Genomic DNA, 57,501 nt, shown 5'->3' on the forward strand with positions numbered 1-57,501 from the left:
GCCCACCCCGCCCTGCCCTGGAGCGCTCTGGAAGGCAACGAGATCGTCCACTTCACCGGCGGCAGCATCGGTGAGCTGAGCTCCGCGGCCATGCGCCAGAACAACCTCGCCCCCTCACAGCGCTTCCGCGTGGATCAGGTCGGATCGCTGTTCGGACTGGTGGGCGCCGGCATGGCGCTGGGCGTCATCCCTCGCCTCTATGCGCGGGGCTACGAGACCAACAAGATCCGGCTGATCCCGCTGACGGAGCCGAGCATCCGGCGCAAACTGATGCTTTTCCAGCGCGCCAAGCTGAAGGACGAGCACCCGAGCGCCAGCGCCCTGGGCTCCACCCTGGCCTCCACGCTCGGCGCTATCCTGCTGCCGAACGACTAGAGCAGCCTCGCGAGGACCTGCCAGCGCATGTTGCGGCGGACGCCGAGAGACCGCGACTAACGTGTCGCCGGCAGCTCGATGACCAACGCGAGGCCACGCTCGCCAGGTCGAACCCGGATGCTTCCGTCGTGCGCGGAGACGATGGCCGAGACAATCGACAGACCCAGGCCGTGGCCAGGCGACGAGCGGGCGGCGTCCAGTCGGACGAAGCGCTTGAAGATCTGGTCACGCAACTCGGGCGGCACGCCGGGACCGTCGTCGGCGACCTCCAGCTGCGCCCAGCCAGCAGCCTGGCGAAGGCGAACCTCGACATGCGCCTTCGGTCCGGCGTGGACCAGGGCATTGTCGAGCAGGTTCGACAGGGCGCGTTGCAAAAGCCGCTGATCGCCCCGCACCTCGACCGGTTCGAGATCCAGGTCCAGGGTCATGCCCGCCGCCTCGAACGCCGGACCATAGGCTTCGGCCAGCTCGCGGATCGCCGCCTCCAGCGCCACCGGCCCGAACCGGTCGCGCACCGAACGCCCTTCCAGTTCCGAGAGCGCCATCAGGCTGGAGAGCAGGTCCTGGAGGCCGTCGACCTCCTGCAAAGCCCCGTTCAGCCCTTCGCGCTGCGGCTGGGTCGTCGCGATCCCCTCCGCGTCTTCCAGGCGCGCCCGCAGTCGGGTCAGCGGCGTGCGCAGGTCGTGGGCGATATCGCCGGAGACCTGGCGCAGGTTGCCCATCAGGTCGCCGATGCGGTCGAGCATCCGGTTGAGAACCTGGGCCAGCTGATCGAACTCGCCGCCTGATCCGTCGATCGGCATGCGGCGCGACAGGTCGCCGCCCATGATGCCCTCAGCCGTCGTCTGGATCGCGTTCAGGCGGCGCTGCACCACCCTGCCGAACAGCAGCATGGCCAACAGGCTGGCGGCGATCATGATGCCGAAGTTGATCTGGAAGAGCCGCTTCAGCGAACGGTCGATCTTGTGGAGGCCGCCGCGATCGGCCGCGACGATCAGGCGCCCGCCGTGCTCCAGCGGACTGTTCATCGCCTGGGCGACGCCTCGCGTGCCGTCGGGGCGCTGGAAGCGGGCGAACTCGCTCCAGCCGGGCGCCGGGACCGGGCCGTTGAAGTCACCCGCCCGACGGCGCCCCTGCGCGTCGAGGACGATATAGCCCATGCCGTTGCCCTCCTCGCTCGCGGCGCTGAGGTAGCCGATCATCCGCCGGCTGGTCGGCTGTGTACGGTCGTTGACCGCGCTGACCAGGACGTCGAAGTTCGTCCGCCCATAGGTCGCCAGCAAGGACGCGGTCTCCAGCTCGATGCGCCGGTCGAGTTGGCGCTCGATCTCATGGTGCACCTTGTCGAAGGTGATCGCGCCGACCGCCAGGGTGAGCACGCAGGACACCCCCGCCACGGTGAGCGCCAAGCCGCCAATCGAGCGCGGGAGCCGCCTAAACACCATCGTCCATCATGTAGCCAGCGCCGCGGACGGTGCGGATGGCGCTGCGGGAAAATCCGTCATTCAGCTTGGAGCGCAGGCGCGACATGTGGGTCTCGACGATGTTGGTCTTCGGATCGAAGCCGAAGTTCCAGACCCGGTCGAGCAGCATGGTCCGCGTCACGATGCGACCCGGGCTGCGCATCAGCTGCTCCAGCAGCATGAACTCGCGCGGCTGCAGCTCCACGACGCGCCCGCCCCGGCGGACCTCGCGCCGCAACAGGTTCATCTCCACGTCCGCGATCCGCAGCACCGCTGTGGGCTCGGCGGTCGCCGGCCGTCGCCCCAGCGCCATGACCCGCGCGGCGAGTTCGGAGAAGGCGAACGGCTTGACCAGATAGTCGTCCGCGCCCTCCTCCAGTCCCGCGACGCGGTCGTGGATCTGCGACATCGCCGTCAGCATCAGGATCGGAGTGTTGTCGCCCGCGGCCCGCAGGGCCTTGAGGAGCGACAGGCCGTCGATGCCAGGCACCATGCGGTCCAGCACCACGACGTCGAAGCTGGCCGATGACAGGCGCTGCAAGGCGGTGACCCCGTCGGTCGACAGTTCGACCTGATGCCCACGCTCTTTCAGTCCCCGCACGACGAAGTCGGCGGTCTCGGCGTCGTCCTCAAGCAAAAAGACGTTCAAGGCGCGACGCTCCGGATGCGCACGCAGCCAACCTCGAACATGAGCGCCAGATTGGCCTGACTATACATTTTCCCAACATTGCCCACGAGGCGTCGACACCGCCCGCTCAAGCGCTATCTGCTGATAACGCGACTTGCTCGCAATACAATAGCCGATCGAACCCCGATGTCCCAAGCCAGTGCAATGCTTCGCCTGAACGGCCGACGTCTGCGCCCACGCCTGGGCGGACACTTCGCCATCCAGACCGCCACGCCCGAGCCTAAGCCGGTCATGGCGCCGATCCACGACGGGCTGCGAGCCAGCGTCGTCGAGCGCTGCGACGCGCTGGGCGTGCGCCTGACCACCAAGCGCCGGCGGCTGGCCGAGGTCTTCGACCTGGTCCCCGCCCCCATCGACCTGGAGACGGTCTGGTGGAAGGCGGTGGAGCTGGACCTGGAGGTCAACCGGTCGTCTTTGCATCGCCTGGCCAACGACCTGGTCGCGGTCGGCGTGCTGCGCGAGATCGGGGTCGCCGACCGGCGCACGCGCTACGCCACGCCACCGGCCGTGGCGGTCGAGATCGTCGCCGGCGCCGCCGTGGCGACCGAGCACGACCCGACCTTGATCGAGCATCTGCTGGACGCCCTGGCCCGCCACGGCGTGGACGCCGCCGGTCGCCGCATCGTCATCAGCCTCGCCGACTGACAGCCGCCCAAGGCGCATCAGACCTCTGCCCATTGACGGAGTGGATCATGACCGACGCCGTTGCGGATCAGGCTCCGGACCCAGAAGAAGCTCGCCATCAGCATATCGGCGCAAATGACCCCATCCCCGGCGTCCAGCTCGACTGCGCGTTGCCCAAGGAAGTCGTTCACGACGAACTCGCGTCGATCGTATCGGCGAGATCGCGATAAGCCTGGATCGGCGCCGAGCGGAGGAAGGTGGTCATCTTGCTCCTGAAGGCCGGCGTCGCCGTCTCGGCCGCCCGGCGGAACTGCTCCAGCGCGGCCTCGACCTCGCCGCGCGAAGCCAGGACGCGCCCCAGATTGAACTGCCCTCGGAAATCGCCGCCCGCCGCCGCGCGGGCATAGTGCTCGGCCGCGATCGCGTAGTCCTGCGGGACCTCCCAGCCGTCTTCATGGAAGCCGCCGACGATGTTCATCGACTTGGCGTGGCCCAGCGCCGCCGCGCGCTGGAACCAGGCCAGCGCCTCGCCCCGGTTCTCGGCGACGCCATCGCCCAGCATCAGGCGGGTGGCGTGGTTGTACATGCCCCACTCGTCGCCGCGCTCGGCGGACTGTCGGTACCATTGGGCGGCGACCACGATGTCTGCCGGCGCGCCCCAGCCGTTCTCGTAGCAGCGCCCGACCATGTTGAAGGCCAGGGCGTCGTCGCCGGCCGCCGCCTTGAGGAACCACGCCAGCGCCTGGCCTGGATCGGCCGGCCCGCCGAAGCCGTCGAGCAGCATCTGCGCCAGCAGGGCCTGGGCCCGGGGTGCGCCGCGCTCGGCCAGACCGCTCATCCAGGCGCGCGCCGCCTCGGGCGGTCCCGACATCTTGCGCGCGATCTCGGCGACCAGCGGATCGGTAGGATTGGCGGCGTCGGTCATGAAAGGTCCACGCGAACAGATGAGGCCGCCCCAGCCTAGACTGGAGCGGCCTGCAGCCAAGTCGTCAGGGGAGGACTAGAACTTGGCGTTCAGGGAGAACACCGCCGAGCGCCCGGGGGCGATGGTGGCGTAGTGGGTCGGATAGGCCTGACTGAAATAGGTCTTGTCGGTCAGGTTCTGGATGTTCAGCTGCGCGGTCAGGTGGTCGTTGATCACGTAGCTGGCGTTGGCGTCGAAGCGCCAGTAGCTGGGCACGAACTTGGGCAGGTTCGGGTTGGTGCTGCCCATGACCTTGGCCATGTAGTTGGCGCCGCCGCCGACCGTCAGGCGCGGCAGCACCTTGTAGGTCGTCCACAGCGAGGCGCTGTTCTTGGGCGTGTTCGGGAAGGGCTGGCCGTCGGTCAGGCCCGCCGCCGCGCCCGAGCCGCCGTTCTTCACCAGGATGGCGTCCAGGTAGGTGTAGCCGCCGAACACGTCCCACTTGTCGGTGATCGAGCCCGAGGCCCCCACCTCGAAGCCGCGCACGCGCTTTTCGCCGGCCATGGCCACGGTGCCGTCGGTCTGGGTGATGCGGGCGTTGCTGGTCTTGACCTCGAACACCGCGCCGGTCAGCGACAGCTTGCCGCCGAACACGTCCCACTTCGCGCCGGCTTCCAGCGTGTGGTTCTTTTCCGGCGACAGGGCGGCGTTGACGTCGCTGCTCAGCGGCGTGCTCTCGCTGCCCTGGGCGATCGAGCTGCCCGAGGGCGTCGAGGCCGTGGCGTACGAGACGTAGAGGGCGGCGGCCTCGACCGGCTTGTAGACGACGGCGGCCTGGTAGTTCCACAGCTTGTCTTCGCGATTGAAGCTGCTGCGGGCGAACGGCGTCGCGGCGGCGCGGGCGCTGATGAAGCGGGCGTCGTAATCGTCGTAGCGGACGCCCAGGTTCAGTTGCCACTGCGGGGTCAACTCCACCGTGTCGAAGGCGTAGAGCGACTTGGTGACCGTGCGGGCGTTGGTCGGGTTGTTGACCCGCGCGATCACGCCGGTGAAGGCGTCGTTCGGGTTGGGGTTGTTGACCGTGGTGCAGACGAAGGCGGCGATCGCGGCCGACGAGCAGGTATTGTAGGCCGCCGCCAACACGCCGCCCGGATAGGTGACGGTGTAGCTGTCGTTCTCGCCTTCCTCGCGCGAGAACTCCAGGCCCGTGGCGAAGTTATGCACGACCGAGCCGGTGTTGAACTTGCCGTAGAAGTCGGTCTGGTTGGTCAGGTAGCTGACCTCGGTGACGCGGCTGTTGGGGCGACGCCAGATCAGGCCGTAATAGAGGTTGCCCTTGCTGTCGTCCGGCTGGGTCCAGATGTAGTCCTGAGCGCTCTCGGCGTAGCGGGTGGTGTTGCGCAGGTGGATGTCGTGGCTGAAGTCGTGCTCCAGGCGCACGGTGGCCATGTCGACGCGTTCCTTGCGGAAGTCGCGGTTCTTCATGCCGTAGTAGGTGCTGCGGTCGACGTTGATCGGCTCGCCATTGCCCGTCTGCAGGACGCGCGGGCGGCCGTCGGTGCGGGCCGTGAAGGTCGGGTTGTTGTACGGGATGCCCGCGTCCGGCAGGTCGTCGCTTTGCAGGTGGTAGAAGCTGACCGTGGCGCGGTTGGGCGTGCCCAGGCCGAAGGCGATCGACGGCGCGACACCCCAGCGCTTCTGGTGGACCTCGTCGCGACCGGCGACGCCGGCGTCGTGGACCATCAGGTTCAGGCGCACGGCCACACCGTCGGCGATCACGTGGTTCACGTCGAAGGTGGCGCGCTTGTAGTCGGCCGTACCGACGGCGACCTGGCCACCGATCGAGTTCGTGCGGTTGGGGCTCTTGTTGTTGATGTAGACGCCGCCACCGGCGCCGCCACGGCCGGCGTAGCTGCCGCTGGCGCCCTTCACGACCTCGATGCTCTCGGTGTTGAAGACCTCGCGCGACTGGGCGCCGATGTCGCGCAGGCCGTCGACGAAGGTGCTGGACTGGGCGTCGTAGCCGCGCAGGAACGGACGGTCGCCGACCGGATTGCCGCCCTCGCCCGCGCCGAAGGTGATGCCGGGCACCGTGCGCAGGGCGTCGACCAGGCTGGCCGAGCCGGTCTGCTGGATCAGGTCCTGCGAGATCACCGTGATCGACTTGGGCGTATCGCGCAGCGGCGCGGTCTGCTTGGGCGACAGGTTGGCCTTCTTGCCGTCGATCTGGACGCCGCTGACTTCGGTCTGCTCGTCGGCCGGCGCGGTGGCGATCGCGCCGTCGTTGACGGCGACTTCGGCGTGAGCGGCCGACATGCCAAGGCCGGCGACGCCCGCCACGGCGGCGGCGCTCAGCGCGCGGCGGCTCCGGCTCCGGATACCCGGCGAAGACAAGGTGTTCATGTCGATAATCCCCAGACTTGCCCGACCGGGGAGGGTCGAGCGCCTTTTTGATACTGCGAGGCGCTCTTAACTACACAATGCCAACACATCAATGCGAAGCATTCTCAACTAACATTGATAATTCCCAATCAACATTGGGTTTTCCCAATGTTTGCTTTGCGCTCTGGCGTCGAAGCATGGCGGACGACTAGCCTGCGCCCTCGCCTATCAAGGACCGCGACATGGGATCGACCGCCAACTGGATCGGCTGGGCGCTGGGCTCGGCCAGCTTCGCGGCCCTGACCGCGATCTTCGCCAAAATCGGCATCAGTCAGATCAATTCGGACCTGGCGACCTTCATCCGCACGATCGTCATCCTGCTGGCGCTGGCGGCCTTCCTGACCGCCACGCGGCAATGGCAGCCGCTCGATACGGTGGGCGGCAAGACCTGGCTGTTCCTGGTCCTTTCGGGCCTGGCCACCGGCGCCTCGTGGCTCTGCTATTTCAAGGCCTTGAAACTGGGCGACGCCGCGCGCGTCGCGCCAGTCGACAAGCTCAGCGTCATCCTGGTGGCGGTGTTCGGCGTGACGTTCCTGGGCGAAAAGCTGTCGGCCGCCAACTGGCTGGGCGTCGCCTTCGTCGGCGCTGGCGTGCTGCTGCTGACCCTGCGGACGTAGCGCCAGAAGACCGGAAGCTTTCCGCCTCTATACAATTTCCCAATGACACCGCCGGATCGTCGACAATGTCCGTGGGAGGTCTACTGGAGAGGTTCGAACGGCCCTCCCCCTGCCTCCCGTCGAACCCGCCCATGGCCCGTGCTCCTTCCGTCGAACGCCTGAACGCCCGTGGCCAGGCCCTGCGCCAGCGCCGGATCGCGGTGTTCTCCACGCCCCCCGCTTCGGCCGGCGATGACGCCCCTCGCCTGCGTCGGACGATCGACCAGAGCTGCCGCGCGCAAGGCGTCGTCCTGACCGAGGAGCGCCGACGGCTGGCGATGATCTTCGACGAGACCGACGCGCCCCTGTCGGTTAGCGAAATCTGGACCCGGGCCAGGGACCTTGGCCTGAAGGCCAGCCGTTCGCACGTCTATGTCCTGATCCGCCGCCTGGTGGCCTCGCGCGTGCTGATCATCGCCGAGAACGGTCACGCCATCCGCTACGCCGCGCCGCTCGCCGCCCGGCTCGAGGTCCGCGAGGACGGCGGGCGCTCGGTGACGCTCATCGAGGACCCGATGGCGATCGAGGCCGTGATCGCCGCGTTGTTGCGCGCGGGCCGCAAGGTCGATGGCCACGACCTCGTCATCGACCTGACGCCGCGCGAGACGCGCACGCCCCCCTCGTCCTGATCCCGGTCGCGCGTCCGTCACGGAAAGCGCCGATGATCCCCAAGGAATGCGCCCTTCCATGACAGAGCCCGCCGCTTCCGCCGCCCGCGCGCCGCTTCCGCTGCGGGTGTTGTTGATCGAGGACGAGCGCGAGACGGCCGAACACATGCGCGAGGCGCTGGCCGCCGCCGGCTGCCTGGCGGAACTGGCCGAGGACGGCCCTACGGGCCTGGACCGCGCCCTGACCGGCGCCTTCGACGTGCTGATCGTCGATCGGATGATCCCCGGCCTCGACGGACTGTCCGTTGTCGCGCGGCTGCGCGCGGCGAACGTCCAGACGCCGATCCTCTTCGTCACGTCGATGGGGGCGGTGGCCGACCGAGTGGACGGTCTGCACGCCGGCGGCGACGACTATCTGGTCAAGCCGTTCTCGTTCGCCGAACTCAACGCCCGCGTCGCCGCCCTGGCCCGCCGCTCGCCCGCGCCGCTGCGCGAACGCACCCTGCTGCATTGCGCGGACCTGACCCTGGACCGTCTGGAGCGCGCCGCCGCCCGCGACGGCCAGCCCATCGCCCTGCTGCCGCTGGAGTACAAGCTGCTCGAATATCTGATGCTGAACGCTGGCCAGGTCGTCACCCGCGCCATGCTGCTGGAGAAGGTCTGGGGCTTCCACTTCGATCCCCGCACCAACATCGTCGAGACGCATCTCAGCCGCCTGCGGGCCAAGATCGATCCGGCGGGCGCGCCCTCGCTGATCGCCACCGTGCGCGGCGAAGGTTACGTGATCCGGCCGCCCACGACATGATCGTACCGCTCGACTCCGAAGGCCTGGCGGAGGCCCCGCGCGGTCTGGCCCGGCTGAGCCGCAACACCGGCATGCGCCTGGCGCTGATCCAGGTCGTCATTGTCATCCTGGCCTTCACCCTGGCGGGTTATCTGGCCCAGGCCGCCATCAGTCGGCTCGACCGCGACATCATGCGCGAGCATGTGCGGGGCGAGATCGCCTCGCTGCGCGACGAGGTCATCCAGAAAGGCCGCCCCCACCTGTCCTACACGGTCGCCAAGCGCACCCGGCTGTGGCGCGGCTTCGACTATCGCCTGGTCAAGGCCGACGGGACGCTGGAGGCCGGCCGCCTGCCCGAGCCGCACGACATGGGTTGGACGGAGTTGGCGGGCGTGCCCTCGCGGACCGACGACGCCAGCCTGCACCGGTTCCTGGTCTTCACCGAGCGCCTGGCCGACGGCTCGCGCCTTTCGGTCGGCCAAGACCTGTCGATCGCCGCGGGCCAGATGCGGGCCGTCAATCAGGTGCTCTTCCTTTGCGGCGCGCTGGGTGCGGTGTTCTGCCTGGGCGCCTCGTTCGCCTTCAATATCCAGGCCTGGCGGAGGATCGCCCAGGTGGCGCGGTCCGCGCGCCTCGTCTCGGCGGGCCGCCTGGACGTCCGCACGCCCGTCCGGCCCAGCCGAACGCCCGACGACCTGGACGAGCTGGCCCTGGCCTTCAACGGCATGCTCGACCGCATCGGCGCGCTGATCGACCAATTGCGCCAGGTGACCACCGACATCGCCCACGACATGCGCACCCCACTCACCCGGCTGCGCCACAAGATCGAGCGCCTGCGCGGCACGCTGGACCCGGACTCGTCGCAGGCTCTGGCGGTCGCGCGGCTGGACGACGATGTCGGCGAGATCCTGCGCACCTTCGACGCCCTGCTGCAGCTTTCGGAGATCAGCCGCCAGGACCGGCCCGACGCGGTCATGGACCTGGCTGGCGCGGCCCTGCATGTCGCCGAGGCCTTCCGCCCGGACATCGAGGCCAGCGGCCGCCGGCTGGACGTGGCCTGCGTCCCGGCCCCGGCGGCGGCCGATCCGGCGCTGATCGCCCAGGTCTGCGCCAATCTGCTGGAGAACGCCCTGCGCCATACGCCGGTGGGCGCGCGCATCAGGCTGGAGACCTCGGCGGGCGAGAGCGGCTCGCGCCTGCGGATCGCCGACGACGGACCCGGCGTGCCGGTCGAGGCCCGCGAAGCGGCGCTCAAGCCGTTCGTGCGCCTGGAAGCCAGCCGCACCACCAAGGGTTCGGGCCTGGGCCTGTCGATCGTGGCGGCCATCGCCCGGCGCAGCGGCGCCCGCATGATGCTGGGCGACGCCGAACCGGGCCTGGTGGTCGATCTGGTGTTTCCGCCGCCGTCCGCTGTCGCTGCGGAGGCGGCGGAAACCGCCCACTAGCGGTCGAGGACGAGGACCGCGAAGGTCCCGGGCTGCTGGACCGGCTTGCCGCCGGCCTTGGCCGGCGCGTCGTACTTGGCCGATGGCAGGTAGACCTTGCCGGTGGTCGGATCGATCGTCCCGGTCTTCGAGCCCGGCTGGGTCGTGATCTTGCCGACCACCGCCACGTCGGTGGCGCTGCGGACGGCGATCACCGACAGCGTGCCGTCGCCGCCGCTGGGGATGTAGGCCAGGTTGCGCGCCGGATCGAAGAAGGCCGCGTCGGGTTTGGGACCGATCTTCAGCGTCGAAACGATCTTGCCATCGACGGCCGAGACGGCCTTGGCCATGCCGTTGGCGCAGGCCGAGATCAGCACCTTCGACGACGCCGCATAGGTCAGGCCGCTGGGCTCTTCGCAACCGGGGAGTTTCCAGTGGGCGGTGACCTTGCGCGCGGCCATGTCGATGACGACGATCTCGCCGGTGTCTTCGATATTGACGAATACCCGGCCCTGGCCGTCGGCCGCGCCGTATTCCAGCGTGCCGCCGACCGGGATCGCGCCGACCGCCTGGCCGGCCTTCAGGTCGATCAGGGTGATGTCGCCGCCGTGGCCGTTCATGACCAGGGCCAGACCAGTCGTCGGTTCGATCAGGGCCGCGTCGGGGCTCACGCCCGTCGGGATGGTGGCGCGCACGGCGCCGGTCATGGCGTTGGCCAGCACGGCGGTGTTGCTCGAGCCGTTGGTGACCAGGATCTCGTCACCGCCGGGCAGCGGCAAAGCGATGTGCGCCTTCTGGGCCGCCAGCAGGCTGGGCGTCACCTTGCCGGTGTCGACATCGATGGCGGTGATCATCGCGCCATGGGCGACGTAGAGTCGATGATGGGCCGGGTCGAAGTTGGCGTAGTCCCACGGACCGTCCGGCCCGGCGATGCGCTGGGTGATCTTCAGCGGCGGCGTGGCCGCGTCGGCGGCGCCGGCGAGCGCCAGACCGGCGACCAGGGCGAGTGAGATGATCTTCATGCGGTAATCCTCGTACGGTGTCGGAGACGGTGACCGACGCCGCCGGAGGGCGTCGGTCCCATCGAATTCGCTATTGGGCCAGGCCCGCGCTCTTCAGCTCGGCATGCGCGGCCGAGAGCTTGGCCTGGAACGCCGGATCCTTCAGCAGCGCGGTCACGAAGGCGGCCGCCAGGGCCTGGCTGGCGCGGGTGTCGGTGACGTAGTGCGAGCCGCAGACCACGCGGCTGTAGGCGTAGTCCTGGCCCCGCGTCATCAGCACCTGGGCCTTCTCGGGGATCAGCACCGCCAGGGTCATGGCCAGCGAATAGCCCAGCGTCGAGTGGCCGCTGGGATAGGAGGTCAGCGGCTTGTCGCCCGGATCGCAGCTCTGGATCGAGGCGTCCACGGCCCAGGGACGCTTGCGCAGGAAGAACTTCTTGGCGCCGCCGGCGGCCACCGAGGCGTCGTTCTTGACGATGCTCAGGACGGCGTTCGTGGCCGGCAGCTTGGCCATGTCGAAACGTTCGCCGAGGGTTGGGACGAACATCGAGGGATCCTCGTGGTCATCGTCCCACTTGGCCTGAGCGCGGCGTTCGGGCGAGGCCTCGGCGATGGCCCGGCGGACCTCGGCCAGGTCGGCTTTCTCGGCGGCCGAGCCTTCGACTGGCGGCGGCGGCAGCAGGCGGGCCGGATCAACATCGGCCGGAACCAGCAGCTGCAGGACCTTCTCAGGCTTGGTCGGCGCGGTCTGGGCGCTGGCCGAAAGGGGCGCGGCGATGATCGCCGCGCTGATCAGGAGGTGACGGAGCATGGGAAATTCCTTGTCCAGGTCGCGCGTCAGAACGCGGCCTTGAGGGTGATCTGATAGCTGCGGCCCACCTGGTAGGTGAACACATTGGCCGCCCCGCCCTGGGCGACCGTTTCGGCCGGCAGGTTCGTGCCGGCCAGCAGGGCCTTGCCCTTGAACGAGGTGATGTCGTTGGTGTCGAACAGGTTCAGCACCTGGGCCTGCAGGCTGTAGTGGCCGAGGTGATAGGTCGCCGAGAGGTCGGCCTGGTTGAACGACTTCACGAGGCCGGTCGGTGGCGTGGTCCCCGAGGCGGCGGTGGCCAGTTGCGGTCCGATCAGCTTGTCGTTCAGCGTGACGATCAGGTTGTCGCCCTGGGCCAGGACGTCGTGACGCTCCGACCGCACGCCCAGCGCCGCCGTGCCGCGCGGGACCTTGGCCAGCTGGTGGCCATTGTAGCCGGGGTTCAGCGGATCGTCCTTGCCGGTGGCCTGGTTGACCGTGCCGTTGGCGAAGACGCTGAAGCCGTAGGGCAGCACATAGGTCGCCTGCAGCTCGATGCCCTTGTAGGTCGCGCCGCCGAAGTTGGTCTGGAAGGTCTCGCCGGTGGTCAGTTCGGTCTGGGTTTGGATCTTGTGCTTGAAGTCGATGTAGTAGGCGTCGGCGTCCAGGGTCAGGTTGCCGGCGTTGTAGACCGTGCCGATCTGGTAGTTGGTCGACTCCTGCGGCACCACTTTGTTGGAGCCGGGATTGTTGACGTAGAAGATGCTGATGCTGGGAACCAGGAAGCCCTGGGCATATTGTCCGTAGACGGCCCAGTTCGACGCCACCCGGTAATTGGCCGTCAGGAACGGCAGGGTCTTGGTGAAGGTCCCCGAGACGTCGGCCGGCTGGATCGAGCCCTTCACGGCCACGGCGGGCGCGCGGACATAGAGCTTGAAGTGGACGTACTTGACGCCCGGCGTCACGGTCAGACGGTCGTTCGGCTTCCACTCGAACTGGGCGAAGGGCTGGTATTGGTGCCAGCCGGAATATTCGTTGTAGGCGATGTTCAGCGGCACCTGGCAAGCCCCGTCCCAGGCCTTGCCCGGCGCGCTCTGCTTGGCCCAGTCGCCGCAGGCGCTGTCGCCGGCGACCAGGGCGGCCTTTTCGCGATAGTCCGGGGCCTTGGTGATCAGGTCGATGTCGAGGCGCGAGCGGCCGGTCTTGGCCAGTTCATATTCCGCGCCGACCGTCAGCATGCCGACGCCATCGAAGTCCTTGGTGAACTTCAGAATGTCGCCGCGGACGCGGTACTTGTTGCGCTTGAGGTAGCCCGGCAGGCCGTTGACCTTCAGGCCCGAGGCGTAGCCCGCGCCGCCGGCCGGATAGGCCGCGGCCGGCGTCAGGATCACCTTGTTGGCGGCCGCCAGCGCGGTCGCGCCGATCGACAGGTCCGCGCCGTTGTCGTTCGCCGACAGGGTCTTGTTGGAATACCAGTATTCGTAGGCCGTGTTCTGGACGGTCAGACCCTCGGCCAGCTCGCCCTCCAGGCGGACATAGCCGAACTCGGTTTCCTTCTTGGTGTAGTTGTAGCCCTTGTAAGTCTGCAGGGTCGGATCATTGCTGAGCGCGAACCGCTTCCCGTAGAGCTCGGTCTGGGCGACCGTGGCGTTGCCGCTGGCGTCGCCCTGATAGTAGGTGTTGTAGTTGTGGGTGTAGAGAGCCGTCAGGTTCCACTTCTCGCCCAGCGGGACACCGACCTTCAGGAACTGGTTGTAGCCGTCGCTAGCGCTGTTGGTCAGGTAGCCGTCGGTCTTGTATTCCATGAAGTTCAGGGTGGCGTTGACCCCGTGCAGGCGGTCGATCGGACCGGTGGCCAGGGTGGTCACGGCCTGCTTCGTGCCGAAGCTGCCCAGCGTCAGGGTCTGACGGGCCGACAGCTTGTCCTCGAACGGCAGCGAGAACAGGTTCACCGAGCCGCCGAAATTGGCCTGGCCCAGATCGGTCGCGCCGCCCGGACCGCGATCGATGACCACGCCGCCGATGGTCGAGGACGGGAAGAACGAGTTCGAGTGGTGGCTCGGACCGTTGGTGTCGCCCCAGGCGATGCCGTCATAGGTGACGTTGAACTCACCGTCCTGGAAGCCGCGTAGGGTGATCTTGGCCCCGTCGGTCGCGCCCGATCCGTTGGAGTTCGGAATGGTGGCCATCGAGGGCGCGAGGATCGCCGTGGTGGTGTAGTCGCCCACGCGCGGGGCGCTCTCTTCGATGAACTTGCGGGTGATCACCGCCTGCGGCTCGGTCGCCGTCAGCGAGGCCGAAACCGGCGCCACATTGGCCGCGTGGCCCTTGAGCGCGGTGACCACGACCGCGTCGACTTCCTTTTCCTGGTCGGCCGCCGGGCCTTCATCCGCGTGGGCGGCAGTCGCCAGACCCGCGCACAGCGCCAGAGCCAGCATCGACGCGGAGGTCAGGACCTCCAGGCGCGCCTTCGAGAACTTCGTCATCGGTTTTTCCCCCGTTCACTGACGATCGAAGCGAAAGGGAGCGCTCCGGTCGGGTTCGGCGGCGGATTAGTCGGCCGGGGACGGCTTGGCGTGTGAAGACTTGATGTCTGAACGAATACACTTTCGCATCAACGACGGATGCCGTTGTTCCAAAAGAGAATTCCAGATGGCCCAGCCATCATCGGCGAAGATTGAGATATCTCAATGATGCCGCCGATTGACTCAATACCAGGCCAGCCGCAAGCTTATCGGCCCACCTCATTGAGAAGCATCACGCTCGACTTCCGATTGCTCGGAACGCCGCGCCACGACGCCTGCTTGAAACCTTGGGGTTTTGTATAGTTTCGGCCATTCGCCGCCAATGCGGCCGGCCGCATTTTGCCTCGCGCGCGGATCCGCCCGTGCGCGGAGCTTCTAAATGCCCCTGCCCTACCCGCGCTGGCGGCTGGTCGCCATTGGCGTCAGCGTTCTTCTGATCCTCTGCGTGCTGGCCTTGGGCGCGGACGTCGTCGGCCAGCGCTCCATCGTCGGGATCGACGCGGCCGTCGCCAGCCAGCTCCAGGGGTTTCGCGCCCCCTGGCTCGACGGCGTCATGATGATGGCCTCGGCGCTCGGCGATGGCGGCCAGCGCACCGCCGTCACCGTCCTGGCGGTCCTCTACCTGCTGTGGCGACGACGCTGGCGATGGGCGCTCGCCTTGGCCCTGACCATGATCGGCTCGGCGCTGATCACGCCCGCCTTCAAGACCGCCTTCCACGTCGCCCGTCCATCGGCGCTCTATTCCGGCGCGGAGGCCTACAGCTTCCCCAGTGGCCACGCGACCTCGGCCGCGGCCCTCTACCTGACCCTGGCCTGGATGGCGACGCGCGCCCTCGCTCCGCTCTGGCGGCCCCTCGCCTGGCTGTTGGCCGCCATTGCGATCCTGGTGACGGCCGTCTCCCGCGTCTATGTCGGCGCGCACTGGCCTTCGGACGTCGTCGCCGGCATGGCGCTGGGCGGCGCGCTGGCGAGCCTGGCCATCGCCTTCGCCGCCGGCGCCAAGCCTGCGACGCCGGACGCGCATCCAGAGCTCGACGGCGTGGCCTTCATTACAGCGGTGGCGATCGTGGCGGCTGTGCTGGGCCCACATGCTTTCGGCAAGGCCCAGGACCTCTACGGGCCCTATCTTCACGCAAGCTGATCTGATCAGCGCCCTGGCGTCCATCGCGACGAGAGGCTGATCCTCAAGCCCACCGCGACCGCGTCCGGCAAATTGGCCTGCGAGGCCGGACGCCGGACGAACTGGACGTCGGGCTGGATCGCGACCTGCGTGTTGATCCGCAAGCTATAGGTCAGTTCAAAGGTGGTTTCGGCGTCCGGCGCGCCATCTCGAACCCGGATCGGCCGCCCCAGACCCGCCCGCGCGAGCGCTAGTCCGAAAGTGTCGTCGGGCCGAGCGCGGAATGGACCGTCGAACACGAGGCCGGCGCCGACATAGCTGGCGATCTCCGCCACGTCCGGGTCCGAGAGGCCGACACGGACCCAGCCGCGCGCCTGGGCGGCGATCGGCAAGCGTCCTTGCACGAAGGCGTAGACACCGCTCCAGCCCTTCTGCTCCCGCGTCGGATCGTCGATCCGTTCGAACCCACGCGTATAGCGCCAGGCGCCGACAGACAGCTGCGCCGCATCGCCGACCAGCCAGTCCGCCTGAGCGATCATCAGCGCGCCATCCTCGGGTCGAAGCTTCACAGCCGCGAAGGTCTTGGGCCGGTCAGGATCACCCGGCGTCCCGTCGAAGGCGGCCGCCCGCAGAGTCCAGCGTCGCGCCGGCTTCCACTGTCCATGGACGCCCAGTGCGCTGACCGGGAAGATCGACGGCCCATTGGCGCCCGTGCGGGACAGATCGGGGCCGACGCCGTGCGAGCTGTTCAGGAACAGCGCCGCGGGCGCGATACTGTCGAAGTCCGCGTTCAGGTCCATCAGCCCGACGCGCACGGCGCCATGCTTACCGAAACCACGCTCCAGCCACGCCTCCATCAGCCGGTCGGCGCTCAGCGCCTCGATGTTGCTGGCGGTCTGGATGTCGCCGATCCGGCTGCCGCTGAGGCTTTCGCCGTTGGTGCGGAAATATTGCAGGCGGCCGCGCCACCCCGGCGCCGACCAGGCCTCGCCATCGACATCGACCGCCAACTGCAACTTGTTCAATTGGGTGTTGCCGACCGCCAGGCCGCCCTTGGTGTTGCGCCAAAGGTCGAGGGTCTCGCTGAGGGACACCACCACCGGCGCGGGCGACGGATCGTCGACCGCCGCCTTCGCCTCGCCGGCCAGGACACTGGACAGCGCGGCCCAGCCGAGCCGCTTCCACGATGCGCGCGCCATCAGGCCTACGCCCGCGCCGTTCTGTTGCGGCGCGCCTGAGCAGCCTTCCGGCGGTCGAGATAGAGCAGCCACCCGGTCAGGGGAAACAACGGCATGGTCAGCGCCGCCAGCAGGACGATCACCGCGCCAGGCAGACCCAGGAAGGCGCCACGATGGACAGCGAGAGGCGCGGCCGCGATCCTCTCGCCCAACGGCTTCTTCGCATAGCGATCCACGGAGACGACCGCGCCGGCGGGCGTCACCCAAAACACGTCCAGAGCCTCGCTATGTTGCGCGCCCCTGGGCAGATGACGGATGCGGATCGTCGTCCCGCCTGGCTTGGGCAGGGTGATGACCGTGCGCACCGCGTCCGGCTCGACCGCCATCGCCGCTCGCCAGGCGACGTCGAGCCCGGGAGCCTCCGTTCCAGCCGGCCCGGCGATGGCCGGCGCGGTCGACGTCAGCTCGGCCCGGCCGGTCAGCAAGCGATTGAAGCCGGCCTTGTACCAACCGTACGACCAGGTGAGACCGGTCAGGGACAGGTTCAGATAGACCAGCAGCACCCAGGTCCCGGCCACCGTGTGCAGGGACCAGTAGAGCGCGCGCCGCTTGGCCTTCAGGTTGGGCTTCAGCCAGACCTTCCAGTCCAGCACCCGCTTGGGCCAGCGCAGATAAAGGCCCGAGATCGAGAAGAAGACCAAGCTCAGGGCCGCCGCGCCGGTGATCTTGCGACCGACGCCTGCATCCTCGCCCGACAGCAGCAGCCAGCGGTGCAGGCGACGGACCTGAGCGAAGAACTCCGCGCCGGTCGCGCGTCCCAGGATCTGCCCTTGATACGGATCGAGATAGACGGTCTGGGAATGCGCCGCGCCCTTTTCCTTGAAGGTGATGGCGGGCGCCTCGCCGGCGCCGCTCCGCAGGGACAAGCTGCTGGCCTTGGCCCCGGCCGGCGCCTGGGCGATGAACCGCGCCATCAGTTGGTCGGGCGTCAGGCGCGGCGCCGGACGCGGCGTGACATCGACCACACCCCAGCTCAGGGCCTCCATGATCGGGTCCTCGAAGGCCATGGTCGCGCCGGTCAGCGCCATCAGGGCCAGGACCAGCCCTAGCGATATCCCCAACAGCCAGTGAAGCCGCCGGATCACTTCGCGAAATCTCGACATCACCGGGCTCCTGTTGCAGCGCGAGCGATCAGGCGGCGCGCCTGCTCCAGGTGCGGCCGGTCCAGCATCTTGCCGTCCAGCGCCAGGACGCCCGCCCCGGGCGAGGCCTCGAAAAGGGCGACAATGGCGCGGGCCCGCTCCAACGCTTTCGGCGCGGGCGTGAAGGCCTGGTTGATCACCGGCGCCTGCGCCGGGTGGATGGCCATCATGCCCACGAAGCCCTCGGCCTGGCCGCGACGGGCGTAGGCGGCCAGTCCCTCCAGATCGTCGAAGGCTGGGTAGACGGTCTCGAACGCGCCGACCTTGGCGGCGGCCGCGCCGGCCAGACAGAGCGAGCGGGCCAGCCTGCAGACGTCCGTGTAGCCGCCGTCCTCCGCGCGGTTGCTGGACGCGCCTAGCGCGGTCGGCAAATCCTCAGCGCCCCACGTCAAACCCAGGAGCCGGCCGGCATGGGCCGCATAGGTCCCGAGTCCAAACAGCGCCGCTGGCGTCTCGGTGGCGATCGGCAGGATGGCGGTGACCCCGATCGGCAGCCCGGCCACGGCTTCCAGCGCATCGAGATAGCAGCCGAGCCGCGCGACATCGGCCCCGCTGTCTGGCTTGGGCAGCACGATGGCGTCGGGCGCGCCGGCGACGACGGCCGCCAGGTCCTGCAACGCCAGCGGCGATCCCAGCGGATTGATCCGCACCAGCATCTTGCAGGGACGCGGGCCGGTCAGGGCCTCGAGCACTTGAAGACGCGCCCGGGGCTTCTGGCTCTCGGCGACCGAGTCCTCCAGGTCCAGGATGATGGCGTCGGCGCCGCTGGCCAGGGCCTTGGTGATCTTGCGCGGCGCGTCGGCCGGGACGAACAGCAGGCTCCTCACGCGGCCATCTCCCGCTGCATCAGCGCCGTCCGGCGACAGCGGCAGACCAGTTCGTCCCGCTGGTTGAAGGCGCGGTGTTCGAAGACGACGATGCCGGCGGCCGGGCGCGAGCGGCTCTCCCGGCGCTCGACGACCTGCGTCTCGAACCGCAGGGTGTCGCCCAGGAACACCGGGGCGGGCATGGACACCGCGTCGTAGCCGAGATTGGCGACCAGGGTGCCCAGGGTCGTGTCGGCCACCGACACGCCGACCATCAGCGAGAACGTGAAAAGGCCATTGACGACGATGCGCCCGAACTCGGTCCCGGCCGCGTACTCGGCGTCGAGATGCAGCGGCTGAGGATTGTGGGTGAAGGCGCAGAAGGTCAGGTTGTCGGTCTCGGTCACCGTCCTGCGCAGCGCATGGGCGATGACCTCGCCGTCGCTGAAGGCCTCGAAGGTCTTGCCGCTCATGTGGTCATGTCGTCGCGACGAGGCATGCGCGTCGACAGCGCCACCAGGAACGACAGCGCGCAGAGCGCGGCGACATAGGCAAAGAACCAGCTTTCGTGGCCGATCTGCTTGCACCAAAGCGCCAGGTACTCGGCCGAGCCGCCGAACACGGCCGCTGAGACGCTGTGGGCCAGCCCCACGCCCAGGGCCCGCACGTGCGATGGAAAGAGCTCGGCTTTGAACAGGCCGCTGATGGCGGTGTAGAAGCTGAGGATCACCAAGGCGGCCAGCACCAGGCCGAAGGCCGCCGCCGGGCTGCTGACGGACGTCAGGGCCGACAGCAGCGGCACGGCGCAGACAGTCATCAGGCCGGTGAAGATCAGCAGGCAGGTGCGACGGCCGATCTTGTCCGACAGCGCGCCAATCAGGGGCTGCAGCAGCATGAAGACGACCATGGCCGCGGTCATCACGCCGCTGACGGTCTTCACGTCCATGCCGGCCGTGTTGACCAGGAACTTCTGCATGTAGGTGGTGAAGGTATAGAGCGTGACCGCGCCGCCGGCCGTCAGGGCGGCGACCACGAACAGCGCGCGCGGGTGGCGAGAGAGCGCGCGCAGGCTGCCGGCCTCGACGTCCGCGCCCTTGCCAGCCGGCGTCACCGTCTCGTGCATGTGGCCACGCAACAGCAGCACGAGGGTGGCGATCACCGCGCCCAGGGCGAACGGGATGCGCCAGGCGTAGGCCTTGATGTCGGCCTCGGCGAAGGTCTGCTGCACGATGATCAGCACCAGCAGCGCGCTCAGCTGACCGCCCATCAGGGTGACGTGCTGGAAGGCCGCGTAGAAGCCGCGGCGACCCGAGACGGCGACCTCGCTGAGATAGGTCGCCGCCGCGCCATACTGGCCGCCGGTCGAGAACCCCTGGGCCAAGCGCGCCACCAACAGCAGCAGCGGCGCGGCCGCGCCGATCCGGGCGTAGGTCGGCAGGACCGCGATCAGCAGCGAGCCTGCGCCCATCAGCAGGACCGAGACCACCATGGCCGCGCGTCGTCCGCGCCGGTCGGCGTAGCGCCCGAAGAACCAGCCGCCGACGGGGCGGATCAGGAAGCCGACCGCATAGATGCCCGCGACATTGAGCAGCTGGGCCGTTCGGTCGCCTTGCGGGAAAAACAGCGGCGCGAAGTACAGCGCCATGAAGGCGTAGACGTAGAAGTCGTACCACTCGATCAGATTGCCCGCCGAACCCGCCATGATGGCGCGGATCCGCTGCCCTCGGGTGAGCTCAGCAGGACCGCTCGGATGAATTTCAGCGGCGCTCATCGCGCGTCCTCCCCCGCCGTGTTCGCAAAGATGCGGCCGTGGGTCTCAGCGCCCCGGTTCGTCACGGCGACGCTATTGAGCCGCCCGCCGCCGACCAATGACGGCTTAGGCATAGGTTGATGCGCGCCGCGCAACGCCCTCCGGATCATGTCGAGACCTCGGAAGACGCAGCAGGCGTCAGGGCCACGCGACGATCGAGCAGCGCGTCGATCTCGGCCTCGGCATAGCCGCAGTCGGCAAGGATCGCGCGAGTGTCGGCGCCCAGCGCCGGCGCGGCGCGATCGGGACGGCGCTCGAGGCCGGCGAACACCACCGGCTGTGGCAGGGCGTGGGTGACGGCGGCGGGGTAATCGCCAGACGGGGCGAAGAAGCCGACATCGGCCAGATGCGGGTCGTCGAGCAGGTCGGTGAAGGCCCGAACCGGCGAGCACGGGATGTCGAGCCTCGTCAGGGTCTCCATCCAGGCGTCGGTCGCGCGGCCGGCCAGCGTTTCGGCCAGCTCGCCATAGAGGTAGTCGATGCGCCGGTTGCGTTGGACCGCGTCGGGAAACCAGGGTGCGGACAGGATGTCGCCACGCCCGGCCTCCTCGAAGAAGCGCGTCCACTGGGCCAGGGTGTAGGGCAGGACCGCGATCCAGCCGTCGCGGGTGCGGAACGGCCGGCGATTGGCGGCGAACAGCCGGCCATAGCCCATGCCGTCGGCGCCCTCGCCAAAGGTGGCGCCAGCCAGGTGCTCGTTGAGCAGGAACGAGGTCAGGGCTTCGAACATCGGCGCTTCGATCTTGAGGGCCTCGCGCCGGCCGCCGCCGCGCGCCACCAGGGCCGCCAGGACGCCGTAGACGGCGTAGAGGGCGCCGACCTTGTCGGCCAGGTTGGTCGGGATGAACTGCGGGTCACGACCGAAGGCCATCGACAGCCCGGCGATGCCGCTGGCCGCCTGGATGATGTCGTCGAAAGCCGGACGGTCGCGATAGCGCCCCTTCTGGCCAAAGCCGATCGCCGAGCAGTGGATGATCCCCGGATTGAGCGCGCGGGCGGCCTCGAACCCGAAGCCCAGACGCTCGATGGCGTCGACCCGCATGTTGTGCAGCAGCACGTCCGAGCGGGCGATCAAGCGCTCGACCACCGCGCGGCCTTCCGGCGTCTTCAGGTCCAGGGCGATGACACGCTTGTTGCGGTTGTTGTTGAGATACATCGCGCCCAAGCCCTCGCGGACCGGGTCGGCGGCGCGGGCGATGTCGCCGGTGAGCGGCTCGACCTTGATCACCTCGGCGCCCAGATCGGCCAGGATCTGGCCGGCGAAGGGACCCATGACCACGGCGCTGAGCTCCAGCACGCGGATACCGCTCAAAAGTGGTGTCATGTCCCGCCCCGATGACGCTTGCCCCGACGGCGACCAGCCGGACGCCTGGGGTCTTGGATCGGGTATGCCGCCCGCCGCGCGAACGCGGCAATGTCGCCGTGGGTATCTGTCGATGCGTCCGGCGCATAAGGCTCGAGGTCGTCTGGACACGTCGGAACGGCTGGCGATAGGGTCGCGGCCCGATCGCCCGAACAGGTCTCCATGCGCATCCGCCTGTCCCTGCCCCAGCTCGAGGCTTTCCTGAAGCTCGCCGAGCTGGGAAGCTTCCGCGACGCGGCCACGGCGCTGGGCGTCTCGCAGCCTGCCTTCAGCCGCACCATCCAGCAGATCGAAGGGCGCCTGGGCGCGCGGCTGTTCGATCGCGACACCCGCCGAGTGTCCCTGACCGCCGCCGGAGCGCGCCTGAAGCCCCTGGCCGAGCGGCTGCTGGACTCCTACGACGCCGCCTTCGACGAGCTCGAGGACTTCATCGGCGGACGCCAGGGCCGGGTGCGGATCGCCGCCCTCCCCTCGGTCGCCGCGGCCCTGCTGCCGGGCACGATCAAGGCCTTCCAGGCCAGCCATCCCGAAGTTCGGATCGATATCTGGGAGGACGTCAGCGGCCCGGTCCATCGCGCGGTCGCGGCGGGCGAGGCCGATATCGGCCTGGCTACTCCGCCCCTGCCGTCGCAGGACCTGAAATACCGCGCGCTGATGCCCGACGACCTGGTGCTGGTCTGCCGCCACGACGATCCGCTGGCGACGAGCGAGGCCCACGGCTGGGACGTGTTCGCCGATCGGCCCTTCATCGGCATGGGGCCGGAGAGCAACCTGCACGGCATGGTCGCCGACGCCTTCGTCCAGGCCGGCGTCAGCGTCGAGCCGCTGTTCAACTGCAAACAGCCGACGACGATCGGCAGCCTGGTGGCGGCAGGCTTGGGGATCGCCGCCCTGCCCCGGCTGACGCTGGCCCAGCTTCCTTCTCCGGAGCTGACCTGGCGACGGCTGGAAGGTCCGACCGCCTCGCGGTCGATCGGCCTGGTCATGCACTTGGCGCACACGCTCTCGCCCGCCGCCCAGCTCTTCGCCAAGGACCTGGAACGCCAGGCGCGCCTCTACGGGCAGGCCCGCGCCTAGGGCTTGGAAGTCGGGAGCCACGGATCGGCTCCGCCCCGCGCGAACCAGGCCCGGGGCGCGGGCCTCGCCCTAGGCCAGAGTTCCTCGAGCGTGTCGGCGGTGAAGAGACGGCCATCGCGCATGACCAGGCTCACCGACTGGCTGTTGCGGATATCGGCCACCGGATCGCGGTCCAGCACCACCAGGTCGGCCAGCTTGCCCAGTTCCAAGGTCCCCAGATCATCGAGCCGGCCGATGGTCTCGGCCGAACCCGCTGTCGCGGCGTGAAGGGTCGCCAAGGTCCCCATGCCGCCCATGACGTGGGCTTCCATCTCCCAGTGGAAACCGATCCCCGGCGCCTCGCCATGCGCGCCGATGCCGACCAGTCCGCTAGCGGCCTGGACGGCGGCGGCGTCCTCGGCGATGGCCGGAAAGCGCATCCGCTCCAGCGCTTGCCAAGGGCGTTCGCCCAGCTTCTGTTCGATGGCCGAGGGCGTCCAAAAACGGCGCACGCGCGCATCGTGGGCAGGGTCGCGCTGGGTGACGAACCAATCGACGGCCGGCCCGCCGCTGTTGGTGACGCTCAGCGTGGTCGTGTAGCTGGTGCGCATGGCCGCCAGCAGGCCAATGACATCGTCACCTAGGGCGGGCGCGGGCAAGGCGTGCTCGTTGCCGGCGTAGCCGTCGAGGATCTGCGTAAGGTCCAGCTTCAGGGACAGCGCTCCCTCCGTCGTCGGCAGCATCCCCCTCTCGCGGGCGGCCATCGCCACCCATTGGCGCACCCGGCGGTTGCCCGTGCGGTATTCCTTGAGGTTCGAGAGGCCGTAGCCGTCCTGGTAGCGCCCGAGCACCGTGCGAGCATCGTCCAGCGAGACAAAACGCTGCATCGAGAACAGCGCCGGTCCAGTCGATCGCAGGCGCGGCCCCAGCACCAGGCCCGCGTCGATCAGGTCCTGATAGGCCACCATGTCGATGCTGAGCGTGGACGGGTCGAAGCTGGTGGTCACTCCGAAGGCCAGACGCGCGCGCAGCCCCCAGTCCTCGGCGCTGAGCACCTCGCGCTTGATGGTCCCGATGTGGTCGTGGGTGTCGATGAAGCCGGGCAGGACGATCTTGCCGGAAAGGTCGCGGACGCTCGCGCCGGCGGGGATGGCGACACTGCCGCGTGGGCCGATGGCCGCGATGCGACCGTCCCTCACCAGGATGTCGGCGTCCTCGATGATCTGGTCGCCATGGGCCATGGTCAGGGCGCGTGCGCCGCGCAGGACGATGCTCCCACCGCCCCGCTCGCGCGGCAGTTCCGCGGCCAGGGCCGTGCGCTTGCGCTCAGCGCCCGTGGCTGGGTCGATGCGGACGAAGTCGGCGCCGGCCGACCAGGTCAGGTCGCCGTCCGGTGTCCACTCGAAATAGTCGGCCCCACCCTTGGTGACCCGGCGATGGACGCTCCTGGGGTCGGTCAGATCGACTTCCGGAGTGGCGCCGGCCGGTATCGGTACGACATAGAGCTGCTGGACGATCAGAGCCGCGACCGAACGGCCATCCGGACTGATCCGCATGTCATCGACCGCCGTGGTCCCCTCGGCGAAGTAGTAGCCGGGTCCCTTGACCTGCAGGACGCGCTCACGCGCGCCACTGGCCAGATCGACCGCCGCCAGGCCCTCGCCGGTAAGGATGTAGACCTTGCCGGGCTTGGCCGAAAAGTGCGGACGCGCGCCCAGTCGCCCACTGGTCAGCACGCGCGCCGGCCGACCGTCAGTGGGCAGCGACATCAGCTCGCCCTCCCGCAGCTTGCCGAACTCGAAGTTCGACTGACGACGCGCGGCGGCGGCCGATCGCACGGTCAGGACGGCGCGGCCGTCGGGCGTGAACACCGGATAGGTGTAGAAGGCGTTGGGCAGGTCGAGCCGCCGCGCCGGACCGCTACCATCGGCCCGGATCGTCCAGACCGCGCCGCCGTCGGCCTCGCTCCAGCTGACATAGACCAAGGTCTTGCCGTCGGGACTCCAGCTCGGCTGGGCCGGAAGGCCTGCATCGACCGGCAGCCGCCGAGCCGGACCTCGGTGATAGAGCGGTTGGACATAGAGACCTCCCAACGCCGCGAAGGCGACCCGGCGGCCATCGGGCGAGGCGATCGGGGCCATGGCCAGGTGGGCCCGCACCGGTCCGTCGGCTTCGCGCAGTCGCACCCGCGTGCTGGGTCCGACATCGACCTTGGCCGAGACATGCAGCGGCACGGACGTGATCGCGCCCGTCAGGCTCCGCCGTTCGATCCGGCCGCCATGCGCGACCAGAATCCCCTGCCCGTCCGGCATGAAGGCGTAGCGCGGCAGCAGGTCCTGCCAGGACGAAGCCTGGAGGGCGTCGGCCTCGACTTCCCCCAGATCGATGTCCTGACCACCGACGAGATCGCGGACGCGAAGGCGCGTGCGCCCTTCGACGCGCGTGGCGTAGGCCAGCTTGCGGCCATCGCCGGAGACCACCGGCCGGAAGAAGGTCTCGCTTTCGGCGCCGCGGCCGCCGGCTCCGGCGATCACCGGCTGCTCCTCGCCGGTCGCGAGGTCCTGACGCAGGATGGTCCAGCGCTTGGCGGCGTCGAAGTCGAGACCACCCACGCGGCGGGCGTAGTAGAGGTAGCGACCGTCGGGCGAGGCCGATGCGCCCAGGGTGCTGCGATAGGTCGTCCGCGCCGCGCCCGCCGCCGGCTTGACCGGCGCCAGGGCCTGCCCCTTGCCGTCGAGGCTATAGCGCCAGAGGGCGTAGTTGTTCACGTCGGGGCGATAGTGACTGGCGAACAGCGCCTGGCCGTCGGCGCTCCACGCGGGCGAGGTGAAGATGCTGTCGTCGGCATTGTCGCTGACCTGCCGGGCCTGGCTGCCGGCGGCCCTGGCGATCCACAGATTGTCGGCCCCGGACCGGTCGCTGACGAAGGCGATCCATTGCCCATCGGGTGAGAAGGTCGGCTGGGTGTCGAAAGCGAGCCCTCGGGTCAGCTGCCGCGCTGTCCCGCCCTCGACCGGGGCAGCGTAGAGGTCGCCCAGCATGTCGAAGACGATGGTTTTGCCGTCCGGCGAGACATCGAGCGACAGCCACGTGCCCCGCTCGACCTCCAGGGACAGGGTTCGAGCTGGCGCCAGAGGCAGCTGCGCCGCTGCTTCCGACGACCAGGCCGGCGTGGCGACGGCAAGAACCAGGGCGGCGGAAGCGAGCAGCGCGATCTTCATTTGGCGGGATTCAGGTAGCGTTTGACGAGATCGGTCTGGCGGTTGTCCAGCGAGACTTGGCGGCCCGCCACCACCATGGCCACGGGCGCGTTCTCCGGTTCCAGCGGATCGCCGTCCCAGACGACGAGGTCCCCGTCGGCGCCCGTCGCCATCGTCCCCGCGCCGGGGCCATAGCCCCAGATGGCAAGCGGATTGACGGTCACGGCCCTCAGGGCCTGGATGTAGCTCATGCCGCTGGACACGGCGACGCCGGCGCCCTCGCGCAGCGCCAGGCCCGCATTGTAGGTCATGGTCATGACCCCGCCCGACAGGCCGAAGGCGACGGTGACGCCGGCCTTGGTCAGGATCATCGCATTGTCCTGCCGCGCGCCCAGCTGGTCGAAGGTGTTGGGCAGGTTGGCCTCGGGATCGAGCACGACCGGGACGTGGGCGGCGGCCAGGGCGTCCGCGGCGCGCCAGGCCTCGGCGCCGCCGACGATGACCACGCGGATGCGGTAGTCCTCGCCCAGTTGGATGGCCTGACGGATATCGGACTCGCGATGGGTGAAGATGGCCAGCGGCGCGGCGCGCGCCAGCACGCGCTTGAGCGCGGCGGCGTCCTCGGGCGACAACAGCGGGTCGTCGCGCAGGCCGGCCAGCTTGGGATTGCGAGCCTCGTCCAGCGTGGCGCGCAGTAGCTGCCATTGCGCCGCGCGCGAACGTACCTCGCGGTCCCAGTCCGAACCGCTGAGCAGGCTGACCACGGCGGCCTTGGGCCGGTCGAGGATGTCGACGCCATCGCGCAGGCGCACCATCGCCGCCTGTCCCGCGAACGGCGGCGTGGCCGAAGCGCTGGGATAGGAGAAGGCGCGTGTCAGGCCGTCGGACCGGGCCAGCTCGACCAGGGCCGAGTTGCCGTTCAGGGCGTAGCTGACGTCAAACCCCGCGCCGAGTTCCTCACGGCGGGTCATGACATCGCGCGTATCGTTGGCCGACGAGACCTCGGTCAGGCCCAGTTGGGTGGCGGCGTTGACGAAGCCCGGCGTCACGATACGGCCGGCCGCGTCGATCACCGGCAGGCCGGCCGGAACCACCCCGCCCTTCTGGACCGAGACGAAGCGTCCGTCGCGGATGACGATGGTGGCGTCCTCGACGGGCGTATCGGCCTGCAGCGTCCAGGCCTTGGCGTGCACGACGGCCACCGACTGTGCGGCGACCTGGGCCGGCGCCAGCAGCAGCGCCAGGAGGGGGATCAGCGTCTTCATTTGTCTTCGACCGCCCGGCGACCAAGCTCGAAATCGGAAACGGGAGGACCGTTCGGGGCCTTGCGATCGTACAGCGGCGCGCCGTCGATCAGAACCAGATCGGCCTTGGTGTAGATGCTGAAGGGACTACCCGACCACAGCACGACATTGGCGTCGTATCCTGGCGCGAGCGTGCCGATGCGCTTGCTCAGACCCAGCAAGCCGGCTGGCTGACTGGTGACCCAGCGGATGGCCCGCTCCGGCGGTACGGTGATACCCGCCCTGCGACCCGCGCCCATCGCCTTGGCGGCCTCGATCGTCAGGCGCTGGCCGCTGCCGGGCGAGTCCGAGTGCATCATCACGCAGGCGCCCGCGCGATCCAGCAGGACAGCGTTGGCGCGCACGGCGTCCTGGGCCTCCATCTTGAAGCCCCACCAGTCGCCCCAGACAGCCGAGCAGACGCCAGCGTCACGCAGCAGGTTGGGGATCTTGTAGGCCTCGACGGCATGGTGGAAAGCGCCGATGCGGAACCCGAATTCGCGCGACAGCGACACCATCGTCGCCATGTCGTCGGCCCGATAGCAGTGCATGTTGACCTTGAGGTCGCCGGCCAGGACCCCGGCCAAGGCCTCGCGCTTGAGGTCGCGCTTGGGCGCCTTGCCCGCCTCCCAGTCGCGACGGTAGTCCTGCGCATCCAGGAAGGCCCGGCGCATGAAGGCCACCGTGCCCTGGCGGCTGGTCGGCCCCCGATGGGTGTCGGCGCCCTGCTCCTTGGGGTTTTCGCCGCAAGACATCTTGAAGCCCTGCGTCGCGCCCTCGAACTTCATCGCCGCCACCGTCGTGGCCGGCACGGGCCGGACAACCACGGACCGGCCGCTGAAGATCGGGCTGGACCCCGGCAGGATCTGGATGGTGGTGACCCCGCCGCGCAGAGCACGCGAGAAGGCCGTGTCCTGCGGATTGACCGCCGTCTCGATCCAGGTGTCGGCGGAGTTGAGGTCGCTGTTTTCGGAGACGTCGCCGGCCTCGCGATCGATCGTCGTCAGCGGCAGGACATAGGTGCCGTCATGGCTGTGGACGTCGATGACGCCGGGCGTCACCCAGCGTCCAGCGGCGTCGATCTCTCGCGCGGCCGGATCGGCCGGCAGGCTTCGTCCGAGCGCGACGATCTTGCCGTCGCGCAGCAGGATATCGCCATCGTCCAGCCGAGCGCCCGCGCCGTCCAGGATGGTGGCGTGGCGGATCATCAGCGCCGGATGCGGACGCGCCACATAGGTGCTCGGGAAAGGGTCCATCCGCCAAGGCGGCGTGGCCGGAGCCTGGGCGGGCGCGGCGGCGGACGCGGAAGCTTGCGCCTCGGCCACCGCCGGCGCGATCACAAGGCTCATCGCAACGGCGCAGCGCGCCAGCACGGTGCTCACCCCTGGTCCCCTTTTCTCTGCTCGAACCGTTGCATCCACTGGACCAGCTCGGGGTTTTGATGGGATCTGACGATCGCGGCGAAGGTCTCGGCGCTCTCGTCCTGGCCCAGCTTGAAGACACCGCGCAGGCCGGTCACCCGCGCACGAAAACCGATGATCGCTCCAGACAACATATCGTAGCGTGGCCCCAGCTCCACCGCTGACCACGGCTGTGGTCGCCGGCTTTCCAAGATGTCCGCCAGGACGTCGATGGAAGGACGGGTATGGGCTTCGTCGATCTCGATCGTCGCCTCGATCCGCAGCGAGACGTAGTTCCAGGTCGGAGCCCAGTCCCGACGCTCCGCCTCGGCGGGCGAAACGTAGCCCTGAGGACCACAGAACAGGAAACGCGCCCGTCCTGCCTCCTGCATGGCCGCGCAAAGCGGATTGCGCCGCCCCAGGTGCCCGATCAGCTCGATCAGGCGGCCTTCGTCGTCATACTCGCCGACCATCGGCAACAGCGACGGCTCCTCGACGCCCTCGGCGCCGACACTCACCCAGGCCAACGGATACTGCGCGATCAGCGCGCGGACATCGTCGGGAAGGAAGGTCTCAAACACCGGGTTCATCGCGCCGCCGCGCCGTCAAGAAATCCGTGGTGCGCACGCAGATTCACCTGAAGCCCCTAAAAACGCCTATCAACCGAGCAGTTTGATCCCGCGCCCCTGGCTCCTCGACAAGCGCCAAGACCTAAAAGTCTGGGGGTCCAAGCAGAACGATTGAATACGCCGTTCACCGATCATACGGTTCCGAGCTTGGCCCCCACGACTTGGTGAAAAGCGTCCAATGCTGCGTCCATGGCAGGTCAGTCTCAGCGATCGCATCAACCCCGGGCGCGGGGCGCCGGTCTACATGCAGATCATCCAGGCGCTGATCCGCGAGATCGAGAGCGGGCGCCTCACTTCCGGGACGTTCCTGCCCTCGAGCCGCGAACTCGCCGCCTCGCTGGGCGTCAATCGCAAGACCGTGGTCCTGGCCTATGAGGACCTGACCGCCCAGGGCTGGCTGACGCCGGCGGGCACCAAGGGCACGCAGGTCTCGTCGTCCCTGCCCGAGGCCGCGCCGGCCAAGACTCCTGACAAGCCCAGAACCGGCCGCCAGCCGATCGTCGCCGACTACCGCTTTTCCGCTCCTCCCGAACGCCCGCTGGCCCTCCCCGACGGCCGCGGCCTGAAGCTGGACGAGGGCGCGCCCGACGGGCGGCTGTTCCCGGCCGAACTGCTGACCCGCGCCTACCGCACCGCCGCGCACAAGGCCTCGCGCGAGAACCGCCTGCAGTATCGCGACCCGCGCGGGTCGGCGGCGCTGCGCGAGTCCATCGCCGAGATGCTGAAGTCCCAGCGCGGCCTGCCGATGGCGGCCGAGAACATCTGCATCACGCGCGGCAGCCAGAACGGCATCTTCCTGGCCGGTCAGGTCCTGCTGCAGCCCGGCGACGTCGTGGTGGTCGAGGAACTGACCTACGAGCCGGCCGTGGCCGCCTTCGCCGCCATGGGCGCCCAGATCGTGCCGGTGGGGCTGGACCAGGACGGCATCGATGTCGAGGAAGTCGAACGGGTCTGCCGCCGCCACACCGTGCGAGCGCTGTTCCTGACCCCGCACCACCAGTTCCCCACCACCGTGGCGTTGCGGCCCGAACGACGCCTGCGGCTGCTGTCCCTGGCGCGGCAGTTCGGCTTCGCCATCATCGAGGACGACTACGACCACGAGTTCCATTTCGAGTCCCAGCCGCTGTTGCCGATGGCCGGCTACGCGCCGAGCCACGTGATCTATGTCGGGTCGCTGTCCAAGCTGCTGCTGCCGGCCCTGCGCATCGGCTATGTCGCCGCTCCGCGCGAGGTGATCGAGGCCATCGCGCACCGGGTGTCGCTGAGCGACGGCATGGGCAACACCCTGACCGAGGACGCCGCCGCCGACCTGATCGCCAGCGGCCAGCTGCGCCGACATGCGCGCAAGGTCCGGCAGGTCTACGCCCAGCGCAGGCTGGACTTCGCCGAGGAGCTGAAGACCGTGCTGGGCGACCGGGCCGACTTCGAGGTTCCCGACGGCGGCCTGGCCTTCTGGCTTCGTTTCCACGACGACCTGGACCGGATCGAGGAACGGGCGCGCGGCATGGGCCTGCGGTTTGCGTCCTCCCGTTCGTTCATGACCCGGCCGACCGCGCCACGCGGCCTGCGCCTGGGCTTTGCCAGCCTCAGCCTGCCGGAAGCCCGGCAGGCCATCGCCGCCCTACGAGACGCCAGCCAATGACCCCGCTTGGTCCCCTCAGGCTTCGGAAGTTGGATGTTTCGAGGGGGCCGTCCGCGAGCGGAGCATCGCGGCACAAGATGGGGAACTGTTTCATGAAAAAGACCATGATGCTCGCCGCCGCGATCGGCGTCGCTCTGGGCGCCTGCGCCCTGCCTGCCGCGGCTCAAAACGCGACCCAGGCCGCCGCGCCGCCGATGCCCGTCGCCAAGGTCACGACCGACGACGGCGCGCCCTGGCCAGAAGCCTGGTTCGAGGTCTTCAAGCTGGCTCCGGGCAAGCAGGAGGAGTTCATCCGCCGCATCGCCCGCGCCGACGAGATCGCCAAGGCCGGCGGCCAGCCGCCGATCCAGATCTTCGTCCATGAGGAAGGCGCCGACTGGGACGTGCTGATGTTCAAGCCGGTGCGCGCGGTCAAGCCGACGCCCGAGCAGCAGGCGGCCATGGCGGCCAAGCGCAAGGAACTGGGCGGCGAGAGCGGCCCGGCCTATTTCGTCGCCATCCGCGAGCTGATCGCCGAGCACACCGACACCCATACCTACGGCCCCCTCACCGCCGGCCAGTGGCTCTCACGCCTCGACAAGTGGCGGGCCGACAATCCCACGAGCGACTCCGCCAAGAAGGCCGCCAAGAAGTGACCCGCCGGCGCGACGTCCTGCTCGGCGCCGGCGGCGCCGGGGCGGCTCTCCTCCTCGGCGGACGGGCGATCGGCGCCGCCGCCGAACTGGATGTCGCCTATCTGAACGCCAAGGTCTGGACCGGCCGCACCGCCTCGGAACGAAGCGATGCGGTCGGCACCATCGGCGACAGGATCGCGGTCCTCGGCGCCGCGGCGGTCAAGGCGCGGATCGGCAAGCGCACCCAGGTGATCGACCTGGGCGGGGCCTTCGTCACCCCGGGCTTCACCGACTGCCACACCCACTTCACCAAGGCCTCGTTCATGCTCTCGCAGGCCTCCCTGCGGGACGCATCGACACCGCCGGAATTCGTCCAGCGCATCGCCAAGGCCGCCGCCGCGCTGCCGCCGGGCGAATGGCTGCAAGGCGGCAACTGGGACCAGGACCGCTGGGGCGGCGAGCTGCCTAGCAAGGCCTGGATCGATGCGGTCACGCCGAACACGCCGGTGGCGGTGATCCGCTACGACCTGCACATGATGCTGCTGAACTCGCTGGCCTTGAAGCTGGCCGGCATTGATCGCGACACGCCGGACGTGCCCGGCGGCGTTATCATGCGCGACGCGGCCGGCGAGCCGACCGGCATCATCAAGGACGCCGCCAAGAACCTGGTGCTCAAGGCGATCGGCCCAGCCACGCCCAAGCAGATCGATGCAGCCAACCGCAAGGGCGTCGCCCTGGGGCTCAGCAAGGGCGTCACCCAGGTCCACACGCCCGAACTCGAGTGGATCACCCACGATTCCGTCCGCCGCCTCCACGCGGCCGGCGACCTTGGCCTGCGGTTCTATTCGTTCGTCCCGCTCAAGGACTGGGAGAAGCTCAAGGACCTGATCGCCGCCGAAGGGCGTGGCGACGACTGGGTCCGCTGGGGCGGCTGCAAGGTGGTGTTCGACGGCTCGCTGGGCTCGCGCACCGCGCTCTTCTACGACCCGTATGAGGACGAGCCCGGCGCGCATGGCATCACCGTGACCGATCCCAAGGACCTCAAGACCTGGATGACGGCGGCGGACAAGGCCGGCCTGCAGGTGGCGGCCCACGCCATCGGCGACGAGGCCAACGACATCGTCCTGGACACCATGGCCGCCGTGGCCGCCAGCAACGGGCGGCGCGACCGGCGCTTCCGGATCGAGCACGCCCAGCACCTGCGGCCGGCGGCCATCGCGCGCTTCGCCAAGCAGAACGTGATCGCCTCGGTGCAGCCCTATCACGCCGTCGACGACGGACGCTGGGCGATCCGCCGGATCGGACCCGAACGCCTGAAGACCACCTACGCCTTCCACTCGCTGCTGGCCGCCGGCGCGCACGTCTGCATGGGATCGGACTGGCCGGTGGCCCCTCTGGACCCGCTGACCGGCCTGAAGGCGGCCGTGCTGCGCGAGACGCTGGACGGCAAGAATCCCGGCGGCTGGTATCCCGAGCAGAGGATCAGCCTGATCCAGGCCCTGGCCGGCTACACAACCCAGGCGGCCTATGCCGGCTTCCACGAAGGCAGGAGCGGCGTACTCCATCCCGGAAAATTGGCCGATCTCGTCGTTTGGGACCGTGACCTGCTGACGATCGATCCCGCGACGCTGGACCAGGCGAAGGTGCTGCGCACGGTGGTCGGGGGCCAGACGCGCTTCGGCTGACGCCGGAGCTTGGCCCCCACATCTTCAACAAACTGGATGTTCAATGGCGCCAAAGCCGGGCGGAAGCTTCCAGGGTCGGCGCCTCCGGGGGAGGCGCAAAGGGCCGGAAAGGCCGTCAATGAATCCGGGGGTTAGTTTCATGTCGTCGAAGTTCACGACCAGGGGCGGCGCCAGTCTCGCCGCGATCGCATCCGTCCTCGCCTTTTCCCACCCGGCGCTCGCGCAGGACAAGCCCGATGCCCAGAGCGTCGAGGAGATCGTCGTCAAGGCCCAGCAGGCCCAGAAGCAGGTAGTCAGCAACGGCGACGTCGGCGTGCTCGGCAATCTCGACGCCTTGTCCACGCCCTTCAATGTCAGCGCCTACACCGCTCAACTGATCCTGGACCAGCAGTCCGAAACGATCGGCAAGGTGCTGGACAACGACCCGTCGGTGCGCACGACCTACGGCTCGGGCAACCAATCGGAGCTGTTCGTCATCCGCGGTTTCGCCCTGAACGGCGACGACATCTCGATCAGCGGCCTCTATGGCGTCACGCCCCGCCAGCTGATCTCGCCGGAACTCTACGATAGCGTCCAGGTGCTGAACGGCGCCAGCGCCTTCCTCTATGGCGCCGCGCCCGGCGGTTCGGGCGTCGGCGGCGGCGTCAACCTGACGCCCAAGCAAGCTCAGCGCACCCTGATGCGCGGCACGATCAGCTACAGCGCCGACTCCACGTTCGGCGGCAATGTCGATGTCGGCGGCCGCTTCGGTCCCGACGACATGTTCGGCCTGCGCGTGGTCGGGGTCTATCGCGATGGCGACACCGCCGTGGACAACGAGAACCGCCACGTCGGCGTCCTGGGCGGCACCTTCGATGTCCGCAAGGAGCGCGTGCGCGCCTTCCTGCATGTCGGCTACGAGGATCAGCGCGCAGAACAGAGCCGCCCGACCGTGCGCCTGGCCGCCGGCATCGCCACGCCCCGCGCGCCCAAGGCCAGCTACAACTACGGTCAGCCTTGGACCTACACCACGCTGAAGGACCTCTACGGCGTGTTCCGCACCGAGGTCGATCTCTCCAAGAACGTGCTGGCCTATTTCACGGCCGGCGCCCGCGACGGCAGCGAGGACGGCGACTATTCGACCCTGACGGTCAGCAACGCCTCGACCGGCGCGGCGACGGGCTCGCGCCTCTATGTCCCGCGCGAGGACAACAACGAGAGCGCCCAGCTGGGTCTGCGCGCCAACTTCACGACGGCCGCCCTCAGCCACAAGCTCAATGTCGGCGTGTCGGGGACCAAGACCGAGAACCGCAACTCGTTCAGCTTCGGCGCCTTCCCGACGTCGGTGCGCTCGGCGTGCGGCGCGGCGGCGACCGGCTACTGCACCAACATCTACGCCGCCACGATCGTCGACAAACCCACCAACTCGACCCTGCCGGCCAGCGGCGGCAGCCTGACAGACCTGCCCAAGGTCAGCACCAGCAAGCTGAAGAGCGCCTTCTTCTCCGACACCATCGGCGTGCTGGACGACAAGGTGATGCTCACCGTCGGCGCCCGCCAGCAGACCATCATCGTCGATGGCTACAATCGCGGCACGCTGGCCCGCACCTCGCACTACAACAAGGACGCCCTGACGCCGGTCGTCGGCCTGGTGTTCAAACCGACCGAGACCCTGTCGTTCTACGCCAACCGGATCGAGGGCCTGGCCCAGGGGCCGACCGCGCCCGTCAACGCCACCACGGTCAATCCGGGCGAGATTTTCTCGCCCTACACCTCCGTGCAGTACGAGGCCGGCGCCAAGCTGGCCCTCCAGGGCCTGACCGGCACGGTGGCGTTGTTCCAGACCAAGCAGCCCAACGCCTACAACCAGCCCGTCGTCGGCAGCACAACCCTGACCCGCTACGTGGTCGACGGCGAGCAGCGCAACCGCGGCATCGAGCTCAGCTTCAACGGCGAGCCGAGCAAGACCCTGCGCTTCATCGGCGGCGCCACCATCAACGACACCAAGATCATCAAGGGCCTGGCCGCCAACCTGGGCAAGGAAGCGATCGGCGTGCCGAAGTACCAGGTCAATTTCGGCGCCGAGGTGGTGCCGCCGGTGCTGACGTCCCTGACCCTGACCGGCCGGATCGTGCTGACCGGCGAGCAGAAGATCGACGCGGCCAACACCCAGACCCTGCCCAGCTGGAGCCGGTTCGATCTGGGCGCGCGCTACGTCCTGGTCACCCAGGGCCGGCCGATCACCCTGCGCCTCAGCGCCGAGAACGTCGGCAACAAGCGCTACTGGTACTCGGCGTTCGGCGGCTACCTGCTGCAGGGCGCGCCGCGCACCGTGAAGGCCTCGGTGACCTTCGAATACTGATCTCTCGACTTGACTGAACCACGGCGTCGCCCTTGCCGGCGGCGCCGTTGGCGCCCGCGCGCCTCGCCCCTCCCCGGCGGCGCGCGCCGCCTTTTTCTCGAAGACCTGGAGTACGCATCATGTCGATCGCCCGCCTCGCCCTGGCCCTTGGCCTCCTAGCCGGCGTTGCGCACGCGGCCGATGGCCCAACCTACCGCGTGGTCCAGAAGTTCTCGGCCGAGCCGGGCAGCTACGACTACGCCTCGGTCGATGCGGCGACGAGCACGCTCTACGTAGGTCGCGGCTATGGCGTCCTGGCGCTGGACCTGGCGACCGGCAAGGGCCGCACCCTGGTCAAGCGCGAGGGCGTGGCGGCCGTGCTGCTGGTTCCCGAGACACCCTGGATGCTGACCACCAACGGCGAGACCAACACCGTCACCCTGCTCGACCGCCACACCGGCGAGGTGTGGGCCGACATCCCGGTCGGAACCGAGCCGGACGGCGCCTATTACGACAGCGCCACCGGCCTGATCGCGGTTATGAACGGCGGCAGCAACGACGTGTCGCTGATCGATCCGAAGACCGCCCGGCAGGTCGGCAAGATCGCGGTCGGCGGCGTGCCCGAAGGCGCGGTCGGCGATGGTTCAGGACGCTTGTTCGTCAATATCGAGGACCTCAACGCCGTCGAGGTGATCGACCTGAAGGCCAGCAAGGTCACGGGTCGCTACGCCCTCGCCGGCTGCGACGAACCGACGGGGATCACCCACGACCCGGTCTCGGGCCTGCTGATCTCGGTCTGCCGTAGCGGCGTCGCCAAGCTCGTCGACGCCGCGACCGGCCAGGATCGCGGCGGCTTCGCCGTCTGCTCGCGTCCGGACGGCTCGCTGTTCGACGCCCGCTCGCGCCGAGGCTTCATCCCCTGCATCGACGGCAACCTGACCGTCTACACGCTGGACGCCGCCGGCAAGGCGACCGTCACCCAGACGGTCAAGACCCGCGAAGGCGCCCGCACGGCCGCCTACGACGCCAGGTCCCAGCGCCTGTACCTGCCCGCCGCCAAGGTCGAACGCGACGCCCAGGGCAAGTACCTCCGCGCCGAACAGGCCTTCGAGGTCCTGGTCGTCGCCCCGGAATACGCCGTCGCCCCGACGCCCACGGCGCCCTGACGCCTTTCGACAACATCCCATCGGAGCTGAACACGGTCGCCGCCGGGCGGCCCGAGGAGAGTACGCATGTCCGTTCGTCCCGCCGCCGCGCCTGGCTGATCGGCGCCGCCATGAGCGAGGACACCGGCTTCGGGATCGACGCTCTGCTCGGGCGCGCTCAGCGTGGACTATGTGCTGGCGACCAATCTGGTGCTCAACGCCACCGACTACCGCTACCGCCCGCTCCACGCCCCGCATGCCGGCGCCAACGCCGCCGACGACTGGCTCGATCGCCTGACCTGCTGGTGAACTTCTAGGCCTTGGCGTCGCCCTCGCCTCGGGCGGCCGCCAGGACTTCGCGGGCGGCGTCGATGTTCATCCAAGCGATGGCGCAGCCGACCAGCACATCGGGCCAGATGGACCGTGTCACCATGGTGGCGCCGGCGGCCAGGATGATCCCGACATTGGCGATGGCGTCGTTGCGCGCCGACAGGAAAGCGGCCCTGGTCAGGCTGCCCTCATGGTCCCTGTAGCGCGCCAGGAGGAAGGCGCAGCCGAGGTTGACGACCAAAGCGCCCAGCCCGGTCAGCGACAGCAGGTCCGGCGCGGGGACCACCGGCGCCTGCAGCTTGCGCCAAAGTGTCCAGAGGAACGCCAGGGCGGGCGCGAGCAGCAGCAGCGCCAGCAAGCGCCCAAGCTTGGCCCTGTTCGCGGCGGACCATCCGAGCCCGACCAGGATAAGCAGATTGACCGTCGCGTCCTCGAGGAAGTCCACGGCGTCCGCCAGTAGCGAGGCGGACTCGATCCGGACGGCGATCGCGAACTCCACGCCAAAGTAGGCGAGATTGAGCAGGGCGACGATCAGGACCGCGCGGGCGAGTGGCCTGCTTTCGGGTTTCATGCGGGCGCGCCCGACACCGGCGGCCGCCCGAAGCGCCAGATCAGACTGGGCAGGACGACCAGGCTGGCGATGGTCGAGGTGATCAGGCCGCCCAGGATGACGATCGCCATCGGCCCCTGGATCTCACGACCGGCCTGCCCGGTCTGGATCGCCAGCGGCAGCACGCCCAGCGCCGTCACCAGGGCGGTCATCAGGATCGGCGTCACCCGCTCCCGCGTCGCCCGCGCGATCGCGCCCAGCGACCAGGCCTCGCCCTCGACCAGGACCAGGTGGTCAAGGTGCGACACCAGCAGGATGGCGTTGCGCGCCGCCACCCCGAACAGCGTGACGAAGCCGACCAGCGAGCCCAGCGACAGGCTGGCGCCCGTGAAGGCCACAGCCACGACCCCGCCGACCAGGGCGAACGGCGCCGAGGCCAGGATCAAGCCGACCGATCGTCCGCTGCGGAAGGTGATCAGCAGGACCGCGATCACGCCGATCAGGGCGATGGCGACATTGAACAGCAGTTGTCGCCCGGCGCTCGCCGCGCCTTCGGCCGTGCCGGCATAGTCGAGATAGACGCCCGGCGGCAGCGTGACCGACTTGGCGATGGCGTCCTGGACAGCCTTGGTCACCTTCTGGGCGTCCTTGGGCGCGGGGTTGGCGGTCACGACCTGGCGCGGCCGGCCGCCCTCGTGGGCGATGCTGGTGCGGCCGTCGGTCAGCCAGACCTTGGCGATGTCCTTCAGCGCCACCACCTGGCCGCCCTGGGCGCGGATCAGCAGGTCGCCGACGGCCTCGGGGTCTTGGCGGACCTCCGGCGGCGTCGTCACGGCGATGTCGAGAGCACGGCTCTCCTGATAGACCTGGGCCGCCACCGCGCCCTGATAGGCCGTCTGGATCGCGTCCAGCACCTCGGCCGGAGCCAGGCCATAGCGGGCCAGGGCCGGCAGGTTCAGGTCGACCCGCACGACGGGCGTGCTTGGCGGGATCTGGATCTTCACATCGGTCGCGCCCGGGACCTTCTCCATCACCGCAGCGATGTCGGCGGCGGTCTTGTCCAGCGTGTCGAGATCAGCGCCGTAGATGCCGACGGCCAGGGACGCGGTCTCGCCCGACAGGGACTCGCCGATGCGGTCGCCCAGGAAGGTCAGTACTTCGGTCTCCAGGCCCGGATAGCTGTCGAGGACCTTGTGGATCTCCTCCTGGACGCGATCCTGATCCTTGCCCGATAGCTTGGGCTTCAGTTCGACGTGGAACTCGCTGCGCTCCGTGCCGAAGGCGTCCTCGCCGCCGGAAGCGCGGCCGATCTGCTGCTCGACGCTCTGGATGCCGTCGACGGCCAGGAGGTCGCGGGTGATCCCCTCCCCGTATTTGCGCATGACGGTCAGCGAGGTCCCGGGCGGGCCGGCGACGCCGAGCACGAAGTGGCCTTCGCGGAAATTGGGCAGCAGCTCGGAATTGAACAGCATGAAGCCGGCCCCGGTGACCGCCGCAGCGGCGATTACCCCGATGACCGCCAGGCCCGGCCGGCCGCTGGCGCGGGTCAGGACACCTTCGTGCCAGACCTTGGCGCGTTCCAGCGCCTGGGGCTCCTCGGGCACATGGGCATTGCCCAGCAGCAGCAGGGCCAGCGGCGGGGTGACGACCACGGCCACGGCCAGCGACGCCGCCGTCGCCAGGATGAAGGCCGCCGCCAAGGGCGAGAAGAACGCCCCTTGCAGGCCGCCCAGCATCAGGACCGGCGCCAGGACCAGCGCCACCACCACGGTGGCGTAGATGACTGGCGCCCGCACCTCGAGCGAGGCGCCGAGCACGACCTCGACCGCCAGCCGATCGCCGCGCTCGCGCAGGCGACGGACGATGTTCTCGACATCGATGACCGCGTCGTCGACCACCACCCCCAGCGCCACGGCCAGGCCGCCCAAGGTCATGGTGTTGATGGTCCAGCCCAGGGCGTCCAGCACGATCACAGCCGTCAGCAGCGACAGCGGGATCGAGATGAACGAGACCAGCACCGCGCGCAGATTGCGCATGAACAGCAGCAGGACCAGCGCGATCAGCACGGCGCCGATCACCAGGTCTTCCGTGATGCCGCCCAGCGCGGCGGAGATGAAGTTGGCCGGGCGGTGCAGGTCGGCGAACACCTTCACGCCCTGGCTGTCGAGGGCCGGCTTCAGTTCCTCCATCGCCGCCTCGACGGCGTGGGTCGCGTCCAGGGTGTTGGCCCCGTACTGGCTGGAGAGACTAATCAGCACGCCGGGCTTGCCCATGATCACCGCTTCGCCGACGTCGGGCGCGGGGGCGTCGACGACGTCGGCGACGTCCGCGACACGCACGGGCGCGCCGCCGGCGGCGCTGGGGATCGGCGCGGCGCCGATGTCGGCGGGCGTGAGGGCCTGGCCTCGGGCGTCGATCAGAATCCGCTGCTCGGGCGTGTCGATGAAGCCGCCGCCGCTGACGCCAGTCGCCGCCCTGACGGCGGTGACGAGGTCGGCGAGCGACAAGTCACGAGCGGCCAGATCGTCGGGCCGGGCGCGGACCTCGAAGCGACGGACTTCGCCGCCATAGACGGTGGCGCGCGCCACGCCGGCGGCCGCCAGCACCCGGGGCCGGACGGTCCACTGGACCAGGTCGCGCAGCGCCATCGGCGACAGGCGTTCGGAGGTGAAGCCGATCTTCAGCAGGTCCATGGTCGAGGAGGTCAGCGGCGCGACCTTGGGCGGCGCCACGCCCGCCGGCAGGGTCCCGGCCACCTCGCCCAGCGCTTCGGCCACCACCTGGCGGGCGCGGTATGGGTCGGAGCCTTCCTTGAAGACGACGCTGACCGACGACAGACCCTGTTGGGACTCCGAGCGCACCGTCTCGACACCTGAAGCGCCGTTGACCGCCTGTTCGACCGGCCGGGTCACCAGTTGCTCGACCTGCTGCGCGGTCAGGCCCGGGGCCTCCGTCGAGATCTCGGCCTGGGCGGGGACGAACTCGGGGAAGACGTCAAACTTGGCGTGGGACAGGACCACGCCGCCATAGATCAGCAGCAGGACCGCGCCCAGCGCGACCAGACGCGGCCGTTCCAGGCACCAACGGACAATGGCGCTGAGCATGAATCAGTCTCCGCCCTTGGGAGCGTTCTCGGCCGCGAACACCGCCGCCGCGCCATAGACGACCACCGTCTCGCCCGGCCGCGCACCACCCGCCGCGAAGAGACCGTCGGTCTGAGGCTTGACGCCGGTCAGGACGCGGCGCTCGAAATGGGTAGGGTCCCGACGGACGTAGATGAACACCTGGCCCTGAGCCCGCATGACCGCCGAGCGCGGCGCCAGGACTCCGTTGGTTCCGACGGGGCCCGCCATCATGGCAGGAACCGTCAGTCCCGCGGACAGGCGCAAGGCGCCCGGACCACGCACGACACCGATCAGACCACTCGACTGCAGGCGGGTGTCGGCCGTACGCGCCGCGCCCAGCAAGGTCACGGCGGCGCGCTCACCCGCGCCAAGGTCCAGCTGGACGCTCCGGGCGCCCGCCGCACCGGCCGGGGCGTCGATCCGCACCAAGGCCGCGCGGCCGGTCGCGAGATCGGCCAGCAGCCTGGCTCGGGCGCCGTCGCTAACGAAGGCCGAGCCCCACTCCAGCCCGACGCGACGGCGCAGCAGGGCCAATTTGGCGGCGTCTGCGCTGGCCTGGGCCTGGGCGGCTTGGGCGGTCTTCACCGAGATGGTGGCGTCCGCGGCCGCCAAGGCCTTGGTCCGGGCGGCCTCGGCGGCCGAGGCCCGGGCGGTGGCCTGGGCGGACAGTAGATCGCTGTCGAGGGTCGCCAGCGGCACGGGGTCGAGTACACGGGCAAAGCCACTGATCCCGCCGGCATAGCGCGCCGCCGCCAGGGGGGCGACGGCCACGCCGAGGCGCTTCTGGGTCGCCGCGTCGAGTTCGACAGCCGCGAAGGCATGGCCGGCGAAGGCGGCCGCCAACAGGGCCGCCAAAGCGCTGGTTTTCGCGCCAGACTTCATTGTCCGTCTCCTAGGGTGCGGGACGTGGTTTCAAGCAGGGAAAGCTCGGCCGGGTCGAAGGGCGCGCGCAGGGCGTCCTCCAGATCGACCCCGGCCAGGGCCTGGGCCTTGCGGGCGTCGAGCAGGGTGAGCCGCGTCTCCAGCGCCAGGGCGCGTGCGCCCAGATCGTCGACGCGGTCGGCGGCGCCGGCGGCCAGGCTGCGGGCGGTCGCCGCCGCCAGGGCGTCGGCGTTGGGAATGTCGCGCGCCTGGACCTGGGTCACGGCGCTCCGGGCCGCCGTCAGGGCCGCCTCGGCGACGTCAACGGTCGACAGCGCGGCCGCCTGGACGGCTTCCAGCGAACGACCGACCTCGGTGCGCTTGGCCTCGGCCTGGGCGATGGCCGCGCGGTTCAAGTCCTGCGGCGGCAACGTCAGGGCCAGGTTGAACGGCAGCTTGGCGACGCCGTGATCATAGGTGTAGCCGGGCCCGACGCGGACCTCCGGGTACTGCTTGGCGATCTCCAGCCGCAGGGCGCTTTCGGCCAGATCATAGTCGACCACCGCCCGCAGGACATCGCGCCGGGTCAGGGCGGCGGTGCGCGCGGCGGCTGAAACATCGAGGTCGGCCGGTGCCGCCATCGGAGCCAGTCGCAGGTCACGCACGGCCGAGACCGGTGCGCCCAACGCTCCAGCCAAGGCCGCGTCAGCGGCGGCGCGACGCCCCAGAGCATCGGTCACGCGGCGGCGGGCCGTCTCAAGTTCGCCCCGGGCGATAAGGGCCAGGCTACGGTCGTCCTCGCCGGCGGCGACGCGTTGGTCCAGGCGGTCGGCGCGAGTTTGACGCACGGCCTCGACCGCGCGGGCCTGCGCGATCTCCTCGTCGGCGAAGGTCCGCTCTGTCCGCGCCTTGGCCAGCGCCGTGCGGACGGTCCAGACCGCCTCGCCATAGTCGTAGAGCGCTTGCAAAGCGGCCAGATCGGCGGCGCTGATCCGCTCCTTGCGGCGGCCGCCGATGTCGAGCGGGATATCGGAGACGGCGCCGTACAGCCACTGCTTGGGTTCGGACTTGGCGAACTCGGCCGTCAAGGTCAGGCTGGCCGGCGGCGGAACATGCGAGACCTTGGCGGCCGCGCGGGCCGTCCGGTATTTCGCAGCGGCCTCGGCGACGGCGGGATTGTTGCGCAGCGCCTCGGCCAGCAGTTCGGTCCCGGTCCAGGCGTGGCCATCCACCAGCGCGGACAGCCGTATGGCGGCGCGATGGTCCGGATAGGCCTCCAGCCGCACCGGCGCGGGTGCGTAGGCCACGCAGGCCGACAGGCTCAGGCCCGCGCCGATAACGATCATGGCGAGCGGCTTCAGAGAGGTGCTCATCGGATCTCCTCGATCCTTTCGGCTTAGACCGAAGCGCTTGACGGTCGCATGGCCGCAAGATTGCGAATTCCCAATCTCGCCGCGACAGCTTAGCGCGGGAAGACGACCTCGGCCCGCAAGCCCGGTTCGGCGTCGCTGAGCCGCACGGCGGCCTCGTGCAGTTTGGCGACGGCGGCGACCAGGGCCAGGCCCAAGCCGCTGCCCGGGTCCGAGCGGCTGCGCTCGAGGCGGTAGAAGCGGTCGAACAGGCGCGCGTGCTCACCGGCCGGGACGCCGGGGCCGTTGTCGACGACCCACAGGACTGGGGCGCGGTCGGTCAGGCCGATCCCGACCCGGACCTTCGCGCCCTCGCCCGTATGGCGCAGCGCGTTCTCGATCAGATTGACCAGCATCTGGGTCAGGAGCTCGGCGTCGCCCTCAATGACCGGATCCTCGCCGGGCTCCAGCGACAGGGACTGGCCCGCCTCCTCGGCCGAGGGGGCGAAGGCGTCGACCACGGTGGCGGCCAGTTCGCGCAGCCGCACCTGCCGGAACCCCGCCCGCCGCGCGCCGCCCTCGATCTGGGCGATCCGCAGCAGGGCCGCGAAGGTCTCCAGGATGGAATCCAGATCGCGCAGCGCCCCGTCGATGGCTTCGCCCTGCTCGGCCGGCGAGGCCTGGGCCGCTTCCAGACGCTGACGCAGCCGGGTCAATGGCGTGCGCAGGTCGTGAGCCACGTCGTTGGAAACCTGACGCAGGCTCTCCATCAGGGCGCCGATCCGGTCCAGCATGCGGTTGAAGGTGTGGGCCAGGCGGTCGATGTCGTCGGTGGAGCCGCGCGCCGGCACGCGCCGGTTCAGGTCGCCGTCGATGATTGCCTCGGCCGTGCCCGAGATCGCCGAGAGCCGGCGGTGGACGTCGCGGCTGAAGGCGAAGCCCCCGGCGACGCCGAGGATCATGACCCCGGCCAGGGCGCCGGCGAAGCCGCGCAGGACGACGGTGTCCAGCGCCTCGATGCGTTCCTCGTCGTCGCCCACCAGCAGCTGGTAGCCGCCCGGCAGATTGGTGGTCAGCACCCGCATGGGCTCTTCTTCGTCGTCGCGCTGGCGGGCGCGGATCGTCGACCAGCCGGCCTGGTTCGAAACCTTCGAGAAGCGGCCGGCCAGCGAGCGGCCGTCCGGCCCGATCAGGCCGTAGTCGAGCGCGCCGGGCGTGCGGTCCCGCTCACGCACCGCCTGGACGACCCCGTCCAGGCCCTCGGTGGCGAACTCCTGGGTCAGGGCGGCGGATTCGGAGCGGATGCGGGCGTCGAACTGATCCGACAGGGCCGCGCGGGTGCTGTAGAGCGTCAGCGCGCCCAGCAGCACCACCGAGAGCGCGAAGCCCAAGGTGTAGAGGACCGCCAGGCGCAGGCTGGTCGAGCGCAGCACCTAGTCGGGCTCACGCAAGCAATAGCCAGCGCCGCGCACCGTATGGATCAGCTCCTGGGCATGACCGCGATCGACCTTGCCGCGTAGCCGGCTCATGTGGGTCTCGACGATGTTGGTCTTGGGGTCGAAGTGGAACTCCCAGATGCTTTCCAGCAGCATGGTGCGGGTGACCACGCGCCCGGCGTTGCGCATCAGATATTCCAGCAGCTGGAACTCGCGCGGCTGCAGGTCGATGCGCTGACCCGCGCGGGTGACCGAACGTCGGAGCAGGTCCAGACGCAGGTCAGCCACCTGTAGCGCCGAGACCATCTCCTGCGGCGGCGGCCGGCGGGCCAGAGCGTTCACCCGGGCCAGGAACTCGGCGAAGGCGAACGGCTTGACCAGATAGTCGTCGCCGCCCGCTTCCAGGCCTTCCACGCGATCGTCGATGCCGCCCAGCGCCGTCAGCAGCAGTACAGGCGTCTTGACCCCGGCCGAGCGGACGGTGCGCAGGATGCCCAGGCCGTCCAGTTGAGGCAGCATGCGATCGAGCACGATGACGTCATAGGTTTCGCCGACGGCCAGCATCAGACCCTCACGGCCGTTGGCCGCGTGGTCCATGGTGTGACCAGCTTCCGACAAGGCGCGCCGCAGATAGGCGGCCGCCTCCTTGTCGTCCTCGACCAGCAGTATCTTCATGCCGTCATCGTGCTCCCGGAGGACCGCCTAGTCCTTGTCGTTGTCGAGGCCGTTCTCGAGGACCTTGCCATCGGCGGCGTCGACACCGACTTCGTACTTCTTGCCGTCGGCGCCGACGAGATCGAACGTATAGCGCAAGCCGCTGCCGCCCTTCTCCTTTTCCAGCTCGCGATCCTTGATCGTTCCCGGACGGGCCTTCAGGGCGATGGCTTCGGCGTCGTGCATCGAGACCTTGGCGGACTTGGCCAGCTCGTGACCGGTGAAGGTCTTGGCCGTCTGAGCGAGGACCGGCGTGGCGGCGGCGATCAGGGCCGCGGCGATGATCATCTTCTTCATGGGCGACTTCCCTTTCCAAGGGGATCCTCAACGGATCCCGACTGACGCCCACGATGCGCCGTCCCGTCTTCGCCCACGATGGCCGCGACATTACCGATTCCCAATCGCTTGGCGACGAGGTTGGGAATTATCAATCTGGCCGCCATAGGCCGGGAAGCCGCCACCACCGATACCCGCCGCAGTTGGACTGGGCGGGACACGGCATGCGCAAGACCTTGATGGCGGCTCTCGTGGCCAGCTGCGCCCCGGGCGCGATGGCGTTCGCCCAGCAGGCACCGGCCCCGGCGGTCGAGGGCGTGGTGATCACAGCCACGAGGCCGGCGGAGACGACCTCCATCGACCGGCGGACCTATTCGGTGGCGCATGACCTGCAGGCGACCGCCGGCTCGGTGGGCGACGTGCTGCGCAACCTGCCTTCGGTCGAGGTCGATGTGCTGGGCAACCTGTCCCTGCGCGGCGACAGCAACGTCCAGGTGCTGATCGACGGCAAGCCCTCGACCATGATGTCGGCGGCCAATCGCGGGGCGATCCTGCAGCAGATGCCGGCCGACACCATCGAGTCGATCGAGGTGATCACCAACCCGTCGGCCCAGTTCAAGCCGGACGGATCGTCGGGCATCATCAACATCGTCACCAAGAAAAACCGTCGCCCCGGCCGCTCGGGCACGGCCCAGGCCAGTCTGGGGACGGAAGGCCGCTACAATCTGGGCGCCACGGCGGCCTACAAATCCGGCGCCCTGAACCTCTTCGGCTCGGCTTCGCTGCGCCACGAGACCCGCAAGCGCACGACCACCGACCACCGCCTGCGCCGCGACGCTGTCGTCGGCGGCGTGGCGGCCAGCGACCAGACCGTGGTCACCGACCAGCAGCGGGACTCCAAGATCGCCTCGGTCGGTTTCGACTATGACCTCGACGCCAAGAGCCGGATCAATGGCGGGGTCAGCTATAACCGCCGCGCCGAGACCCTGACGATCGGCGAGCGCAACCGGGCGGCCGATCCCGGCGGCGCGGTGCTGAAGGACTACGACCGCCTGGGCGCCGGGCGCGGCCACGAGACCAGCACCCAGATCTCGGCCGGCTACCGCCGCACCTTGGCCAACGACGGCGAGTTCACGCTCGACCTGCAACGGGGCCAGACCAAGGAGGATCGCCGCCGGGCCTATGTCAGCCGCTTCCGCGCCCCACCCGGCGCCGAGGTCCGCGAGGAGCTGATCCCCCGCGCCGACGAGATCACCAACGAGCTGAGTGCGGAGTATGCCGGCGCCCTGCCCGGGAAAGCGAAGCTGAAGCTCGGCTACGACCTGCAGCGCGACGATGACGACTACGACAACTACGGCGGCACGATCGTCGGCGACCTACACGTGGCCGATCCGGCCCAGACCAACCGCTTCCTCTACAAGCGCACGGTGCACGCCCTCTACGGGACCTACGAGCGGCCGCTCGGCGACTGGACCCTGCTGGCGGGCCTGCGGCTGGAGGAGACGCTGATCGACACCAACCAGCTCACGAGCGCTTTGAAGAACAGCACCGACTACTTCCGCGCCTATCCGACCCTGCACCTGGAGCGGGACCTGGGCGAGGATCGCAAGCTGCGCCTCAGCTACAGCAAGCGAGTGGCGCGCCCCGAGCCCGAGGACCTCAACCCCTATTTCGTGGTCATCGACGCCTTCAGCGCCCGGGCCGGCAATCCGAACCTGATGCCGCAAGAGACCCACGCGCTGGAGATCGGCTACGAAACCCGGACGCACGGCGCGACCCTGGCGGCCACGGCCTATGCCCGCCGCAGCCTGAACGGCATGACCGAAGTCAGCCGCTACATCAGCCCGACGGTGCTGCTGACCACCAAGGAGAACCTCGGCAAGAGCACGTCAGGCGGCGTGGAGCTGTCGGCCAGCGGCAAGCTGGCGGGCGCGCTGAGCTACAACCTCAGCACCAACGTCTTCTACAATCAGATCGACGCGGCCAATCTGGGCTTCGCCGCCAAGCGCTCGGCGGTCGGCTATACCGGCAAGGCCAGCGTGGACTATGCCCTGACGCCGAAGGACTTCGTCCAGGTCAGCGCCAACTACAGCGGCAAGCGCCTGACGGCCCAAGGCCATCGCTTGCCCAGCAGCAGCGTCAACCTGGGCTATCGACGCAAGCTGACGAGCGATCTGTCGGCCGTGTTCACCGTCTCGGACCTGTTCAACAAGCAGCGCGACCGCACGGTGATCGACACCCCGGCCCTGAGCGATCAGTTCGAGCGCCGCCAGCTGGGCCGTACGGCGTTCGTCAGCCTGTCCTGGAAGTTCGGAGCCGGCGGCAAGGCCAAGGACCCCGGCTTCGAATACGGCGCGCCCTGACAAAGCCGCGACAGGACCCGGAGATAGGCCTCCGACGCGTCCTCGATCGTGAAGCGCTGAGCTTGAGCGAGACTTAGCTGTTCGTCCTGCGAAGACGGCCGGGCCTTTGTGATCGCTTCAGCCAACGCCTTCTCGTCGCCGATCGGGACAAGCTGACCCATCGCGCCATGGCCGAGCAGGGTCGCCATGCTGCGACTGCAATCGGTGGCGACGATGGGCAGTCCGGCGGCCAGCGCTTCAAGGATGACAGCGGGCACGCCTTCATAGTTCGAGGACAGCAGCAGAACGTCGAACGTAGGCAAAAGGCTAGCCGGTTCAGGCACATAACCCCGAAATCTCACCTGCCTTTCAAGCCCGAGATTCCGCGTGAGGCTTTCGAGTTTCGCGCGTTCTGGGCCATCCCCGATCACCGTCAGCGTATCGCCTTCGCGGGCGCCGCATCCGAACGCCCGCAGCATCAGGGCGACATTCTTCTGCGGCGTGAGCCGGCCCACACAGACGAAGCGCCGGCCCGCGCCTTCGCATCGACCGGAGTTCTTTCCGGCTCGCAGTCTTTCGATCAGCGGCCCGGACAAGGCGGGGTCCGGGATGATCGTGATCCGGTCCGCCGATACGCCGAGGCCTTCGCGAATTTCGTCGATCATCGGCGTCTCCATGCCGATGAAGTGGTCGAGATGACGCCCCTGGGCCTTGAGCCAGCGGCGGTAGAAGAACTGAAACCACGCTGGCTTGTCGTGACGATCCAGGTCGTTGCTGACCTTCACCAGAATGGGCGGGCAATCGCGCCCTAGCCAGAATTTGAGCGCCACGGCTACGACGGCATAGGTGTTGCCCGAGCAGAACAGGACGTCGGGACGGACACGGCGCACGACCTTGGGCAGCACCCAGATCATCCAGAGCATCTCGATCTTCGCCAGGCGCGAACCGGCCTTGGGCGGCAGGATGAAGTCCAGGTCCGCACCGACATCACCGAGCATGTCGCCGTCGGTTCGGCCCAGAAATAGAGGCGCATCGACACCCAGGGCGCGCCATTGCCGCACCAGCCGCAACGCGATGCGTTCGACGCCGCCGGGCTCGAAACTGTGCAGGAAGGTCAGGACGCGCACAGGATCTCCAAGAAGGTCACCGCCAAGCTGACTGGCTCAGGCCCGATGACGAGCGCGCTACGGGCGCGCCACTCGTCTCGGCGATGAAGCCCGGCAGGCGTCGGTAGATCGCCGCGCCGGTGCGGTCGAAGGCTTCCTGGCCGAAGCGCTCCAGCACGCGCGCACGCGCCGCCAAGCCCATCCGCGCCAGGCGCTCGGGCCGTGACAGCAGACGCCCCAGCGCCTCCGCCAGCGCCCAGGGATCGCCGGGCGGCACGGTCAGGCCCGTCACGCCGTTCTCGATGCTGTAAGGCAGCTCGCCAACGCTGGAGGCGATGACCGGCAGACCCGCCTGCATGGCCTCGTGGGCGGCGAGGCAGAGGCCCTCGGACCGCGACGGCTGCAGATAGAGATGCAGATCGGCCAGGAACTCCAGGGGCCGGTCGTTGAAACCGGTGAACTCGATGAAGCTGAGACCGTAGCGCTCGACGCGTTCTTCCAGGGCTGCGCGCGCCCTGCCCTCGCCGGCGATCCGCACCCGGATCGCGGCCGGCAGGCAGCAGCCCTGCGTCTGCAGCCGCAGCAGCGCCTCGATCAGGATGTCGTAGCCCTTCACAGAATGCAGTCGCCCCAGTGACCCCAGCTCCAGGGTCTGCCCCGGACGCCAGGGATAGGCCCGATACGTGTCAGGATTTGCAGCGAACAGCGGCCACGTGATCAGCCGTTCGGGCGGAACCTCCAACCGTTCGGCGGTCAGGTCGGTGACGCTGTGGGAATCGCCGACCCACAGTCGCGAACCCGCCCGGCGCAGATGCAGCAGCAACAGGTTCGCCAGCTTCAGCCGCGCGGCGTGCTGCCAGCTGACCACGGGCACGGCCAGGCGCTTGCCGACGATCTGGCCCAGCAAGGTCGCGCGAGTCAGCGAGGTCCAGATGACGTCGGGCCGCCAGTCTCGCAGCTGGGCGTCCAGCCAGGCCAGGGCCTTGCGATGATCCGTCTCGCCGCCTTTCCGGACGTGGACGGTCAGGCCCGCCGCCTCCAGGAGCGGCGCGGCGCGACCATCGCGGCGGGTCAGGGCGAAGATCTCGATGTGAGCGCCCTGGGCGATCAGGGCCCGCGCCACGGCCGGCGTCGGCAGGGCCGCGCCACCGCCCTCGACCGAGTTGATCACATAGGCGATGCGCAGCTCAGCCATGGGCCCGCTCCGGTTCGGCCTGCTCCAGCTTCGGGAGCGCCGCCATCGACCAGTCCAGGCCCGCGAAGCGCGCCACCGCCCGCGCGGCGCGGGCCGCAGAGGGCTCCTCGGTCAGGTCGAAGCTCTCGGCGAACATCGCCTGCTGCACGGGGCGCCAGCGGGTCTCGTGCTCGGCCTGGGCGCAAGCCAGGGCGGCGCCCAGCTGGTCCGGCGTCTCGATCACCGGCCCGGCCCGCCAGTGGCCGAAGTTGGCGTCGTCCCGCCAGGCGTGGCGGTGGGTGTTGAGGAAGACACACGGCCGGGGCTTCAGCAGGAACTCGTAGACCTGACTGGAGACGTCGCCGAGATAGATGTCTGCCCGCTGGGTGTAGGCCATGGTGGTCGAGGCGCGGCTGCCCAGGTCGATATGGATGTTGGGCGCGCGCAGATAGCGCTCTTCGATCCGCCCGGCGCGATCCAACCGCAGCTTGTCGATGGTGACCACGAACGGCCGCTCGAACAGCATGACGTGCGGGGCGAAGATCAGGTGGTGGTCGTCGTGCTCGACGAACCAATCCAACACCTGCCGGCCCGCCTCGTACCAGGACGACAGGTGCGGCGAGACGTGCGGGTTGTAGAGCACCACCGGCCGACCATCGTCGATCAGCGGATGGGTGGCCCGCCCTCGAGGCAGAAGATCGAACTTCGGATAGCCGACGACAGAAATCTTCAGCGGATCGACGCCGGTCTCGCTGACCAGACGATCACGGATCTTGCGGCCGGAAACCAGCACGTGGTCGAAATCGGCGCTGGCCTTGTCGAAGCCGATGGCGCGATCGCCCGCGCCGTGCCGCGTATGGATGATCTTCAGGTGATCCAGGCCATAGCGGGTCTTGAGGATCAGCGAGGTCTTCTCGGCCACGACCAGGATGTCCAGCGACCGGAAGAAGTCGAGATTGTCGCCATAGACCAGCAGCTTGGTCGCCGGCAGGACCGCCTCCGCCGTTGCGGCCAGGACCTGCGAGGTCCGACGCTTGAGACCCAGTTCAACCAGATCGACGCCGTGGCCGATCAGGCCTTCGCCCAAGCGGATCACCTCGGCGGTCATGCGCCGGTTGGTGGTCGCCACCACGATCTCCAGGCCCAGATCCGCTCGCGCCAACGCCAGGGCGATCGGCAGGCTGTGAGCCACCTGGTGGACCTGGTCGTGATTGAAGAGGAACCCGATGCGCATGGCCAAACGACGCCGTGGGCCAGGAACCCTCTCACCGATTTATCGGCCTCGCCTCAACCTCCGCGCGGCGCCCAGAGCGACCGGTCGATGCGCTTGACGTCGAACAGCGTAACCGGGCCACAGGCCGACAATGTATGCAGGCCCTGCGTGTATGGCCCTGCGCCAGTTGGAGGACTTAGCGGCGGTCCCGCTTCGGCTTCGAAATGTCGGGGGCCCAGCTTGAGGATCGTCAGTTGGCGGAGGCCGCCGCCATAGGTGTTCGTACAGTCCTGCACCGGGAGACGCGGCAGGCCGTGCTCAACCCACGCCGTGCCGCCCGGCCGGCTGGACGCCAGATCGTTGCGGACAGGATTGCCCGGATGCGTCCGCCATGGCCCCGTCAGGCGCTCGGCGTAGGCCAGATGAAGCCGTCCCTGCTTCCAGCGCTGCGGCCCCTTGGGCGAATAGGCCAGCCACCACAGGCCGTCGTGCTGGAACGGCGTGGCGTCGATGGCGGGCGTGTCCAGCGCCAGGGTGACAACCGGCTCCCAGACATCGGGAAACGCCGCCGCGCGGTAGAGCGTCAGCGCTCCGGACCGATAGGCCTCGGGCAGCATCCAGGTCTCGCCCTCGGCCTCGAAGATCTGTGGATAGGACAGGTGCCAGGGTTCCCGCAGCACGACCGACCGCCGAACCGGCGTGAACTCCGCGCCCAGTTCGATGTGCTCGATGACGCCGTGGCGGGTCCAGTAGTCATAGGCCTCGACGAACAGGTGCAGACGGCCGTCGCGCCAGACGCCGAACGGATCGGCCAGAAACTTCAGCCGCCCCTCCTCGGGCAGCCAATGGATGGTCGAGTCGGGAGCGAAGCCGCGTCGGATGACCTCGGCGATCGGGGCCTCGACCAGACCCACCCGCCAGATGTCTCGCCCGGGGATCTTCAGGCGCCAGTCAGTCATGGACGGCGCCGGCGGTCGCCAGCCTCGGGGCCATGGCGGCGCGCGCCAGATCGGCCGCGCCAAGCCCCACGATGACGACGAGATGCAGGGCCAGCGTCATGACGGCCAGCGCCGCCAGCAGCACGGCGACGCTGGAGTGCGTCCCCAGCAGGAGAAGCATCAGGTTCCCGAACACCAGGTCCTTGTTGGAGATCAGCGGGATGCGCGACACCAGGCAACGGATCGCCAGCAGCACGACCCAGAGACCGGAAGCGACTTGCGGCAGCGCCATCCGCCAGATCAGCACGGTTAGCAGAGACCAAGAGGCCAGACGCAGCCCACAGACGAGGGCGACGTAGCCCAACTGCCCCAAGCGCAGCGAGAACACCCGGTGCCCAAAGGCCAGGACGCCGAGCGAGATCGCCAGTGGAATGAGCCCCGACCACAGGGTCGGCCCCAGCCGTCCGGCGAAATCGAGATCGTGCAGCCGCGCGGCGCTGACCATCGCCAAGACCAGGGTCAGGAGATTTCCCATCAGCGCCGAGACGATGTTGGCGTCCTTGATGGCGGCGAAGGGCTCGGCGACAACGCCGGCCGCTCGCCGCGCCCAGACATAGAGGAACGCCTCGCCGCTGTAGCCGAGCACGACCTCGTTGATGACGTTCTTGCGCAGCAGGGTCTCAATACCCGCCACGGGCATGTTCCAGAGACGGCGGAAGATCGCGTAGTCGAACAGCGTCTGCGTCAGATAGAGCAGCAGGAAGGCCGGCCAGACGAGCGGCGGCAGCCCGCTGATCGTCTTCAGGACATCCGAGGTCGCGTCTCCCAGTTGCAGGGCGATGGCCGCGACCAGCCCGATTGAAAGGGCGCCGCCCAGCCAGGGCCACCACCGCGCCGCCTTTTCCCGCGCGGTTCGGCTCACGCCCGCGCCCCGGCCGCGATCGACCCGTAGTGATCGAAGAGATCGGCGAAGTGGTCGATGTCCCGGCGAACCCTGGCGGCGGCTTCGATGGCGGCCGCCCTCAGCGCGCCGGGGTCGCGCGCCAGCAGCCGACGGATCGCCGCCGCCGCGGCCTCGGTGTCGCCGGCGCGATAGAGTTCCGAGGTCGCCGGTTGGGCCAGATGGGCGAAGCCGCCGCGATCGGGTCCCACGACGGGAAGCCCGCTGGCCATGGCCTCGGCCGGGATCAGGCCGAAGGTCTCTGACTCGCAGCCGTGTACCAGGGCATCGGCGCTGGCCAGGTGGGCCGCCAGCAGGCCGCGATCGCGGATCGGCGGCAGGATGCGGACGTGAGGATGGCCGGCGGCCGCACGGGCCACGCGCGTACGGTCGATGCCGTCACCGATCAAGACGAGGCCGATCGGGGCGTCGGCGCGGGCGCGCATCGCCGCCTCGATCACCATCGGCCAGCGTTTCTCCGGATGGAAGCGTCCGACGCCGAGGACCAGCTTGGCGTCGTCGGGACAGGCGCAGGCCGCCAGCAGGCTGGACCTCAGCGCCTCGTCGCGCCTGGCGGGCGAGAACGCGCCGCGATCGATGCCCAGAGGCACGCTCTCCACCGCGCCCACGCCCTGCCCCGTCAGGCGGTCGGCGAGCCAGGGCCCGCCGGCGACGACCGAGCCGAAGCCCCCGGCCAGTTTACGCAGATAGCTCCAGAACCAGCCGAACAGCTGGTCGATCCGCTGAGGGCTGGCGACGGGGGCCAGCCATCGTTGCGGATAGGACGCCACCGGATCGGCATGCATGAACATGGCGCGCGGCGCTCGCCCCGCCCAGCTGGCGACGACCGCCGCGCCGCGCCACGGAGACGAGGCCTCGACCAAGTCGGGGGCCAGGACGTCGAGCTGGCGGTGAACGGGCGCCGCGTCCCAGAACATGTGATAGTTGGCGTCGAACGGCAGGCGCGGCGCCTGGACCTGGATCACGCCGCCCGAGCCACGCGGCTCGAAATGGTTCGCGGGTCCGGGCGCGATGACGAAAAGCTCGTGGCCCAGCTGGGCCGCGGCTTCGAACTTGCGATCGATATAGGTCCGCACGCCCCCGCCGGTGGGCGAATAGAATTCGGCGACATCCACTACGCGCATCATGCTTCCCGAAAGAGGCCCCGTCGCCCTGGCCCAAAGACGGCGTGGGCGGCGCGGGGTCTCATCGATTTCGAAAATCCGTGTGGGGGCGCCGCCCGCGCGACGTCTTGATCGCCAAGGCCAGGGGCGTGGCGCGTGGAAGGACTATCATGGACATCAAGGCGCTGACGCACACTGACGGTGCGCGCCCGTTGCGGATCGCCTTGTTCTCGGGGAACTACAACTACACCCTCGACGGAGCCAACAAGTCGCTGAACCGCCTGGTGGCCCACCTGCAGAGCACGATCGGCGCGCAGGTGCGGGTCTATTCCCCGACCGGACCCAATCCCGCTTTCGAACCGGCCGGCGACCTCGTCTCCGTGCCGTCGGTGAAGATCCCGTTCCGCCGCGACTACCGCCTGGCGCTGGGCCTGCCCGCCGCGCTTCGGCGGGACATCGAAGCCTTCAAGCCCGACCTCTTCCACCTGTCCGCGCCGGATCTCCTGGGCTCGGCCGCGCTGAAGTTCGGCCGCAAGCTGAAGGTCCCGGTGGTCGCCAGCTTGCACACCCTGTTCGACACGTATCTCGACTATTACGGCCTCGGCCAGTTGCGCCCGATGGTCCGTAACCAGCTCTGGAAGTTCTACGGGGCCTGCGACTACGTCATGGCCCCGACCGAGGCCATCGGCGACGAGCTTCGGGCCCAGAGCCCGACCACGCGCGTCCGGACCTGGGCGCGGGGCGTCGACGCCGACCTCTTCCATCCCGGACGGCGCGACGAGGCCTGGCGGCTGAACCAGGGCTTCGCGCCCGATCGTCCGGTGATCGTGTTCCTGGGCCGGCTTGTCATGGAAAAGGGCCTGGCGGCCTTTGCCGCGACCCTTGGCCAGCTCGAAGCGGCGGGTCATGCGCCCCAGGTGCTGGTGATCGGCGATGGCCCCGCCCGCGCCTGGTTCCAGGAGCGGCTGCCTGGCGCGATGTTCGCCGGCTTCCTGTCGGGCGAGGCCTTGGCCACGACCCTGGCTAGCGGCGACATCTTCCTCAACCCCAGCACCACCGAGACCTTCGGCAACGTCAATCTCGAGGCGATGGCCTCGGGTCTCGCCATGGTTTGCGCCGATGCGCCCAACACCCGCGCGCTGCTGCGCCACGGCCACAACGCGCTCCTCTGCGCAGATCAGCCGTCAGCCTATGCCGACGCGTTGTCGGGCTTGCTGGTCGATCGCGAGGAACGGCTTCGCCTCGGCGCCGAGGCCCTTGCCCGCAGCGCCACCTATCGCTGGACGGAAATCCTGGATGAGGTTGTGGAGATCTACGCCGAGGCCCTCGATAAACGCCCCGCCTCGCGTGTGCTGCTCACGCCCGCTTGGTGTTCCGACGGCCTGGCCGAGCCACAACCGGCCGGCTTGCCCGCGATCTGAGCACGCCCATGATCGCGACAATCCTCGACCGCTACCTGCTGAGGCGGGCCCTGATACCGATGGCGGCCGTGCTGATCAGCACGATGGTCGTGTTCCTGATGGAGCGCATCATGCGCTCCTTCCAGCTGGTGTCGCAGACGACGGACGGCTTCAAATATCTCTCCGAGCTGCTGGTCAATCTCGTCCCGCACTATGTGGGCCTGACCCTGCCGGGCGGCTTCTTCATCGGCCTGTTCGTGGTCGTCAACGGCCTCAACAAGAGTTCGGAGATCGACGCGATCCTGGCCAGCGGCACGTCGCTGGGCCGCTTCGCCGCGCCCTTCGTTAGCCTCGGCATCCTGCTGATGGTCTTCAGCGTGCTGTTGTTCGGCTTCGTCCAACCCTACAGCCGCTACGCCTATCACGCCGTGCTGCACGCGGTCGAAAAGGCCGGGTGGAACGGCGACGTACGGCCCAAGGCCCTGCTGTCCAACGGCTCGCTCTTCCTGACCGCCGATCGCACCGACGCCAGCGGTCGCCATCTGGAGCGCGTCTTCATCCGCAAGATCGAGCCGGACGGGCGCGAGGATGTCCTGACGGCGGTTTCGGCGGTCGTTCGTAGGGACACTGGCGATCAAAGCGTCACGCTGGACCTGCACGACGGCCGGCAGATCAGCACGACGCCTGACGCCCAAGTCTATGTGACCAAGTTCGCGGCCGTCTCTTTCGATGTGCCCCTGTCGCTGTCCGGCAAGCTGTTCCGGGTCCGTGGCGACGATGTCAGCGAACTGACGCTCATCGAGCTGGCCCAGCAAGGGTTCGGCCAGGCCAAGCCCGCCCTACCCCGGCAGACCCTGCTGGCCGAGCTCTACGCCCGCGCGTCCCGAGCGCTGATCCTGCCCCTGCTGCCGCTGCTGGCCGTTCCCTTCGGCCTCAGCGCCAAGCGCGCTGGGGCAGGCTCGGCGATGGCCACGGGCGGGGTCCTGCTGTTCCTGTTCGAAACGGCGATGATCCTCGGCCAGGCCATGACCTCGAGCGCAAGCGTTCCGGCGCTCCTCGCCGTCGGTGCGCCCGCCGCCGCCTTCGCGGTCCTCTGCGTCGCCACCTGGGTCGCCAGCCGGAAACGCCCTGGCGAGAACCCGGTCAGCTGGGTGACCGAACGCATCGCCGCGCTCTTCGCCGCCATCGCCCAGGCGTTCGGCGCACGCCGCGCTGTCGCTTAGCGCCAGTCGCCACACTCTCGCCCGACTTGCCTTCGTCGCGCCGTCAAGCCATGTCTCTTGGTTCCCACCGACTCCTTCAGCGGGACTTACGTCCTGGCGATGATCATCGACGCCGACAGCCTGACCCCGACCTCGCCCTTCGTCCGCCGCGCCATCCGTGCGCGCGCCCGATGAAGGACGCCTCCACCGATCTCACGCCGCTGGCGGCCGCCTATCTGCAACGCCGCGACGACATGCGGCGGTTCTTCCTGGCGCGTCTGGGCGGTCGTGGTGATGTCGAGGACCTGGTCCAGGAACTCTATCTGAAGGTCCAGGCGGTCACCGAGGAGCCGATCGAGAACCCACCGGCCTATCTGTACCGCCTGGCCTCGAACCTGATGCTGGACCGCCTGCGCCGCGCCAAGCGCTCGGGCGCGCGCGACACCGAGTGGCGCCGGACCCATCACGCCACCGTCGGGGCCCTGGACATCGCCGACACCCCGGACGCCGAAAGCGCGGTGATCGCCCGTCAGCGGCTGGAAAAGCTGTCGCAGGCGCTGGAGACCCTGTCGCCCGTGACCCAGCGCGTCTTCCGCCTGCACAAGTTCGAGGGCCTGACCCACGCCCAGACCGCCGAGCGGATGGGCATCTCGCGCAGCGCCGTCGAGAAGCACGTCAGCCTTG

Annotated in this window: 48 protein-coding genes (1 of these 48 only partly in view); 18 read left to right on the forward strand and 30 right to left on the reverse strand. The window is 69.0% G+C overall.

The annotated features are described in order from the left end of the window. A partial coding sequence (locus tag AC07YH_RS19560) for a LysR substrate-binding domain-containing protein (RefSeq protein ID WP_494748626.1) occupies positions 1-375 on the forward strand: 375 nt, incomplete at its 5' end. 56 nt (positions 376-431) lie between these two features. Here AC07YH_RS19560 and AC07YH_RS19565 read toward each other — a convergent pair. Together AC07YH_RS19565 and AC07YH_RS19570 are read right to left on the reverse strand one after the other, a co-directional pair. Next, positions 432-1,784 carry a sensor histidine kinase gene (locus tag AC07YH_RS19565; RefSeq protein WP_494748627.1) on the reverse strand — a complete coding sequence of 451 codons (1,353 nt, stop codon included), beginning with the start codon at positions 1,782-1,784 and terminating at the stop codon, positions 432-434. Between the two features lie 25 nt (positions 1,785-1,809). Then, a complete protein-coding gene (locus tag AC07YH_RS19570) occupies positions 1,810-2,487 on the reverse strand; it encodes a response regulator transcription factor (RefSeq protein WP_494748628.1) in 678 nt (225 codons plus the stop codon). Positions 2,488-2,670: 183 nt separating this feature from the next. Between AC07YH_RS19570 and AC07YH_RS19575 the strand changes: the two genes are divergently transcribed. Then, positions 2,671-3,171, forward strand: coding sequence for a hypothetical protein (locus tag AC07YH_RS19575; protein ID WP_494748629.1), 501 nt, complete (start codon positions 2,671-2,673; stop codon positions 3,169-3,171). A 166-nt stretch (positions 3,172-3,337) separates the two neighbouring features. Here the strand turns inward: AC07YH_RS19575 and AC07YH_RS19580 are convergent, their stop codons facing one another. Both AC07YH_RS19580 and AC07YH_RS19585 read right to left on the reverse strand, forming a co-directional pair. Next, a complete protein-coding gene (locus tag AC07YH_RS19580) occupies positions 3,338-4,075 on the reverse strand; it encodes a tetratricopeptide repeat protein (protein ID WP_494748630.1) in 738 nt (245 codons plus the stop codon). Positions 4,076-4,150: 75 nt separating this feature from the next. Beyond that, positions 4,151-6,457 carry a TonB-dependent receptor gene (locus AC07YH_RS19585; protein WP_494748631.1) on the reverse strand — a complete coding sequence of 769 codons (2,307 nt, stop codon included), beginning with the start codon at positions 6,455-6,457 and terminating at the stop codon, positions 4,151-4,153. Between the two features lie 221 nt (positions 6,458-6,678). On the opposite strand from AC07YH_RS19585, the gene AC07YH_RS19590 reads away from it, so the two are divergent. The 4 genes from AC07YH_RS19590 to AC07YH_RS19605 all read left to right on the forward strand — a co-directional run bounded on the left by AC07YH_RS19590 (position 6,679) and on the right by AC07YH_RS19605 (position 9,989). Continuing rightward, positions 6,679-7,113 carry an EamA family transporter gene (locus AC07YH_RS19590; protein ID WP_494748632.1) on the forward strand — a complete coding sequence of 145 codons (435 nt, stop codon included), beginning with the start codon at positions 6,679-6,681 and terminating at the stop codon, positions 7,111-7,113. 131 nt (positions 7,114-7,244) lie between these two features. After that, on the forward strand, positions 7,245-7,781 hold the full coding sequence (locus AC07YH_RS19595; protein ID WP_494748633.1) for a hypothetical protein: 537 nt from the start codon (positions 7,245-7,247) through the stop codon (positions 7,779-7,781). 58 nt (positions 7,782-7,839) lie between these two features. Then, positions 7,840-8,565: a response regulator transcription factor gene (locus tag AC07YH_RS19600; protein WP_494748634.1), complete on the forward strand. Its 726-nt coding sequence runs from the start codon at positions 7,840-7,842 to the stop codon at positions 8,563-8,565. Further along, positions 8,562-9,989: a sensor histidine kinase gene (locus AC07YH_RS19605; RefSeq protein ID WP_494748635.1), complete on the forward strand. Its 1,428-nt coding sequence runs from the start codon at positions 8,562-8,564 to the stop codon at positions 9,987-9,989. The genes AC07YH_RS19600 and AC07YH_RS19605 overlap by 4 nt, the downstream gene beginning before the upstream one ends. Here AC07YH_RS19605 and AC07YH_RS19610 read toward each other — a convergent pair. From AC07YH_RS19610 to AC07YH_RS19620, 3 genes are all read right to left on the reverse strand, one after another. Then, on the reverse strand, positions 9,986-10,990 hold the full coding sequence (locus AC07YH_RS19610) for a YncE family protein (RefSeq protein WP_494748636.1): 1,005 nt from the start codon (positions 10,988-10,990) through the stop codon (positions 9,986-9,988). The two genes, AC07YH_RS19605 and AC07YH_RS19610, sit on opposite strands and share 4 nt — an antisense overlap. 70 nt (positions 10,991-11,060) lie before the next feature. Next, the gene (locus tag AC07YH_RS19615; protein ID WP_494748637.1) at positions 11,061-11,780 is read right to left on the reverse strand and encodes an acid phosphatase; all 720 of its coding nucleotides are present in this window, start codon (positions 11,778-11,780) and stop codon (positions 11,061-11,063) included. A gap of 26 nt (positions 11,781-11,806) precedes the next feature. Continuing rightward, the gene (locus tag AC07YH_RS19620; RefSeq protein ID WP_494748638.1) at positions 11,807-14,245 is read right to left on the reverse strand and encodes a TonB-dependent receptor; all 2,439 of its coding nucleotides are present in this window, start codon (positions 14,243-14,245) and stop codon (positions 11,807-11,809) included. A gap of 418 nt (positions 14,246-14,663) precedes the next feature. On the opposite strand from AC07YH_RS19620, the gene AC07YH_RS19625 reads away from it, so the two are divergent. Beyond that, positions 14,664-15,425 (forward strand): phosphatase PAP2 family protein, encoded by a 762-nt coding sequence (locus AC07YH_RS19625; protein ID WP_494748639.1) that lies wholly within the window; start codon positions 14,664-14,666, stop codon positions 15,423-15,425. Between the two features lie 5 nt (positions 15,426-15,430). On the opposite strand, the gene AC07YH_RS19630 is transcribed toward AC07YH_RS19625, so the two are convergent. The 6 genes from AC07YH_RS19630 to AC07YH_RS19655 form a co-directional block, all read right to left on the reverse strand. Continuing rightward, positions 15,431-16,603 (reverse strand): carbohydrate porin, encoded by a 1,173-nt coding sequence (locus AC07YH_RS19630; RefSeq protein WP_494748640.1) that lies wholly within the window; start codon positions 16,601-16,603, stop codon positions 15,431-15,433. Between the two features lie 5 nt (positions 16,604-16,608). Next, entirely contained in the window at positions 16,609-17,745 is a 1,137-nt protein-coding gene (locus AC07YH_RS19635; protein ID WP_494748641.1) for a PepSY-associated TM helix domain-containing protein, read from the reverse strand. Beyond that, a complete protein-coding gene (locus AC07YH_RS19640) occupies positions 17,745-18,611 on the reverse strand; it encodes an HpcH/HpaI aldolase/citrate lyase family protein (protein ID WP_494748642.1) in 867 nt (288 codons plus the stop codon). The genes AC07YH_RS19635 and AC07YH_RS19640 overlap by 1 nt, the downstream gene beginning before the upstream one ends. Then, entirely contained in the window at positions 18,608-19,063 is a 456-nt protein-coding gene (locus AC07YH_RS19645; protein WP_494748643.1) for a MaoC family dehydratase, read from the reverse strand. Before AC07YH_RS19645 ends, AC07YH_RS19640 begins: the two co-directional genes overlap by 4 nt. Continuing rightward, positions 19,060-20,361, reverse strand: coding sequence for an MFS family transporter (locus tag AC07YH_RS19650; RefSeq protein ID WP_494748644.1), 1,302 nt, complete (start codon positions 20,359-20,361; stop codon positions 19,060-19,062). The genes AC07YH_RS19645 and AC07YH_RS19650 overlap by 4 nt, the downstream gene beginning before the upstream one ends. Positions 20,362-20,506: 145 nt before the next feature. Beyond that, positions 20,507-21,724, reverse strand: a complete 1,218-nt coding sequence (locus tag AC07YH_RS19655; protein ID WP_494748645.1) for a CaiB/BaiF CoA transferase family protein — start codon at positions 21,722-21,724, stop codon at positions 20,507-20,509. A gap of 201 nt (positions 21,725-21,925) precedes the next feature. Between AC07YH_RS19655 and AC07YH_RS19660 the strand changes: the two genes are divergently transcribed. Then, positions 21,926-22,840: a LysR family transcriptional regulator gene (locus AC07YH_RS19660; RefSeq protein ID WP_494748646.1), complete on the forward strand. Its 915-nt coding sequence runs from the start codon at positions 21,926-21,928 to the stop codon at positions 22,838-22,840. Here AC07YH_RS19660 and AC07YH_RS19665 read toward each other — a convergent pair. Genes AC07YH_RS19665 through AC07YH_RS19680 form a run of 4 tightly spaced genes read right to left on the reverse strand, consistent with a single transcriptional unit; the run spans position 22,837 to position 29,292 of the window. Next, positions 22,837-26,040: an amidohydrolase family protein gene (locus AC07YH_RS19665; RefSeq protein ID WP_494748647.1), complete on the reverse strand. Its 3,204-nt coding sequence runs from the start codon at positions 26,038-26,040 to the stop codon at positions 22,837-22,839. The genes AC07YH_RS19660 and AC07YH_RS19665 overlap by 4 nt on opposite strands. After that, positions 26,037-27,284 carry an amidohydrolase family protein gene (locus AC07YH_RS19670; protein WP_494748648.1) on the reverse strand — a complete coding sequence of 416 codons (1,248 nt, stop codon included), beginning with the start codon at positions 27,282-27,284 and terminating at the stop codon, positions 26,037-26,039. The genes AC07YH_RS19665 and AC07YH_RS19670 overlap by 4 nt, the downstream gene beginning before the upstream one ends. Then, a complete protein-coding gene (locus AC07YH_RS19675) occupies positions 27,281-28,684 on the reverse strand; it encodes an amidohydrolase family protein (RefSeq protein WP_494748649.1) in 1,404 nt (467 codons plus the stop codon). The genes AC07YH_RS19670 and AC07YH_RS19675 overlap by 4 nt, the downstream gene beginning before the upstream one ends. Next, complete coding sequence (locus AC07YH_RS19680; protein ID WP_494748650.1) at positions 28,681-29,292, reverse strand: FMN-binding negative transcriptional regulator; 612 nt, start codon at positions 29,290-29,292, stop codon at positions 28,681-28,683. Before AC07YH_RS19680 ends, AC07YH_RS19675 begins: the two co-directional genes overlap by 4 nt. Before the next feature lie 217 nt (positions 29,293-29,509). Between AC07YH_RS19680 and pdxR the strand changes: the two genes are divergently transcribed. The 6 genes from pdxR to AC07YH_RS19710 all read left to right on the forward strand — a co-directional run bounded on the left by pdxR (position 29,510) and on the right by AC07YH_RS19710 (position 37,046). Then, entirely contained in the window at positions 29,510-30,973 is a 1,464-nt protein-coding gene (gene pdxR / locus AC07YH_RS19685; RefSeq protein ID WP_494748651.1) for a MocR-like pyridoxine biosynthesis transcription factor PdxR, read from the forward strand. Between the two features lie 92 nt (positions 30,974-31,065). Continuing rightward, entirely contained in the window at positions 31,066-31,608 is a 543-nt protein-coding gene (locus AC07YH_RS19690; RefSeq protein ID WP_494748652.1) for a hypothetical protein, read from the forward strand. Next, the gene (locus tag AC07YH_RS19695) at positions 31,605-33,272 is read left to right on the forward strand and encodes an amidohydrolase (protein WP_494748653.1); all 1,668 of its coding nucleotides are present in this window, start codon (positions 31,605-31,607) and stop codon (positions 33,270-33,272) included. The genes AC07YH_RS19690 and AC07YH_RS19695 overlap by 4 nt, the downstream gene beginning before the upstream one ends. A 139-nt stretch (positions 33,273-33,411) precedes the next feature. Further along, positions 33,412-35,613, forward strand: coding sequence for a TonB-dependent receptor (locus AC07YH_RS19700; RefSeq protein ID WP_494748654.1), 2,202 nt, complete (start codon positions 33,412-33,414; stop codon positions 35,611-35,613). A gap of 119 nt (positions 35,614-35,732) precedes the next feature. Continuing rightward, entirely contained in the window at positions 35,733-36,758 is a 1,026-nt protein-coding gene (locus tag AC07YH_RS19705) for a YncE family protein (protein ID WP_494748655.1), read from the forward strand. Positions 36,759-36,920: 162 nt separating this feature from the next. Further along, on the forward strand, positions 36,921-37,046 hold the full coding sequence (locus AC07YH_RS19710; protein ID WP_494748656.1) for a hypothetical protein: 126 nt from the start codon (positions 36,921-36,923) through the stop codon (positions 37,044-37,046). Between the two features lie 4 nt (positions 37,047-37,050). On the opposite strand, the gene AC07YH_RS19715 is transcribed toward AC07YH_RS19710, so the two are convergent. The 7 genes from AC07YH_RS19715 to AC07YH_RS19745 form a co-directional block, all read right to left on the reverse strand. Continuing rightward, entirely contained in the window at positions 37,051-37,638 is a 588-nt protein-coding gene (locus AC07YH_RS19715; protein WP_494748657.1) for a cation efflux transmembrane domain-containing protein, read from the reverse strand. Continuing rightward, a complete protein-coding gene (locus AC07YH_RS19720) occupies positions 37,635-40,721 on the reverse strand; it encodes an efflux RND transporter permease subunit (RefSeq protein WP_494748658.1) in 3,087 nt (1,028 codons plus the stop codon). The genes AC07YH_RS19715 and AC07YH_RS19720 overlap by 4 nt, the downstream gene beginning before the upstream one ends. Before the next feature lie 3 nt (positions 40,722-40,724). Further along, on the reverse strand, positions 40,725-41,624 hold the full coding sequence (locus tag AC07YH_RS19725) for an efflux RND transporter periplasmic adaptor subunit (protein ID WP_494748659.1): 900 nt from the start codon (positions 41,622-41,624) through the stop codon (positions 40,725-40,727). Beyond that, entirely contained in the window at positions 41,621-42,976 is a 1,356-nt protein-coding gene (locus AC07YH_RS19730; protein ID WP_494748660.1) for a TolC family protein, read from the reverse strand. Before AC07YH_RS19730 ends, AC07YH_RS19725 begins: the two co-directional genes overlap by 4 nt. Before the next feature lie 89 nt (positions 42,977-43,065). Beyond that, positions 43,066-44,385, reverse strand: a complete 1,320-nt coding sequence (locus AC07YH_RS19735) for a sensor histidine kinase (RefSeq protein WP_494748661.1) — start codon at positions 44,383-44,385, stop codon at positions 43,066-43,068. Beyond that, positions 44,386-45,063: a winged helix-turn-helix domain-containing protein gene (locus AC07YH_RS19740; RefSeq protein ID WP_494748662.1), complete on the reverse strand. Its 678-nt coding sequence runs from the start codon at positions 45,061-45,063 to the stop codon at positions 44,386-44,388. It abuts the gene before it with no gap. A gap of 27 nt (positions 45,064-45,090) precedes the next feature. Continuing rightward, on the reverse strand, positions 45,091-45,399 hold the full coding sequence (locus tag AC07YH_RS19745; RefSeq protein WP_494748663.1) for a PepSY domain-containing protein: 309 nt from the start codon (positions 45,397-45,399) through the stop codon (positions 45,091-45,093). Positions 45,400-45,602: 203 nt separating this feature from the next. Here AC07YH_RS19745 and AC07YH_RS19750 point away from each other — a divergent pair, with 203 nt between their 5' ends. After that, entirely contained in the window at positions 45,603-47,741 is a 2,139-nt protein-coding gene (locus AC07YH_RS19750; RefSeq protein WP_494748664.1) for a TonB-dependent receptor domain-containing protein, read from the forward strand. On the opposite strand, the gene AC07YH_RS19755 is transcribed toward AC07YH_RS19750, so the two are convergent. The 6 genes from AC07YH_RS19755 to AC07YH_RS19780 are packed head-to-tail and all read right to left on the reverse strand — an operon-like array spanning position 47,633 to position 54,236. Beyond that, positions 47,633-48,847 carry a glycosyltransferase gene (locus AC07YH_RS19755; protein ID WP_494748665.1) on the reverse strand — a complete coding sequence of 405 codons (1,215 nt, stop codon included), beginning with the start codon at positions 48,845-48,847 and terminating at the stop codon, positions 47,633-47,635. The two genes, AC07YH_RS19750 and AC07YH_RS19755, sit on opposite strands and share 109 nt — an antisense overlap. Before the next feature lie 16 nt (positions 48,848-48,863). Then, positions 48,864-50,021, reverse strand: coding sequence for a glycosyltransferase family 4 protein (locus AC07YH_RS19760; RefSeq protein WP_494748666.1), 1,158 nt, complete (start codon positions 50,019-50,021; stop codon positions 48,864-48,866). Beyond that, a complete protein-coding gene (locus AC07YH_RS19765; protein ID WP_494748667.1) occupies positions 50,014-51,234 on the reverse strand; it encodes a CDP-glycerol glycerophosphotransferase family protein in 1,221 nt (406 codons plus the stop codon). Before AC07YH_RS19765 ends, AC07YH_RS19760 begins: the two co-directional genes overlap by 8 nt. Positions 51,235-51,287: 53 nt before the next feature. After that, entirely contained in the window at positions 51,288-52,172 is an 885-nt protein-coding gene (locus AC07YH_RS19770; protein WP_494748668.1) for a glucosamine inositolphosphorylceramide transferase family protein, read from the reverse strand. Next, positions 52,165-53,073 (reverse strand): hypothetical protein, encoded by a 909-nt coding sequence (locus AC07YH_RS19775; protein ID WP_494748669.1) that lies wholly within the window; start codon positions 53,071-53,073, stop codon positions 52,165-52,167. The genes AC07YH_RS19770 and AC07YH_RS19775 overlap by 8 nt, the downstream gene beginning before the upstream one ends. Then, the gene (locus tag AC07YH_RS19780) at positions 53,070-54,236 is read right to left on the reverse strand and encodes a glycosyltransferase (protein ID WP_494748670.1); all 1,167 of its coding nucleotides are present in this window, start codon (positions 54,234-54,236) and stop codon (positions 53,070-53,072) included. Before AC07YH_RS19780 ends, AC07YH_RS19775 begins: the two co-directional genes overlap by 4 nt. A gap of 149 nt (positions 54,237-54,385) precedes the next feature. Here AC07YH_RS19780 and AC07YH_RS19785 point away from each other — a divergent pair, with 149 nt between their 5' ends. From AC07YH_RS19785 to AC07YH_RS19795, 3 genes are all read left to right on the forward strand, one after another. Beyond that, positions 54,386-55,636 carry a glycosyltransferase family 4 protein gene (locus tag AC07YH_RS19785; RefSeq protein ID WP_494748671.1) on the forward strand — a complete coding sequence of 417 codons (1,251 nt, stop codon included), beginning with the start codon at positions 54,386-54,388 and terminating at the stop codon, positions 55,634-55,636. A gap of 8 nt (positions 55,637-55,644) precedes the next feature. Continuing rightward, positions 55,645-56,838: an LptF/LptG family permease gene (locus AC07YH_RS19790; protein ID WP_494748672.1), complete on the forward strand. Its 1,194-nt coding sequence runs from the start codon at positions 55,645-55,647 to the stop codon at positions 56,836-56,838. Between the two features lie 170 nt (positions 56,839-57,008). Continuing rightward, positions 57,009-57,501: the 5' portion of an RNA polymerase sigma factor gene (locus AC07YH_RS19795; protein ID WP_494748673.1), read on the forward strand. The gene runs 35 nt beyond the window's last position; only the first 493 of its 528 coding nucleotides appear in the window; its start codon is at positions 57,009-57,011; its stop codon lies off the right edge, out of view.

The organism is Caulobacter sp. GW456-12-1-14-TSB4 (assembly GCF_059424195.1).

Excerpts from the sequence above, each read along its gene's own strand:
- AC07YH_RS19575 (WP_494748629.1), top strand. The coding sequence starts at position 2,671 with ATGCTTCGCCTGAACGGCCGACGTCTGCGCCCACGCCTGGGCGGACAC.
- AC07YH_RS19580 (WP_494748630.1), bottom strand. The coding sequence starts at position 4,075 with ATGACCGACGCCGCCAATCCTACCGATCCGCTGGTCGCCGAGATCGCG.
- AC07YH_RS19585 (WP_494748631.1), bottom strand. The coding sequence starts at position 6,457 with ATGAACACCTTGTCTTCGCCGGGTATCCGGAGCCGGAGCCGCCGCGCG.
- AC07YH_RS19590 (WP_494748632.1), top strand. The coding sequence starts at position 6,679 with ATGGGATCGACCGCCAACTGGATCGGCTGGGCGCTGGGCTCGGCCAGC.
- AC07YH_RS19595 (WP_494748633.1), top strand. The coding sequence starts at position 7,245 with ATGGCCCGTGCTCCTTCCGTCGAACGCCTGAACGCCCGTGGCCAGGCC.
- AC07YH_RS19600 (WP_494748634.1), top strand. The coding sequence starts at position 7,840 with ATGACAGAGCCCGCCGCTTCCGCCGCCCGCGCGCCGCTTCCGCTGCGG.
- AC07YH_RS19605 (WP_494748635.1), top strand. The coding sequence starts at position 8,562 with ATGATCGTACCGCTCGACTCCGAAGGCCTGGCGGAGGCCCCGCGCGGT.
- AC07YH_RS19610 (WP_494748636.1), bottom strand. The coding sequence starts at position 10,990 with ATGAAGATCATCTCACTCGCCCTGGTCGCCGGTCTGGCGCTCGCCGGC.
- AC07YH_RS19615 (WP_494748637.1), bottom strand. The coding sequence starts at position 11,780 with ATGCTCCGTCACCTCCTGATCAGCGCGGCGATCATCGCCGCGCCCCTT.
- AC07YH_RS19620 (WP_494748638.1), bottom strand. The coding sequence starts at position 14,245 with ATGACGAAGTTCTCGAAGGCGCGCCTGGAGGTCCTGACCTCCGCGTCG.
- AC07YH_RS19625 (WP_494748639.1), top strand. The coding sequence starts at position 14,664 with ATGCCCCTGCCCTACCCGCGCTGGCGGCTGGTCGCCATTGGCGTCAGC.
- AC07YH_RS19630 (WP_494748640.1), bottom strand. The coding sequence starts at position 16,603 with ATGGCGCGCGCATCGTGGAAGCGGCTCGGCTGGGCCGCGCTGTCCAGT.
- AC07YH_RS19635 (WP_494748641.1), bottom strand. The coding sequence starts at position 17,745 with ATGTCGAGATTTCGCGAAGTGATCCGGCGGCTTCACTGGCTGTTGGGG.
- AC07YH_RS19645 (WP_494748643.1), bottom strand. The coding sequence starts at position 19,063 with ATGAGCGGCAAGACCTTCGAGGCCTTCAGCGACGGCGAGGTCATCGCC.
- AC07YH_RS19650 (WP_494748644.1), bottom strand. The coding sequence starts at position 20,361 with ATGAGCGCCGCTGAAATTCATCCGAGCGGTCCTGCTGAGCTCACCCGA.
- AC07YH_RS19655 (WP_494748645.1), bottom strand. The coding sequence starts at position 21,724 with ATGACACCACTTTTGAGCGGTATCCGCGTGCTGGAGCTCAGCGCCGTG.
- AC07YH_RS19660 (WP_494748646.1), top strand. The coding sequence starts at position 21,926 with ATGCGCATCCGCCTGTCCCTGCCCCAGCTCGAGGCTTTCCTGAAGCTC.
- AC07YH_RS19665 (WP_494748647.1), bottom strand. The coding sequence starts at position 26,040 with ATGAAGATCGCGCTGCTCGCTTCCGCCGCCCTGGTTCTTGCCGTCGCC.
- AC07YH_RS19670 (WP_494748648.1), bottom strand. The coding sequence starts at position 27,284 with ATGAAGACGCTGATCCCCCTCCTGGCGCTGCTGCTGGCGCCGGCCCAG.
- AC07YH_RS19680 (WP_494748650.1), bottom strand. The coding sequence starts at position 29,292 with ATGAACCCGGTGTTTGAGACCTTCCTTCCCGACGATGTCCGCGCGCTG.
- pdxR (WP_494748651.1), top strand. The coding sequence starts at position 29,510 with ATGCTGCGTCCATGGCAGGTCAGTCTCAGCGATCGCATCAACCCCGGG.
- AC07YH_RS19690 (WP_494748652.1), top strand. The coding sequence starts at position 31,066 with ATGAAAAAGACCATGATGCTCGCCGCCGCGATCGGCGTCGCTCTGGGC.
- AC07YH_RS19700 (WP_494748654.1), top strand. The coding sequence starts at position 33,412 with ATGTCGTCGAAGTTCACGACCAGGGGCGGCGCCAGTCTCGCCGCGATC.
- AC07YH_RS19705 (WP_494748655.1), top strand. The coding sequence starts at position 35,733 with ATGTCGATCGCCCGCCTCGCCCTGGCCCTTGGCCTCCTAGCCGGCGTT.
- AC07YH_RS19715 (WP_494748657.1), bottom strand. The coding sequence starts at position 37,638 with ATGAAACCCGAAAGCAGGCCACTCGCCCGCGCGGTCCTGATCGTCGCC.
- AC07YH_RS19720 (WP_494748658.1), bottom strand. The coding sequence starts at position 40,721 with ATGCTCAGCGCCATTGTCCGTTGGTGCCTGGAACGGCCGCGTCTGGTC.
- AC07YH_RS19725 (WP_494748659.1), bottom strand. The coding sequence starts at position 41,624 with ATGAAGTCTGGCGCGAAAACCAGCGCTTTGGCGGCCCTGTTGGCGGCC.
- AC07YH_RS19730 (WP_494748660.1), bottom strand. The coding sequence starts at position 42,976 with ATGAGCACCTCTCTGAAGCCGCTCGCCATGATCGTTATCGGCGCGGGC.
- AC07YH_RS19740 (WP_494748662.1), bottom strand. The coding sequence starts at position 45,063 with ATGAAGATACTGCTGGTCGAGGACGACAAGGAGGCGGCCGCCTATCTG.
- AC07YH_RS19745 (WP_494748663.1), bottom strand. The coding sequence starts at position 45,399 with ATGAAGAAGATGATCATCGCCGCGGCCCTGATCGCCGCCGCCACGCCG.
- AC07YH_RS19750 (WP_494748664.1), top strand. The coding sequence starts at position 45,603 with ATGCGCAAGACCTTGATGGCGGCTCTCGTGGCCAGCTGCGCCCCGGGC.
- AC07YH_RS19760 (WP_494748666.1), bottom strand. The coding sequence starts at position 50,021 with ATGGCTGAGCTGCGCATCGCCTATGTGATCAACTCGGTCGAGGGCGGT.
- AC07YH_RS19765 (WP_494748667.1), bottom strand. The coding sequence starts at position 51,234 with ATGCGCATCGGGTTCCTCTTCAATCACGACCAGGTCCACCAGGTGGCT.
- AC07YH_RS19770 (WP_494748668.1), bottom strand. The coding sequence starts at position 52,172 with ATGACTGACTGGCGCCTGAAGATCCCCGGGCGAGACATCTGGCGGGTG.
- AC07YH_RS19780 (WP_494748670.1), bottom strand. The coding sequence starts at position 54,236 with ATGCGCGTAGTGGATGTCGCCGAATTCTATTCGCCCACCGGCGGGGGC.
- AC07YH_RS19785 (WP_494748671.1), top strand. The coding sequence starts at position 54,386 with ATGGACATCAAGGCGCTGACGCACACTGACGGTGCGCGCCCGTTGCGG.
- AC07YH_RS19790 (WP_494748672.1), top strand. The coding sequence starts at position 55,645 with ATGATCGCGACAATCCTCGACCGCTACCTGCTGAGGCGGGCCCTGATA.